Below are 48,482 nucleotides of genomic sequence, written 5' to 3'. Positions count from 1 at the left end.
TGCGACAGGGGCAGTAAGTCATACCGGACCGAGCGACCGAGCAGTCCCCGGCTGGGGACGATCAAAAAGGTAACGGGCGCCACCAGCGGGCCGCCGCGCAAGAGGTCCGCAACGCGGCCGGGGTGATCCGGAAACACTTCCCGGACATCGTGCTCGACCGCTGAGCGCGCCGGGCCGGGAACACCGCCGGCCCGGCGCACCCGAGGTCACGCGCGGGGCGGAGTGACCTTGACCGTCATCACCGGGATCAGACCCGTGATCTGGGTCTTCACCTCGAGCTTGACGCCCGCGCCGGCCACCTTCACCGAGTTCTGCGGGTTGGCCGCGTTCCAGTAGGCCAGCGGGTCGGAGTCGTCGAACACCGGCTTGGCCGGTTGCTTCGGCAGGGACACCGCGGCGCCGTTGCGGTGGAACGTCACGGCGTCGGTCTTCTGCAAGCCGAACGTGGCGTCGAACGGCTGGCGGCGGTTGCCGAGCAGCGCGCCGTCTCCGAAGACGATCGGCGCGGGGCGCGCGTCGACCGGCAGGCTCAGGCCCGTGCCGGGGTGACGGCTCGTGTTGTTGTTCCCGACGGCCGGGTTGACGTACCAGACCAACAGACCGTCCTGGTACGGGAACCGTTCCGCCCAGTCGGGCCGGGTGTCCTGCCAGCCCCAGTTGTACGGGCCGACCTTCAGCGTCTCGTCGTAGCCGGTGTACGTGCGGTACTCGGCGGCGTAGTACGAGCCGTCGGCCAGGGGCACCACGACCGCCTCGGGCAGCACGTCGCTCTGGCCGTTGGCGGCCGAGCCCAGGGTCACGTACTTGCTCTTGCCGGGCTTGACCGTCACGAAGTTGGACCAGCCGAGGAAGATCTTCTCCCAGGCGCCCATGTAGCCGGGCGTCGAGCCGATGGTCGGCGCGCCGCGGTTGAGCCACGAGCCGCCGGACATCAGGGTCCAGAAGCCGGTGCCGTTGTCGCCGCCGGCCGTGTCGTACAGGTCGGGCAGGCCCAGGTCGTGGCCGTACTCGTGGGCGAAGACGCCGAGGCCACCGTTCTCGGGCTCGGTCGTGTAGTCGCCGATCCAGAGGCCGGTGTCGCCGATCGGCACGCCGCCGGCCAGGTTGCCCGCGGGACCGGTGGTTCCGGCGTCGTCGGAGAACGCGTACCAGCGGTGCGACCAGATCGCGTCCTCACCCTGGGCGCCGCCGCCGGCCTCCTCGCCCTCACCGGCGTGGATGGCCTGGAAGTGGTCGATGTAGCCGTCCGCCTCGTTGAAGTCGCCGTCCTTGTCGAAATCGTCGCGGTCCCAGACGTCGAACGTCTTCAGGTACGCCTTGATCTGCTCGGGCGTCTTGCCCGCGGCCACCTGTGACTCGTACCAGGCGGTGGCGGTGTCCTTGATGTAGTTCCAGTAGCCGTCGTCCTCGCCGATCTCGTTGCTGCCGTAGCGGGCCTCGTTGTAGGGCACCTTCACCCAGTCGGAGACGTCGCCGCCCACGGTGTACCGGCCGCCGGACTGCTTGTAGTAGAAGTCCGCCATCGACTCCTTGTTCTTGGCGAACAGCAGTTCCTTGTAGTACGACGGGCTGAAGTCGCTCCGCCAGATCGTCGAGTTGTCGTTCGTACGGTCCGGGGCCGCGATCTTGTTGTGCAGCGGACCCGCCGTGCCGCCGGCCGCCGGGTAGGTGGCGTCGCCGAACTCGACCAGGAACGTGAGCACCGGGTCGGTCTTGGTCTCCTTCTTGCGGTACTCGACGAACTTGCCCTTCCCGAGCTTGATGACCTCGGAGCCGGTACGCTTCTCGCTCTTCACCTCGCCGGCGATCAGCTTGGCGAGGGCCTCGGTGCGCTCGGCCTCACGCTGCTCGGCGAGCGGGTGGGGCAGGTTGTCCTCGCCGAGTGACGCGGTTGGTTCCACGTCGGCCGAGCGGGTCGCGACATCGCCGGGTGCGGCCGCCGCGGGCATGGCCGTGAAGCCCGCCACCACCGCGAACGCGGAGACGGCGGCCAGCACGACAGTGCTCTGTTTCCTCAAGGGGTGTGCTCCTCTGCAGAGATGGACCCCCCTATCTCATACATCTCCATGTTTCTATTCAAGACTTCTCACGCACTGGCGTCGCTCCCCTACCCTGGGTGTCCACTGAGTACGAAGAGGGGTGTCGATGCGCTACCAGCGGCTGCTGCGCTTCCTCCCGAGCGGCGATTCCCTGCTGCGCCTGGCGGCGGTGGTGCTGGCCGCGGTCATCCTGGGCCGGGCCCTGCTGTCCGGTTCGTCCGGCTGGCGGGCGGTCGTGTACGTGGTGGCCGGAGCATCCGTGCTGTGGGGCGCACTCTGGATCATCGGCGAGGTGCGGAAGACGACGTCCCCGCCCACGTCCGAGGCCGAGGCGGCGGCCAAGGCGGCAGCCTCGGCCAAGATCGCCGCTGCGGCCATCGACGCGGCCGACGCGGCGGCCAAGGCGGCCGCCGCAGCCAAGGCCGAGGCCGAGGCCAGAGCCGAGGCCGCCGCCAAGGCTGCAGACGCGGAGGAGGCCAAGCCCGGGGCCACGAAGCCGACGTCGCGGCTGCTCGACATGCTGACGGCGGGCAACCGGCCCGGGCTGGTGGCCGTGCTCGCCCTGCTGGTGCTGATCGTGCACGCCGCGATCACCGGCTACGTCGGGGTCGGCACCATCCTGGTCGCGCTCGGGCTGGCCGTCGTGGCCGTGCCGCTGACCGCCGACTTCAAACTGGTCGGGCTGCTCGGCGGCATCGCGGTGGTCTTCGCGCTGGCCACCGTGGTGGTAGCCGACATCTTCTCGGGCAGCTCCGAGGCGCGGGCGCTCGGCATCTCGGTGGCCGCCATTGTGCTGCCCATCGTGATCTCCGACAAGCTGGTCGGGCTGGTCAGGCAGCCGGCTCTGAAGCCCGCGCACCACGCCGTACTGGCCGTACTGACCCTGTTCCTCAGCTTCCTCGGCTACACCCGTGACGAGTGGCTGCCCGGCGTGGTCAACAACTGCTACACGCTGCCCACCTCGACCGGGATCACCACGCTGCGGGCCACCGCCGACGGCCGCTGCTACGGCCTGATCGACAGCGCCGACGCGGGCATGTTCGCGGCCTCGGCCTTCGGCAAGGACCCGGTCACGACTGAGCTGCAGCGCCGCATCCTCGACCGGAACGAGCCGCTGGAACCGGGCGACCTGACCGTCGTGTGGCTGGGCGCGCTCTCCTGCGAGCCGCTCAAGTCCGACCCGGCACGCTGCGCCGACGGCCGCGACTACCCCTCCGAGCGCGATCAGTTGCGGGCCTTCCTGTACGCCCAGTCGCACATCGCGGCCACCACGAAGCACCGGGTGCACGTGGTGATCGCCGACGCCGGCCCGGACGTCGCACACGTCGACGACGTCGCCGCGATGATCGAGAAGCGCCGTCCCGCCCTGGGCGACCGGGTCGTCGTGATCGGCGGCGGCGACAGCCGCGACGACACCCAGCGCGCGATCAACCGCCTGCTCAAGGCCGGCATCCCGTTCATCGCCCCGAACCTGCTGGCCGACCTGGGCGCACCCGACCAGAAGTTCGTCAACAAGCCCGGCTACCTCCAGCTGGCGCCGCCGAACATGCAGTACGCCGCGGACACGGCCAAACGGCTGGCCCGCGCCTACCAGGACGGCTTCCGGCTCGACATCTACCAGCAGCCCAACCCGACCGACCAGTACACGACGTCGCTGGTCAACGATCTGCTCGCGGCCGTCGCGGCCAAGCCCGGATCGTCCGCCCGGCACCTGCCGGCGCTCGAGAAGATCGACGACTCCATCTGCGAGTCCGACAAGACCACGCCGCCGGCCGTACTGTATTTCGCCGACCGGTGGACGCGCTTCGCCGGTTTCGTGCAGCGGGTCAACGAGGTGTGCGGGCACTCCCGGCCCCGCCTGGTCATCGCCGACGTGTCGGTGAGCCGCTTCATGGCGAACTACCAGCTGCGGGCGGTCAGCAACGCGGACTGGGCGGTCAACTACAACGTCGGTGGCCCCGGCTGCGCCGACCTGACCGAGCAGGCGTACGGGGTGCTGACCCGCCAGATCGAGAAGGACGGCGACCTGGTAGCGCTCAAAGGCCCGTTCACCTGCGCCGACCGCGCGGACAACATCTCCGACGGCCAGCTGCTCAACGCGTGCCCGCTGGACGCCGCGGCCAAGCTGACCAGCCAGCCCTGCGAGGCGAACGACCTGGGCACCTACCTGATCCCGGCCTGGGACGCGGTGCTGCTGGCCGACGCCCTGCTGCCGGCCACGCCCGCCGGCAACGACCTGACGCGCCTGAACCTGCCGGACTTCACACTCTCGAACGGCAAGAAGGCCACCGTGGTACGCGGCGATCTGCACAGCCCGGCCATCGACGTCCGCATGTGGCACGGCAAACCACTGAACGACCCCCGCGTCATCTGGCAGCTGCCGACGTCGACCCTCCGCCTACCCGACGACCCGAGGCCCGGCGCCCCCTCTACCGGTCCGACGGAGTGATCCCGAGGTCCCGTTCGACGTGCTGAAGCGCCGCGATGCTCCGCTGGAGGCTTTCCTCGAGCGGAGCCAAGGTTGCCCGGCCCTCCGAGACACGGCTCCGCGCGACGTCGCGCTGCCCGGCGAACAGCAGGTTGACGATGACCCGGGACTCTTTGGTCAGCGCCGCGCCGATGACCGCCAGCTGCTGGAACAGGTCGCCGTCGGCCGTCATCAACGTCCCGAAGGTCTCATCGGCTTCGTCAAGAACGCCGGGTGTGACGCGACCGCGCAACCAGTCCCGGATGCCGCCCGAGCGCATGTAGTGCAACCCGATGAGGTCACAGTGCCCGTGACCCTCCTCGATCCGGGTCTCGAGAGTGCCACGTTCGAAGCGGACGTACGGCTCCGGGTCGAGGGGGTCGGCCAAGCCGGCGCGGACGAACTCGGACGTGCTCTCCGAGACCACACCGAGCGTTCTATGAACCTCGGTCAAGGCGGCCCGGAGGTCGGCGACGACTTCTTCGTGGCCGGCAAGGGCTGAGCCGACGGTGTGCACCTGGCCGGTGAGCCGGCGCAGGCTCTCGCTGGCCGAGGTCGCCCGGTGGATCGTCCATCCGTCACGCAGACTGGGCCCATGGACCTCGTTGTTTCTGGTCGGCCGGCCGACCAGGACTGCGACGACGGCGGCCACGCCGTCGAGAGCCGCGACGGCCTGCCCGTCCCACTCCGTCAGGTCGTGGTAGTTCAGATCTCTCAACGGCTCGGGGATCTGCTCCTCGGCGTCGCGGTCGATCAGAACCGGCACGAGACGTCCGCGCGCTTCCGCCTGCTGCAGCGGATAAGCGCTGGCCGCTTCCACCTTCACATAGTCGCTGCTGACGGAGTGCCTGCTCCAGACCACGACGACGCAGGACGCATCGGCCAGCTTCCCGCGGATCAGCGGCGCGAACTCGTCGCCCGGCTGCAGCAGGTCATCCCACCACACGAGAATCCCGCGGCGTGTGAAGTCCTGGACCAGGGCCGCGACCTTCGCTTTGTCGTCATGGGAATAACTGACGAACGCCCATCCACTGTGACCGCTCACGACCCGAGCTTGCTCCAAGATCTCACCCACCTCAATACCCGAAGGATTGCCTGGGAGCGCTCCCGGGTAAGGGTCGCGTCGTGCTCATGGCCCTGCTTCTCGACCTTGCGAACATCGTGGGCGGCTTCCTGCTCGCCATCAGCCTGCTGCGCCGCATCCCCCGCGCCGGCGACAACCTGGCCCGCGCCGCCGACCGGGTGGCCCCGTTCGGCTGGATCGTCGGCGTGGTGGCCCTGGTCGCCGGCGGCTACTACCTGCTGGTCCACCTCTTCGACGGCCCCCGCGTCTTCCACTACGAGATCGTCGGCATCCTCGTCGGCGTCGCCCTGCTGTGGGACCGCCTGACCCGCCGCAACGCCCCGCCCGCGCTCCTGCTGGCCATCTTCGGCCTGATCGCCGTCGTCGTCGGAATTCAGGGCCTCTTCACCCCCGACGGCTGACGCTCACAGCCGTCCGAGGCCGGCGTCCGACGTAGGCTGCCCGCGTGGGACAGATTGTGCCGTGGCTCGCCTTCGTCGCCGTCCTGGCGGCCGTCCTCGGTTGCCTCGCGTGGCTGGCCGCGCGGACTCGTCGGCGCGGCGTGGGCCGGGACATCATGGGACCGGTGGACCTGATCTATCGTCCGCACACTCATCAGATCAACCACGAGATCCAGGCTTACGAGGTACGTAGGGTGGCGCCGCCGGCGCCGGGTGATCCGTTGAAGCGAGGCTGACGCACTGAGGTCCCGGCGCAGCGGCAACGATGATCATGAGCCACGCTCGGCCGGTTCCCCCGGCCCCAAGGGCGACGTGGCTACCGTGATGTCTCCAGGGCTGGGCGATCCCAGTGAGCCAGGTCGGCAGCGGCTTCGTAGGTCGTGCGAAGGAATTCGGTGAGCGTCGCGTCGGGGTCGGCCGCCTCGGCGACCGTCTCGTACGGCAGGACGCACTCCTGCAGCGCCTTGTCGTAGTAGGCGGCCGTGCGCTCGGCATAGCCCGAGGGCTCCGGGTACGCGTACGAGTAGAAGGCGCCCTCTTCACCACCGCCGGGCCAGAAACCGAAGCTCGCCAGCTCGTGCGAATAGCCCTCCCGCATGACCCACGGCGGGCAGTTGGGCGCGCCACCCGGATGCGGCGGGGCGATACGGCCGGAGAAGCGGGTGCAGGCCAGATCCATCGCGCCCCAGAAGAAGTGGACGGGGCTGGTCTTGCCCACGAACTCGGACCGGAACCGGCCCAGCACCCGCTCGGCCTGCAACAGCTGACGCCAGAACAGTTGCGCGGCCGCACCGTCGTAGGACTTGTGCTCATGGTCGTCGGCGAAGGGGACCGCGGGCTCGACCTCGTTGGGGACGGCGTGGATCTGCGGCTCGACGCCGAGCGCGGCCAGGGCCTCGAAGGTCTCGCCGTAGAACGTCGCGACCGACTTGGGCTCGAGGGTCACCTCGCGTGAGCCGCCGTCGCTGGTGCGCACGTGCAGGCGGTGGTCGAGGAAGTCGAACTCGAGCTCGAACACACCACTGCCGTGCGGCACGGCCGAGGTGGTCAGCCCGCGCGCGCTGGGATAGAGCGTGACGTGCCACCAGTGGTTGACCGGCGGCGCGTACGCCATGCGGACCTTGCCGACGATCTGCGTCCACATGTGCAGCGTGTCGCGGGTGTCGGCCCAGTCGGCGACGCGCAGCCGGGGCCACGGTTGGATGATCGCGTTCTCCATCGCTCCAGCCTGCCAGGCCGGCCGCGTGATCGGGCGGCCCTGTGGACAGGGAAAGCGTGACGTGCGCGGCCCTGTGGACAACGTCCACCCCGTTCGGCTGAACTCTGGTTGAATCCAGCCCGCCCCGGGAGGGAGGGGGCTAGGGATGGCCAAGCTTTCGCCCGTTGAATCGATCTTCGAAGCGGGCGCGTGGCGGGAAGGCTCAGATGTCGCGGCATTACCTGATGGTTGTCAAGACCGCGCTTCCGCTGTACGTCAACACGCTCGTCGCCTCGGTCGGAGCGCTCGTCAACACGGCCACCCTGGGCCGGCACGGCACCTCGTCGCTGGCCGCGTTCGCGGTCGCCATGGCGGTCTACGTCCCGGTGGTGGCCACCGTGACCGGCGTCATGCGCGGGATGATGCCGTACGTCAGCCGGCACGAGGACGATCCGCGGCGCCTCGGGTCGCGCTGCTCAGCAACGGTCTCTGGCTCGGCTACACCGTCGGTGGGGCCGGCGCGCTCGCGGTGCTGGGCACTCGCTGGCTGGGTGGGGCGGCCGGCGTCACGGCGCCGACGCTTCAGGGCCTCGGGGTGCTGCCGGGTCTGCTCGCCCTCGCGGTCGTGGCCCAGTCCGTCGGCGCCTCGGCGAGCTCGACCCTGGTCACCCTGGGCCGGGGGCCGACCGTGCTGCGGGCCGGGCTGGTCAGCACGGCGGCGACGGTCGGGCTCTCCGCCCTTCTTGTGCTCGGCCCGGGGCCGTTTCCCGCCCTGGGTGTGGTCGGCGCCGGGGTCGCCATGTTTGTCTCCGGCGTCGTCTACACGGCTCAGGTGCAGCTCGCGCTTCGGCACATCACCGGGCTGCACCGCACGGTTCTGCCGGGCCGTCCCGACCGCCGCGAGATTCTGCTGCTCGCCCGGACGGGGCTGCCGATGGCCGGCACCGTGCTCGTCAAGTTCACGGTCCTCGGCGTGCTGACCTTCGCGGCCGCCCGGCTCGGCACCGATCAGGCGGCGGTGCACGGGGTTTCCGAGTCGCTCGTCAACATCATCTACACGGTGGCGGTGTCGATCGGTCAGGCCGTGGTGCCGATGGTCGGCCGCTCGATGCGGGCCGGGGACGTCGACGGCGCGCGGCGCGGCGTCGGTGCGGGCGCGATCGTGGCCGTCGTCTGGGTCGGGTTGTTGGCCGGGCTCGCCATCGTGCTGGGTCGCTGGATCGTTCCGCTGTTCAGCTCGGACCCGGCCCTCCAGCACGGCATCCGAGCCATGCTGCCCCTCGTGGCGTTCGCCGTTGTCACCGACGCCGTCCAGGCCGTCTACGGGTTCGGCCTGCTCGGGCTGCGCCGCACCTTTCCCGGTCTCGTCTCGACCGCGCTCTTCTTCGGCCTGCTCTGCCTGGTCGCGGTGCCGGTCGCGGACGCCGGCGGCCTGACGGCGCTCTGGCTGGCGCTGGGCGTGGCCAACCTCGCCCAGGCGATCAGCAAGGCCTTCTTCTTCCACCGGCTGAGCGGCTCCACCGATCGAAGTCCCGCCTGACCGGCTCCACCGATCGGCATCCGCCGACCGGCCCTACCGATCGGAATCCGGCCTGAGCGGCGGGTGGTTGCGTTCCAGGGCGGCGCCCCCGACCTCGGGCAGCGGGCGGTCGAGCCGCGCGGGAGCCACCACGCCGAGCGGCCCAGCAGGTGCATAACGGCCGGGATCAGCAGCATGCGTACGAGGAAAGCGTCGGCGGGACGCAGCGTTGCACTCAGCGCAAACTGAGAGTCTGCTCCCGCACGTTCTCCCGGTTCCCCGACAGCCGGATCGTCGCACCGCCATCCCGTACGGAGATCTCGACGCATTCCGTCGAGCCGTCGAGCAGCCAGCCGGTCGGGCGGCATCCGCTGCCCCAGCCCCGCGCCCGCAGGTGGCGCGTCAACTCGGCCTTCATCTTGTCACCGGACCGGTCCGCCGCGATGACGTCGATCGTCGACACGCAGCCGATGGAGTCGCACGCGCCGTCATTGTGCGGGACAGCCGCGGCGCGCATCCCGTCCGGCAGGGGCAGCACCGTGCCGGCGTCCGGGTGGAACGTTACTGGCACTCCGGCCCACAGCACGATGAAGGAGGTGGTCACCATGCAGATCCCCAGCACGTACGGCGGCGCCGCGCGCCGGGCCGGGCCGAGGATCCGCCGCTCGACCAGCCGGCCACCGATCACCGCCAGCACACCGGCCGGCGGAGCAGCGAGCTGGATCTCGAGGCGTGCCCGCGGCACCACCCAGCCGAGCAGCACGGCCGCCACCACCGCGATCCCGACGATCACGGCCGCCACGACCCACCGGCACCGCGGCACGCGCGACATGGTGAACCACAGCCCCAGCACCGGAATCATCCCCACCACCACAAGCACCACGCTCTGATCTTGCCCGCCAAGGTCAAGTCCCGGACGGACGAAGCAGCTTCTCGGGCCGGCCGGCCCCGCGGATCGCCGGAGGGGTTGACCTCAACCTGGGTTGAGGTCGCAGGCTGTCGGCGGGTGAAGGGAGCACAGCCGGTGCGAGCAGTCCAGGTGGTCCGTTTCGGGGGTCCCGAGGCGCTGGTTCCCGGCCGGGTGCCGGAACCGGTGGCCGGGGCGGGCCAGGTGCTGGTCGAGGTGGCGGTCGCGGGCCTGACGTTCGTCGAGACACAGATCCGGCGGGGCACCGACCGGTGGCATGAGCGGCCGCGGCTGCCGTACGTGCCGGGCGGTCTGGTGGCCGGGCTGGTGGGCGCGGTCGGCGCCGACGTCGATCCGGCCTGGCGGGGGCGGCGGGTGGTGGCCGGCACGGGCGATACCGGCGGATTCGCGGAGCGGGCGGTGGCCCCGGTAGGAAACCTGATCCGGGTGCCGGACGGGCTCGGCCTGCCGGAGGCCATCGCCCTGTGCAGCGACGGCAGCACGGCTCTGGGGCTGACCGAACACGCCCGGACCGGCCACGACGACTGGGTTCTGGTCGAGGCGGCGGCGGGTGGGGTGGGCACCCTGCTGGTGCAACTCGCTCGCGCGGCGGGGGCACGGGTGATCGGGGCGGCGCGCGGGAGCCGGAAGCTCGACGTGGTGCGGCAACTGGGCGCCGACGCGGTGGTGGACTACTCGGAACCGGGCTGGACCGGCCGGGTGCTCGAGGCGACCGGCGGCGCCGGACCGGATGTGGTGTTCGACGGCGTCGGCGGGCGGATCGGGCGGGCGGCGTTCGAGGTGACAGCGACCGGGGGCCGCTTCTCGGTGCACGGCGCTTCCAGCGGCGAGGTCACCCACGTCGACTCCGCGGAAGCCGGCCGCATGAACGTCCGGCTGATCGGCATCGACCAGCTCGCCGGTTTCGGACCGCACGTGGCACGGTGGGCGGAGCGGATGATGGCACGAGCCGTGGCCGGAGAGGTGCGGCCGGTGATCGGACAGACCTTCCCGCTGGACCGCGCCGCCGATGCCCACGCCGCGATCGAGAACCGCACCGTCATCGGGAAGACCCTGATCTATGTGACTGCCTCGGGCGGCCGGCCGGCGATCGCTTCCGGGGGCCGGGGCGGCGATTCCGTAACCGACCGGCGTTACGGGTGACCGGACCGGATCAGCGCCCACACGATCTTGCCGTCGAGCAGCGGGGTGGCGCCCCAGTGGGTGGCGGCCGCGGCGACGATGCGCAGCCCGCGGCCCGAGCCCGGTCGCATCACGGTGCTCGTCACCGGCGGGCCCTCCGGACAACGAGGCATGGTGGTGCAGCCGTCCTGCACCGCGATCCGCAGATAGCGCCCGGTGTGGACGAGGGTCAGGTCGAATTCGCCGCCCGAATGCACGACCGCGTTGGCCGTCAGCTCATTGGCGACCAGGCGGGCCGGGCCGTGCAGCTCCTCGAGCCCCCAGGTCAGGCAGGCCTCGCCGGTCACGCCCCGGGCGATCGCCGCACTGCGCGCCTCGCACCGCAGATGCCGGCGCACCCAGCGCGGAACCTTGGCGTGCACAGCCAGCGACGCCATGCCTCTGTCCTCGTACAGGGCCACGTAGGTCCGAAAGGCTTCCAAGCCTTCCCGTACGCCGGGAGCCGCGTCGCAGAGCAGCACGGGCACTCCCCAGTGCAGCTGCGCGTCGTACGTCATCGTGGCGAACACGCTGAGCAGCGGATCGTCCTCGTGGCAGAGCCCGGTCAGGTCGACGATCACCGCCGGCGGGCACTCGGCCGCGGCCTTGGCGATCACCGTCCCGACCTCGGGAACGGTGGCGGGCGTCAGTTCGCCGTCGAGGCGTACGGTCGTGACTCCCGTGCCGAGATTCCGGTCGATCGCAGTTTTCAACATCGCAGCCCTCTGCTCGCACCTCCCCACCGGTAGCGCCCTCCACCAAACGCCCGCCGCCCGGCCCGCGCAATCCCTGGTCGTACGCCTATCGCCCGTTAGACGGAAGGTCACGCCCTGGCGACCTTGACGCAGCACCTGCTCTGATGAAGCGGTGCCGGGCGCCGCTTCGTCCTCAGCGGGACAGGAAGCGGGCGACGGCGGCGGCCCAGTTCGCGCGGGCCTCGTCGTTCTGTTCCGGGCCGGGCAGGCCGATCTGGGTGGCCACGATCGAGGCCGTACCGTTGGGCTTGGGTTCGCTCGTGACGATGACCGAGGACCCGTCGCCGGCCTTGGTCCGCCAGGTGATGCGGCGTTCGGTGCCGCTGATCTTCGGGTCGCCGGCGACCAGGCCGCTGACGAAGTCGTCCTGCGCGGCGAACCGCGTCCAGGCGTCCATCAGCTCCTGCATGCCCAGCCTGGTGGACTTGCTGACACTCATCTGGAACGTGCCGTCGGGCCGCTGGCCCGGGATGCGGCGGCCGATGAACTGCTCGTAGGCGACCGTCACGGCCTGCGTCCACCAGCCGAGCGGCTCGACGCCGGCGCCCTCGAGCTCGTAGTAGACCTTGAGCGCGATCTGCTTGTGGTCGAGGTCTTTCGCGCCGATCCCGTCCATGAACACGAGCCACTCGTCCCACGACCGGTTCGTCGCCCGCTCGACCGGCTTGATCCGCGAGTTCCCCGCCGCCATGCCGGTGATCCTAGCCTTTCACCGCACATTCACGGTCCAGGCCGGCGCCCACCCATAGAGTCATGCCTGTCGATGACTGGACGGGAGAGGACGCATGATTCGCCGAATTCTGGCCCTGATCGCCGCGGTGTCCGCCACCCTGGCCCTGACGCCGGCGGCGGCGCAGGCACACGGGGTACGCCCACTGGCCCGCGCACACGCCCACAACGACTACGAACACGAACGCCCGCTGGCCGACGCCCTGGCGCACGGCTTCACCAGCGTCGAGGCCGACATCTACCTGGTCGGCGGCGAACTGCTCGTCGGCCACGACCCGGAGGACGTGGTCCCCGGCCGCACGCTGCAGAGCCTCTACCTCGACCCGCTGCGGCAACGGATCCGGGCCAACCACGGCCGTGTCTACCGGGGCAGCCCGATCTCGCTGCAACTGCTGGTGGACATCAAGAACACCGGCGCCGCGACCTACACGGAACTCGACCAAGTGCTCCGCCGGTATCGGAGCATTCTCACGACGTACGCGTGGGGAAGGGTTTCCCAGGACGCCGTCACCGTGGTCGTCAGCGGAGATCGCCCCCGCGACCTGATGGTCGCCCAGCGGGTGCGGTACGCGTTCTACGACGGCCGCGCCGCCGACCTCAACTCGGGCGCCCCCGCATCGCTGATCCCGCTGATCAGCGACAACTGGACCACCCTGTTCACCTGGCAGGGCACCGGCCCGATCCCGCCCGCCGAACGCACGAAGCTGCGCCAGTTCGTCCGCGACGCCCACGCCGACGGCCAGCGCGTGCGCTTCTGGGCAACCCCCGACACCCCGGGCCCCGCCCGCGACGCCCTGTGGCGCGAACTGGTAGCCGCCGACGTCGACCACATCAACACCGACGACCTCACGGGCCTGGAAGCCTTCCTCCGCGGCTCAGTTCTGTCCAACGCTGCTTGACAGCCCCTCCGGGTGCACGTGCTCCAAAGAAATCGCGTTGTTAGCAATCCGGGCGAAGCGGCATAGTTCGCACCGCGGTTGCGTCAATCGATGCGCCGGGAGAACGGTACCCGCGCTCATACACAACCTACCAATACGATGGAGTACGTAGACAATATACCAGCACAGCTTCCCATTTTTTCCTGCAAACGTTCCGATCAACAAAATCCGAGGATTGCGGGGTGCCATGTTCCAGATTGCATGAAAGCATTCTGCTATATGGCCACCTGCAATTCATTCATGCGGTCACGTGCCACCGGCAGCCCTCTCCGGTGCAAACTTACTTGAACCCGCCTTTCATTGCGCCACGATCCACCCATGGCCGGCGGAGGGACGTAGTGGAGGGGGAAACGAGACGTGGACGACTTCGTGCGCCACAACCAGCAACCGGTGCCAGCTTCTCAGTGGGCCCGCTGGGCACTGGCGGTCGCGTTGATCGGCGGAGTTGTGGTACCCGCCGGGATCGGGCTCGCAGCCGCGGTAAGCCGGAGTGGCGATGAAGCTACGTGGGCTCGATGGGGAAGCGTCGGTGAGTCCTTCGGTGCGATCAACGCACTTCTGTCGGCGTTCGCTCTCACTGCCCTCATTATCTCCTACCTGTCGCAGTCAAGGGACCTCCGCATTCAGCGAGACGACACTGCACTCCAGCGCGCGGTCCTCGAGAATGCGGAGAAGGCGTTGCGACGGAGCGCGGATGTGGACATGCGAAATCTCCACATGAGCCTTATGCGCATGGCCATCGATGACCCCGTCCTCGCCGAAGTGTTGCCGAGCTACGGGCGCACGGACGAGAAGGCACGGCGACAATACCTTTTCAGTAACCTACTCCTCCAATGCATCTGGCTCCAGTACACAGCGGGCACGGCAAGCAGGGAGGAGATGGTCAGCGGTATGCGCCATCTGTTTACCAGCAACAAGATGCGAGAGTATTGGCGCGAAACGGCTTCCATAAGGTACAAAATTTATGTCGACGGCGCTCAGGAATCAAGTCTCGCAACCATTGCAGATGCCATATGGCATGAGCATGAGGGCCAGCCGAGGTTCTCTACTATCAAAACGGGAGAACCTGGCGACCTCGCGCCGTGACAGACGGGTCTATTGCTCTGAAAGGTCCTTCCACGCCGCCATCAATGTCTCGCGGGTTATGACGACTATGCGCTCATAGGTGGCAACGCCCGCGTCCGGAGGCAGTTGATTCATCAGTTCCTCGGTCCGGTCCGTTCCTACGACAGCAAAGTTACCGTCCGCCAACTCGAAAAGATCCGGGCAGGTATATTCAGTAGCGCTACCTCGGGCTCGTGGAGACAGCCCCACGCGACGCAGGATGGGCGAGGCCAGCAGCGCTTGAGACACCGGTGATCGGGCAGTCGAATGTTCGCTCATGCAGGAGTTGTAGCGCATGCATGCTTAGAAGGTCGCTCGGCCGCCGCTTATGTCGTAGACGGCGCCGGTTGAGAAGGAGACCTTGTCGGAGGTCAGCCAGGCGATCAACTCGGCTACCTCTTCGGGGCGGCCCACGCGCTTCATGGGGATGAGGCTGGTGATGTGGGCCAGGGCTGCGGGGTCGGTGTCGGCGTTCATCGGGGTTTCGATCACGGCGGGGGCTATCGCGTTGACCAGGATGCCGGTGGTGGCCAGTTCCTTGCCCAGGGACTTGGTCAGGGCTATCACTGCGGCTTTCGAGGCCGAGTAGGGGCTCATGTTGGGGTTGCCGTCCTTGCCGGCCATGCTGGCCAGGTTGACTATGCGGCCCCAGCCTCGGGTGAGCATGCCGGGGACGAAGGCCTGGCACGTGTTGAACGTGCCGCGCACGTTGATGGCGAAGACCCTGTCCCAGGCCTCGGGGTCGACCTGCCACAGCGGGGCGTTCGGGCCGACCACGCCGGCTGAGTTGATCAGGATGTCGACCGGGCCGAGCTGGGCGGCGGCTGCTTTCACCGCGGCCGGGTCGGAGACGTCGGCCCGTACGTCCGCGCCTTCGGCCAGGTCGATCGTGTGGACCTGGATGCCGTCGGCGCGCAGGCGGGTGGCGGCCGCGGCGCCGAGGCCGCTCAGGCCGCCGGTGATCACCGCCGTACGGATGGAAGTCACGCCCTATTTGATCGCGACTCCGCACACCACGTCGAGAGGCTTCGGGTCGGGAACCGTGGGGCGCCACAGCGGGGCCGAGGTCACGCCGGGGTCGATCAGGGTCAGGCCGTCGAAGAAGCGGGCGAACTGGGTGTGACTGCGCAGGACGTACGGCGGATTGGCCTGCTCGTTCCAGATCTTCTCGGCCTCGCCGTGCTCGAGGCTGTGGGAACCGTCGAGCGCGATGAAATAGCTGCCGGGCGCGAGTGCGTCGAGGTAGGCGCGGACCATCGCGAGCGCGGCGTCATCGTCGGTCAGGTGGCCCAGCAGGCCCGACATGATCAAGGCGACCGGGCGGGAGAAGTCGAGCCCGGCCGCCCCCAGCACCCACGCCGTGTCACGGCCGTCGGCCTGCACGAATTGGGTGTTACCGGTCAGCAGCTCCTGAGCGTGAGCAAGCACGAGCGGGTCGCTGTCGACGTAGACGACGCGTGACTCGGGGGCGACCCGCTGTGCCACCTCGTGGGTGTTGTCGGCCGCGGGCAGGCCGGCCCCGACGTCGAGGAACTGCCTGATGCCGGCCGCGGCAGTCACGTGGGTCACCGCCCGTACGAGGAAAGCGCGGGAAGCCCGGGCGTTGTCGACGATGTCGGGGAACGCCTCGCGGATCTGATCGCCGACCTGCCGATCCACGGCGAAGTTGTCGGTCCCGCCGAGCCAGTAGTTCCAGATACGCGCCGTTTGCGGCACGCCCGTGTCGAGTTCATCCATATTTCCATTGTGGACCGATGGGACGCGGCCGGGGAACAGGAGTTATTGTTCCGCTGTGGACCACACCAGCGCGGCTCCGGCGGGCCTGGACCCGACCGTGCCCCACCCCGCCCGGCGCTACAACTACTGGCTCGGCGGCAAGGACAACTTCGCCGCCGACCGGGCCTCGGGCGACGAGCTGCAAAAGCTCTTTCCCAAGGTACGGCTGGGTGCGCTGGCCAACCGTGCGCTGCTCCAGCGGGCGACCCGGTTCCTGGCCGCCGAGGCCGGCATCCGCCAGTTCCTCGACATCGGCACCGGCCTGCCCACGGCCGACAACACCCACGAGGTGGCGCAGCGGGTCACACCCGACGCCCGCATCGTCTACGTCGACAACGACCCGCTGGTCATGGTGCACGCCCGCGCGCTGCTCAACAGCAGCCCCGAGGGGCGTACGGCGTACATCGAGGCCGATCTGAACCGGCCGGCCGACATCCTCGAGCACCCGACGCTGCGCGAGACCCTCGACCTCGACCAGCCGGTCGGCCTGATGCTGATCGCCGTGCTGCACTTCATCCACCGCGACGGCGCGGCCCAGCCGATCGTGCGCCAACTGCTCGACGCCCTGCCCTCGGGCAGCTACCTGGTGGCCACCCACGCCACCTCCGACTTCGGCACCCCCGAGCAGCAGAAGCTCTACCAGCAGCTCATCGCGCAGGGTAAGTCCGACGTCTGGACCAGGCCCAAGGACGAGTTCGCCGCCCTGTTCGACGGCCTCGAGCTGGTCGAGCCGGGTGTCGTGCCGGCCAGCGAGTGGCGGCCCGAGCCGGGCGCCGAGATCCCGGCCCGCTCCGACATCAACATCTGGACTGCGGTCGGCCGCAAGCCGTAGCCCCCCGATCGGCATCCTCACCAGGCCACCGGGCCGGCGTCGTCGAAGAAGCCGCCGGTCGGGCCGTCGGCGGGCAGGGTGGCCAGGTGGAGGGCGATCGCCGCGCCCTGAGTGGGGGTGCGGTAGCCGCTGAAGTGGTTCAGGTCGGTCGCCACGTAGCCCGGGCAGCCCAGGTTGATCAGGATGTCCGTGTCCGCGAGCTCCTTGGCGTACTGCACGGTGACGGCGTTCAGAAACGTCTTCGAGGGCGCGTACGCGGCGGAGATCGGCCCGGTCGCGCCGGTGTTCGCGCTCTGCAGCGTCAGCGAGCCCACGCTGCTCGACATGTTCACGATCCGCGGCGCGGACGAGCGGCGCAGCAGCGGCAGCATGGCGTTGGTGACCCGGATGACGCCGAGCACGTTGGTGTCGATCACCGTCCGGACCACGGCCGGGTCGACCACGGTCGGCTCCTGCGGCACCCCGCCGGTGATCGCGGCGTTGTTGACGAGCACGTCCAGGCCACGTTCCTCCAGCAGGGCCGCGGCCGCGGTGACACTGGCGTCGTCGGTCACGTCCAGGGGCACCCCGAACGCGTCGACGCCGGCCGCGCGCAACTTCTCGACGGCGGTCTCCCGCCTCTCGGCTGAGCGGGCGCCCACGCCGACCGCCCAGCCCAGCGCGCCCAGGCCGGCCGCAATCTCGTACCCGATGCCCTTGTTCGCGCCGGTGACCAGCGCAATTGTCTTCTCGCTCATGAATCGATCCTGTCCGCGGCGGCGATTTCGGGCCAACACCATCTGGGTGCGCAGCGATACCGTGGGGGTATGGAAACGCGAGAGCTGCGCTATTTCGTCGCCGTCGCCGAGGAGCTGCACTTCGGCCGGGCGGCGCACCGCCTCGGCATGGCCCAGCCGCCGCTGTCGCGCGCGATCAGCCAGCTCGAGCGGCGGCTCGGCGTAGATCTGTTGCACCGCAGCAGCCGCTCGGTGGCGCTGACCGAGGCCGGCGCGGTGCTGCTGCGCGAGGGGCGGGCGGCTCTGGACGCGGTGGCGGCGGCTGAACGGCGTACGCGCCGGGCCTCGGAAAACCCGGGGCTGGTCCTCGTCTCGAAGGCTGGAGCGGCCGGCGAGCTGCTGCCGAAGATGCTCGACGCGTACGCCGCCGAACCGGGCGCCGTGCCGGTCGAGGTCGTGCTGTGCGGGGCCGGCCAGCAGGAGGCGCTGCTGCGGGACGGCCGGGCCGACGTGGCGCTGCTGCACCTGCCGTTCGACTCGACCGCCGGGCTCGACACCGAGGAACTCAGCACCGAGAGCCAGGTGCTGGTGATGCCGGCCGGCCACGAGCTGAGCACGCGGTCCAGCCTGCGGATGTCCGATCTGGCGGACGTGCCGTGGCCGCGCTGGCCGGAACTGGACGGCACGTATGCGCCCGGCCCCGGTCCCGAGGTGCACGACGCCACCCAGCTGCTCCAGCTGATCTCGCTGGGCCGGGCCGTGACCGTGCTGCCCGAGTCGATCCGGACCTCGCTGCACGAGGGTCTGACCACCGTCCCCGTGCTGGACGCGCCCCTGGTCACAACCGTGATCGCGTGGCCGCCGCACAGCCGGTCACTCGCTCTGGCCGGCCTGATCCAGGCAGCGACCCGCATCTGAAAGCCCGGTGACCGACTCCAAGCGACCGCATCTCCCACACAAGCGGTCAAGCCTCAGAGAGCGGGCTTCGCATGTTTCATACATCCGGATGATGTGAGTATCCTGATGGCGTGAGGATCTCGCGGGTGGAGCAGCAGGCTCGGACCAGGCGGGCCGTGTTGACCGCGGCGCGGGCTGAGTTCGCCGAGCGTGGCTACCCGGAAGCCAAGATCGACCGCATCGCGGAGCGGGCCGAACTGACTCGCGGGGCCGTTTACTCCAACTTTCCGAGCAAGCGGGCGCTGTACCTGGCGGTGCTGCTCGACGGCACGAAGCCGGTCCGGGAGCGGGACCCATGGGCGCCTGTTGCCGAGCACAAGCGCGCCACGGGGCACGCCGCTGAGCAAGAGCAACGGTCGGGAGCGGACGGAGGGCTGGAGGCGCTCGATGTGCCCGGCGCGGTCGAGGCGTTCGCCCGGCTGTGGCTGGAGCGGCTGCCGCTGGCCTACGACGACAACACGGCCGGGCGGTTGCGGGCGCGGTCGCTGACCGGAGTGTTCGACGACGACGAACGGGGCCGGGCCGCCCTGGCTCAGATCACCTGGCTGGAGGCCCTGCTGCTGGCGGTCGCGCTCGAGTCGTGCCGGGCGCGGGGCGCCGGGCGGCGAGTGCGGCTGGCCGAGCTGATTCTCACGATGCTGCACGGCGCAGCCACGCTGGCCGAGACCGCCCCCGGCTTCGGCGACGCGTTCGACGTGACGGGCGCCTGCCGGCATCTGGCCGGGCTGGACGTGGCCGACGAGTGGAATCCGCCCTATCTGCCCTACGTGGCACCGGCTCGCCCGGTCGCCGAGGCCTGGGTCTCCCCCGGCGAGGTCGTCGATGAGCTCAGCGGCCACTCGTTCGAGGTCGGCGACGGCGTGGTCGTGCTGCTCGGCGCCGGCCGTCTCGGGTCGGCCGAGGATGCCGTCCGGTCGGCGCGGCCGGGCGAGGTGGTCACGGTCGCGATCGTGACCGACGATCCGGCCGAGACGGGCGCGCTCGTCCGGCTGCGGCTGACCGATCTGGCGACGATGCTGCGCCAGATCTTCGGCCCGGCCTTCCGTCCGTCGCTGCGCCTGGTCCTGGACGAAAGCGGCGCGCTGGCCTCAGCGATCGGCGCCACTCCGGCCTTCGACACCGAGACGTCCGTCCGCATCAGGAGCGGCGAGATGGTCGCCCGCTCCGACGGCCGCGGCGCCGGACACGCAACCGCGATCGCCAGGGAGACGCCGTGAACGCCCGCGCGGCGGTGGCGGGAAACGAGGAGTCGTACGGGATGGCGGGCTGGGCGCTGTGAGTGATGTGCTGCATGTGTTGCGGTGTATGGGGTTTGCTGAGCTGTCGCGGATCGCTGATGCGGTGGGGCTGACGGAGGGGGAAACCGAGTCGGGGCTGATCGACCTTGCGGTCGACGGGTTGGTGACACGGGAGATGGGAGCCTGGGGGCTCACCGCGGCGGGGCGGGCGGAGGACCTTCGGCGTACTTCGGCTGAGCTTCGGGCGGCGGGGGCCGCGGGGGCGGTCGAATCCGCGTACGGGAGGTTCCTGGTTCTCAATCCGGAGCTGCTGGACCTCTGCTCGGCCTGGCAGCTGCGCAGCGTGGACGGGGTGGCCGTGGCCAATGACCACCGCGACACCGCGTACGACGGAAGGGTTCTGGAGCTTTTCGGGGATCTCGACCGGCGTGCGGAGGTGGTGTGTGCGGAACTGGCGAAGGCGCTGCCTCGGTTCGGGCGTTACCGGGAACGGCTGGCTTCGGCGCTCGGGCGGGCTCGGGGCGGGGCGCTGGAGGAGTTGGCGGACAGCATGACCTCGTACCACGTGGTGTGGTTTCAGTTGCATGAGGATCTGCTCGTGACGCTCGGGCGGCCGCGCACATGATCCGGGCGCTCGGGCCTGCGGTCGACGCACCGGCCGACACCATCGGCGGCAAGGCGGCCGGGCTCGTCACTCTGATGCGGCTGGGGTTGCCGGTGCCGGCCGGGTTCGTCGTGGACGTCGCCGCCGGGCGGGCCTTTCTGCGGGACGGGCAGATGCCGAGTGGGCTCGAGGCGGCCCGTGACGCCCTGGGGGTGGACGCGGTTTCGGTGCGGTCGGGGGCGGCGGTGTCGATGCCGGGCATGATGGCCACGGTGCTCGACGTGCGCGGGCCGGTCACTCCGGCCGTACGCGAGATCTTCGGCTCTTGGAACACTGCGCGCGCCCGCGCCTACCGGACGTTGCACGGCATCCCGCACGACCTGGGCACCGCCGTTGTCGTGCAGGCGATGGTGTACGGCGATCGGGACAGCCACAGTGGCAGCGGCGTCGCCTTCAGCCGCGACCCCACCACCGGCGCCCGCGAACCGTACGGCGATCTGCTGTTCGGCGGCCGGGGGGATGACGTCGTCTCGGGGCGTGCGGTCACGCTGCCGCTTCCGGTGCTGGCCGATCGGGAGCCGGCAGTGTGGGCCGAGCTGACCGAGGCGCTTTCGGTTCTGGAGAAGCACTTCCGCGACGCCTGCCACGTCGAGTTCACTGTGGAGCCGGGCCGGCTGTGGCTGCTTCAGGTGCGCCCGGGTGGTCTGACTGCGCGGAGCGCCGTCCGAGTGGCTGTCGACCTGGCCGGCGAGGGGCTGATCGACCGGCGCGAAGCCGTACGCCGCATTTCGCCGCAACGGCTACGGGCCGCCGCCGTCCCGCGGCTGCTCGCCGGCGATCTGCTGGCTCGCGGTCGCGGCGCCTCCCCGGGAGTGGCTACCGGCCGGGTCGCTGTGACCGCCGACCGGGCCGTGCGGATGGCCGCCGACGGGCCCGTCATCCTCGTACGCCCGGAGACCTCGCCCCTCGACCTCCACGGCCTCGCCGCCGCGACCGGCATCGTGACCAACCGCGGCGGACTGGCCAGCCACGCCGCCGTCGTCGCGCGCTCGCTGGGCCGCCCCGCCGTCGTCGGCGCCACCGACCTGCTGCTGCCCGAGGGCACGGTCATCAGCATCGACGGCACCAGCGGGGCGGTCGTGCGGGGCAACCCCGGCCTGACCCCGGCCGTGGCCGACACCCACCTGCACCGCTTGCTGTCGTGGGCCGACGACATCTCGGGCGACCGCTCGCCCCGCTCCGGCGAGGAACGGCTCGCCGCCGCCCACGCCAAGGGCTAGTCAGCGCCGGGCCAGGCGACGCTCGCCGGCCGCGCCGGTCTGGTACGGCAGGTTGTAGTGGGCGAAGACCTTGGGCTCCTCGGTGGCCTCCAGCTCGCCGTCGACGTCGATCGTCGGCGCGTCGCCCACCGTCTTCTTGTCGTAGCGCACCCGTACGGCGTTCGGTAGCACAGTCGCGCCGTCCAGGGGCACGAAGACCAGCCGGTGCCGGCCGATCATGCCGATCCGCACGGTGGCGAACGCGGGCTGATCGGTGACCGTGTCGACGTAGACCGCCTCCAGGTCGCCGATTTTGCTGCTGTCGGGGTCGATGACCTTCTCGTTGCGCCAGTCGCGCAGGTTCTCAGCGGGGAACATGCACGTCGGATGCCCTGTGCCGGCCGTTGCGAAACGACTTCGCCCGGTGACTTCGGCAGCTAGAGCAGCACCGCCGCCGTGTACAGAATGTGCCGGCGCAGCAGGGCGGCGGCCCGGTCGGCGTCGCGGGCCAGGACGGCCTGCTCGATCGCCTCGTGTTCGGCGGCAGCGTCGCGGGTCGGGTTGGCCTCGAACGACCACCGGCGGGCCAGCTCACCGGCCGTCCAGAGGCGGTCGAACGTCTCCAGCACCACGTCGTTGCCGCAGCCGGCCAGCAGCGTGCGGTGGAACAGCCGGTGGGCGTCGGCCCAGTCACCGGTCACGGCGAAGGGCGTGCCGGCCAGGCGGTGGTAGGCAGCCCGGACGGCGGCCTCCCATTCCAGGTCGCCGCGGGCCACGGCCAGACTCAGGGCGGCCGGTTCGACCAGCGAGCGGGTCTCGGCGATCTGCTGCCAGCGCTCGGCGCCGGTGTCCGGCACGACAAAGCCCCGGTTGGGCAGCCGGTAGGCCAGCCCCTCGCCCACCAGCCGCAGCAGGGCCTCGCGGGCGACGGCCAGGCTCACGCCGTGACGGTTGGCCAGCTCCTGCGGCTTCAGCGCCTGCCGCGGCTCGAATTCGCCGTCGAGGACGGCCGCTCGCAGTGAGGCGTACACCTTTTCCGACGCTGTCATGGGGGTCACCCTACCGAAAATAATCGATTATCTGTAGGTTAGTCGATCGTAGGGACCAGATCTCAGCGAGGAGACACCATGAACGACCCGTTCGCCCGGCTGCCCGAGGTGCCGGCCTTCACGGTCACCAGCACCAGCGTGAAGCACGGCGAGGTGCTGCCCGCCGCGCAGATGTCCGGCCTGTTCGGCGTCCCCGGCGGCCAGGACGCCTCGCCCCAGCTGAGCTGGAGCGGCGCCCCCGAGGGCACGAAGAGCTACGCGGTCACGATGTACGACCCGGACGCCCCGACCGGTTCCGGCTTCTGGCACTGGGCCGTCGCCGGCATCCCGGCCACCGTTACCTCTCTCCCCGAGGGCGCGGGCGACGAGGCCGGCTCCGGCCTGCCCGAGTCCGCCTACCAGCTGCCCACCGACGCCGGCGCGGCCCGCTTCGTCGGCGCCGCCCCGCCCGCCGGCCACGGCCCGCACCGCTACTTCATCACCGTGCACGCGCTCGACGTGGAGGACATCGGCGTCCCCGCGACCGCGACCCCGGCGTTCCTCGGCTTCAACTTCCTCGGCCACATCCTGGGCCGCGCCACCCTGGTCGCCACCGCGGAGACCCCAGCCTGACCCCTTCCGCGCGCAGGGCGGGCGTTCCTGCCCGTCCTGCGCAAGAGTGGTGCCATGGCGAAATACGAGGTGAACACCAGCGCGGTCGCGCGCGCTTCGGGTCTCATCACGGCGCGGCAGTACGTGCTGGACAGCGACTGGGGCCGCGCCCAGCCCCGAGCCGACGACGAGAACGCCTTCCTCGACAAGCATTCCTGGGCCGAGTACGCCGACTGGCACCTGGGCCTGACCGACGGCGCCGCCGACGAGACCAAGGCCCGCTACGCCTTCGTCTACGGCGACCTTCGCCGGGTGCACCGAAGCGCCCTGATCGCTTGCGTCTACCGAGCCGCCGAGTGGCGCCACAAGGCCATCGAACTGGCCGCCCACAACCTGCTCCAGGAACTCGACGCCGCCGCCGGCATCACCGAGTGAAGTCCCGGGTCGTAGCGGCCGACCGGCGGGTGGGTTTTCGAGCGCAACCATTTACTCAGGCCGCCCGGGCGGGGTGAGCGTTCCGGGCGCGCCAGCGCCCTGCTCGCCCTGCCCGGGCCCTCGACGGGAGTTGCGGTCCGGGCCACCCACCGCGCTACGACATTCGGCTCTTGATCTTCGAGGCCTCACTTCTCGAGCGCCTTCAGAGCAGCCACATACACCTCCGAGAACGTCGGGAAGGGCTGGATGGTGTCGCGCAGCACGTCCAGCGGGATGCGGGCGCGGATGGCCAGCGTGGCCTGTTGCAGCCATTCGCCGGCTTCGGGGCCCAGGGCGTACGCGCCGACGAGCACCTCGCCGTCGCTCAGCAGCGTCAGGAAGCCGGGCGATTCGGCGTACGCCCGGGAATAGGTTTCCATCTTGGCGACCTCGTTGATCGGGACCGTCGCAGTGAACGGCGCCTCCGTCGCGCCCACCGCCGCCGCCTGGGGATCGGTGAAGACGGCCCGCGGCACGGCCCGGTAGTCGGCCTCCCGCGGCCGGCCGAGCAGGTTGTCGGCCACCACCTCGCCCTGGTATTTGCCGGCGTGGGTGAACATGTGCAGGCCGGTCACGTCGCCGATCGCCCACAGCCGTTCGGCCACGCGCAACCGGCTGTCGGTCGGAACGCCGGTGTCGACGACCTTCACGCCGACCGTCTCGAGGCCGATGTCGTGCACCCGCGGCCGTCGCCCGGTGGCCACGAGGAGCCGGTCGCCGCGCAACTCCCGGCCGTCGTCCAGGGTCAGCACGTAGTCGTCGCCGTCGCGCCGGGCCCCGACCGCGGCCGGCCCCAGCACCAGTTCGATGCCGTCGCGGAGCAGAATCCCGCCCAGCGCCGCGCCGAGCGGCGCCGGCTCCCGGGGCAGCACGCGGTCGCCGCGGGATGTCAGCACCACCTCGCCGCCGAGCCTGCGCACCGCCTGGGCCATCTCCACGCCGACCGGGCCCGCGCCGAGCACGATGAGCCGCCGCGGCACCTCCCGCATGCCGGTCACCTCACGGTTGGTCCAGACGCCGTCGAGCTCGCGCAGGCCGGGGATCGGCGGGATGATCGGCGCGGCGCCGTTGGCCAGCACGACGTGGCCGGCCGTGTGGCGGACCCCGTCGACCTCGACCGTGCCCACCCCGGTCAGCCGCCCCCGGCCGCGCAGCAGGTCTATGCCGTTGGCCTCCAGCCATTTCTGCTGCCCGGCGTCCGAGTAGTTGGAAACCATGAAGTCGCGCCAGGCGAGAGCGCGCGGCACGTCGACCTCGGCCATCGCCTCGGCCTCCCAGGCGGCGTTGACCGCCTCCCCCGGGCGCAGCAGCGTCTTGGACGGGATGCACGCGAAGTACGAGCACTCCCCGCCCACCAGTTCCCGTTCGACGATCGCCACCCGCAGGCCGCCCTCGGCCAGATACCCGGCGCAGTGCTCCCCCGGCGACCCGCCCCCGATCACGATGACGTCGTAGTCGTTGTTCACCGTTACCCCCTCAGCGGACAAGTTGCTGCCCTCCGTCGACGTCGTAGACGGAGCCGGTCAAAGCCGTGTTGGACATCAGATGCAGCACCAGCGCGGCCACGTCCTCGGCGTTCACCACGCGGTGGATGGGCAGCGACTCGCGCAGTCCCTGGCGGCGCGCCTCGAGGTCCGCGCCCAGGATCCGGGCCGACAGCGGGGTGTCGACGAATCCGGCCGCGACCGCGTTGACCCGCACGGGCCCGATCTCGAGGGCGGCGTTGGCCGTGATCGCGCCGATGGCGGCGGTGCCGATGGCGGCCAGGCTGATGCCGACGGCGGCGTGCCGGGCGCCGGTGCCGCTGATGAAGGTCAGCGAACCGCCGGGACGCACCCGGCCCGCGCACTCCCGGACGATCCGCAGGTAGCCCAGGATGTGCTGGTCGAGGAAGGCCCGGGCCCGTTCGAAGTCCATGTCGGCGATCGGGGAGTAGAACGGGCCGCCCCCGCTGACCAGCACGTGGTCGATCGGCGCGGGCAGCCCGGCGAAGAACCGGGCCACGGCCTCGGTGTCGCCCAGATCGAGCGGCGCGGCCGACGCCCCCAGCTCGTCGCGGACTGATTCGAGCCGGGCCTGGTCGCGGCCGGTGACGATGACGTCGGCGTCGGCCGCGCGGGCCAGCCGGGCGGTCTCCAGGCCGATGCCGGAGGTGCCGCCGAGGACGACGACAGTGCTTCCCTTCATGGTCAGTTTCCCTTCATCGGTACGGCGCACGCCTGCACCCGTGGGCTGGGCGTGACGTGCCGGGTGGTGACGCGGCGGCTCGGGACGAGCAGGGCGGTGAGCACGGCGGCGGCCAGGGTGACCCCGGCCAGGACGACCATGGCGAAGCGGTAGCGGTCGGCCAGCGGCCCGGCGAAGTCGGCGCTGCCGCTCACCCCGAGCAGCAGCGGGACGAGCGCGATGAGCACGACCCCGCCGACCCGGGACGCGGCGTCGTTGATGGCCGACGCCTCCCCCAGGTCGCCGTCGGGCACGGCAGCCAGCACCCCGGCGGTCAGGGGCGCCACGGCCAGCCCGAGCCCCAGGCCCCAGAGGATCGCGCCGGGCAGGATCGCCTGGACGTAGGGCTGACCCGGTTGCGCCGCGGCCAGCCACACGAATCCGATCGCCACCAGCAGGATCCCGGCCGCCATGGGCCAGCGTGTGCCGATCCGGGCGACCAGGGCGCCGGCCAGCGGTGACACGACCAGGAAGACGGCCGACTCGGGGATCAGCGCCGCGCCCGCCTCGGTGGCGGTGTAGCCCAGTCGCAGCTGGCAGAGCAGCACCACGAGGTACGAGGCGGCGGAGATCGCGCCGTAGAACAGCACCGTCGCCACGTTGATGGCGTCGAACGGCCGGGACGTGAACAGCGATGTGCGCAGCATCGGCCGCTTCAGCCGCCGCTCGACCAGCACCAGCGCGATCAGGCAGAGCAGCCCGAGCACGCCGGCCGGCCAGGACGACGAGGTGAGCGCGAAGATCAGCCCGCTCAGCCCGGCCACCGCCAGCAGCGCCCCGACCACGTCGAGCGAGAGCGGCCGCCGTTCCTCGTCGTCGGCGGGCACCCGGGCCAGCACGAGCAGCGCGAGGCCGATGAGGGGCACGTTGACCAGGAACACCCAGCGCCACGACGCGTGATCGACCAGCCAGCCCCCACCGTACGGGCCGAGCGTGGTGCCCAGCGTCGAGATGCCGGCCCAGATGCCGATGCCGCGCGCGCGGTCCGCGGCCCGCAGCGATCCGTTGAGCAGGGCCAGACTGCTCGGCACGACCAGGGCCCCGCCCGCGCCCTGCAGGAGCCGGGCCGCGATGAGCGCCCCCGCATGGGGTGCGACGGCGCACGCGACCGAGGCGACCAGCATCACCAGCAGCCCGGCGATCAGTACCTTCTTGCGCCCGAAGTGGTCGGCCAGCGCCCCGGCGAGCAGCAGCAACGAGGCGACCGTGATCAGGTATCCGGTCAGCACCCACTGCAACTGGGTGACGCTCGCGGGCAACTCGCGGCCGATCGCGGGGACGGCCACATTGATCATGTACGCGTCGACGAAGCCGACCATCGAGGCCAGCACCGTCGCCGTGACCAGCGCCACCCCACCCGGCGAGCGCAGCTTGACTGTCATGCCAACCAGCCTGGGCTCAGGGGCCCCGGTTCGCGCCCGTGGCATGCCCTGGTGCCCGGGCAACCAGTGTGTCCCCCTGGCGCGACCCGGTGTCCCTGAGCGCGAGATTAGCGGTGTCGAGTTTTCCCGTACGAACTCAGGAGCACACCATGGACATGAAGCTCGAAGTCGTCGTTGTCCCCGTGTCGGACGTCGACCGGGCCAAGGAGTTCTACACCAGGCTGGGCTGGCGGCTGGATGCGGATTTCGCCTCCGACGACGGATTCCGGGTCGTTCAGGTGACCCCGCCCGGCTCGCCCGCGTCGGTCATCTTCGGCAGCATGGTCGTCGAGCAGGAGCCCGGCAGCGCCCAGGGTCTGCATCTGGTCGTCAGCGACATCGACGCCGCCCACGACGAGCTCAAGCGGGCCGGCGCCGAGCCCAGCGAGGTGTTCCACGACGCGGCCGGCGTCTTCCACCGCGGCGGCACGGACAATCGGGTGGCCGGCCCCGACCCGAACCGCAGCAGCTACGGCTCGTACCTGTCGTTCAGCGACCCGGACGGCAACGGCTGGGTGCTGCAGGAGGTCACCAATCGCCTGCCCGGCCGTGTCGACCCGAGCACGACCGCCTTCGCCACCACGGCCGACCTGGCCGCTGCCCTGCGCCGGGCCGCAGCCGCCCATGGCGAGCACGAGAAGCGCACCGGCGCCGAGGACCCGGACTGGCCGGACTGGTACGCCGACTACATGGTCAAGGAGCAGGCCGGAGCCGAGCTGCCCCTCTGAGCTCATCGGCGGGCGCCACGCGTCGGCGCCCGCCACCCCCGTCAGCCGAAGATGCCGCGGGGGAAGGTCATCGAGACCAGCCAGTTCGGCACGTCCACGGTCTCGCTGACCTTCAGGTCGCCGACCACGCTGCACAGCGTGTACGCCTCGTGCAGGCTCACTCCCTGGTCCACGACGAGCCAGTCGATCATGTCGCGGACGGCGTTCTTGGCATTCTCCATCAGGTCCGGACCGGCGCCGGTAGTGACGTAGTAGCCCTGCCGCAGCATCTGTTCGGTCAGGGCGAGCTGGGTCGGGTCGGCCGCCGGCACGATCGCCCGCGGGCCGGCGATGATGCGGTTCTTGATGACGCCGAAGCGCAGCGTGCACGACATGAGCGTCTCGATCGCGGTGCCGGTGACCTCGCCGTCGCCCTGGGCCATGTGGCCGTCGCCGGCCGAGAACTTGGCGCCCTCGGCGTACACCGGAAGCAGCAGCCGCGTCCCCTTGACCAGCTGCCGGACGTCGGTGTTGCCGCCGTTGCCGCCGCTGACGTTGGGCGGGAACGTGCGGTACATGCCGGTGCGCATCGGGGCGTTGCCGAGGATGCCCATGAACGGCGCGATCGGGATGCGCGCCTGCTTGCCGGTGTCCGAGCCGACGAACGTGGCGAAACCCGTGTCCTGGCCACGCTCGAAGTGGAACAGCTGCACGAACGGGGCGCCGCTGTTGTGCGGCTGGTCCTGCGGAACGGCCTGCGCGACCCGGCCCGGGCCGGGATCGCTCAGCTGCGACGCCTCGGCGTAGGGAGCGAAGCCGGCCGGCGCCTCGGGCCGCAGCGTGCCGAACAGCCCGAGGGCCGGGCTGATCGTGGTGTATCCGAAGTCGACGATCGGGCGGACGTCGAGGATCTCGACCTCGAGGATGTCGCCGGGCTCCGCGCCCTGGATCTCGACCGGCCCGGTCAGCGGATGGATGCGGCCGAGGTCGATCGTCATCGTGCCGTCGGCCGTGAGCGTGCGGGCCTGGTCGCCGATGTCGAGGGCGTCCCGGCACAGCAGCTGCACCTCCTCCCCCGGCCGCACGCTGATCGCCGCGGGCAGGTCGCGGTTCCACCGGTTGTGGCTCACCCGGGTGCAGCCGTCGACGACCCGGTCGCCCACCGGAGCGGCCACGACGTCCGGCGTTCCCGAACCGGCTGTCTCGACCGTGCCCAGACCGCCCGCGGCCGCCAGCCCGCCGAACGCGGCGGACGCCTCGGCCCCGATCTCCGCCTGCACGTGGAGGGCATCACCGGCCGTACCCGAATGAGCGAAGCACATGGTTTCTCCTCGAGGTTCGTCTGTGTCCCACGGTCGTCCCGCCGGCTGCCGTTCGCGCCCGTGTGACCCACCGGGCCCCGCCGCCAGGGACCCACGGGTGCTCATATGTGCAGTTGACCGCCCGGAGAAGTAGCTACTAGGGTGCGCCCTTGTGAAAACGACTTTCATTTCTATGACGCTGGCACTGGGTGTGCTGTCGGGCTGCGCGACCGTTGCCGCGTCACCCGCGCCGGCCGCCGCCACGGCCGTGACGGTCACCAACTGCGGGCGCGAGGTGACGGTCCCCGCACCACCGGCGCGGGCGGTCACCATGGAGCAGAACGCCACCGAGATCCTGCTCAGCCTCGGCCTCGCCGACCGGATGGCGGGCACGAGCTACCAGACCGACCCCGTGCTGCCGGCCCTCGCGAGCGCCTACGCGGGCGTTCCGGTGCTGGCGAAGCTGTATCCGTCGCGCGAGAAGGTGCTCGAGACCCGGCCCGACTTCGTGTACTCGACGTTCACCTCGGCCTACGCGCCGGACGCGGCGGGGCCGCGCGCCGGGCTGGGCGAGCTCGGCATCCCGGCGTACCTGTCGAGATTCGCCTGCGAGAAGTCGCCCGCCGGCTTCACGTTCGACGGGCTCTTCCAGGAGATCGAGGAGGTGGCGTCGCTGTTCGGCGTGCGGGACCGCGGCGCCTCGCTCGTCGCCGATCAGCGGACCCGGCTGGCCGCGGCCACGAAACACGACGAGACCTCGGTGCTCTGGTACTACTCGGGCACGAGTACGCCGTACGTGGCCGGAAAGGGCGGCGTGCCGGCGGCGGTCAGCTCGCAACTGGGGCTGCGCAACGTCTACGGCGACGCCGGCGTGACCTGGCCGGCCGGCAACTGGGAGCAGATCGCGACGCGCAACCCGGCCTGGATCGTCATCGCCGACCTCACGCGGGGCGGGGACGGGGACAGCGCCCGGTCCAAAATGGACTTTCTGCGCTCGAACCCGGTGACCTCGAAGCTGGACGCGGTCAAGGCCGGGCGGTTCATCACCGTGCCCGGATCGTCGCTCGACCCGTCGGTGCGCAGCATCGACGCCCTGGAGGCCCTGAATGCGCGCCTCTGAGCTTCTGCGTTCGTGGGACAGGCAGCAGAGCGCGTACGTCGCCCACCGCGAGAACCGCTTCACGGCCATGCTGGACGTCCTGACGCTGGGCCCGTCGCCGAGCCCGCACGTGCTCGACCTCGGCTGCGGGCCGGGCGCCCTCTCGCACCGGATCCTGGCCGCGCTGCCGGACGCCACGGTCACCGCCGTCGACTACGACCCGGTCCTGCTGCGTGTCGCCGCGGGCGCGCTTTCGGCGTACGGGGACCGCGTGCGCGTCGTCGAGGCCGACCTCGTCTCGCCGTCGTGGCCGTCGCTGGCGGGGCCCGGCCCGGTCGACGCCGTGGTCAGTTCCACCGCGCTGCACTGGCTCTCCCCCGTGCAGCTGCTCGCCGTCTATCAGGACGCGGCCACCCTGCTGCGGCCCGGCGGCGTGCTGATGAACGCGGACCACCTGCGTTTCGACGACCGGTCACCCACGTTGCTCGATCTGTCGAAACGGCACGACGAACGCACCCAGCGGGACGGCTTCGCGGCCGGGGCCCTCGGCTACGCGGCCTGGCACGCCGAGGCGTACGAGGAACCGGAACTGGCCGCGCTGCGGGAGGAACGGGAGAAGCGGTTCGCCGACCGCCCGCCGCAACCGCACGCGCCGCTCGAGTTGCACCTGGCCGCGCTGCGCACCGCCGGCTTCGCCGAGACCGGCACCATCTGGCAGTACCTCGACGACTACGTCGTGTTCGCCCGGCGATGAAGGCCCTCGTAGCGGCCGCGGTGCTCGTGCTGAGCATCGCGGCCGCGGTGACCATCGGCGTGGCCGACCTGTCGGCGGCCGACGTGCTGCGCACGGTGGCCGCGCACAGCGGACTGCCGGTCGCCCCACTGCCACCGCTGGCCGACAGCATCGTGTGGGACCTGCGCATGCCCCGCGTGCTGCTGGCCGCACTGGTCGGCGCCGGCCTGGCCGTCTGCGGCGCCGTGCTGCAGGCGCTGACCCGCAACCCGCTCGCCGACCCGTACCTGCTCGGCATCTCGGCCGGCGCCTCGACCGGCGCGGTCGCCGTGCTGGTGCTGGGCCTCGGCGCCGGGGCCGTGGCCCTCTCGACCGGCGCCTTCGCCGGCAGCGTGGCTGCCTTCGCGGTAGCGCTGCTGCTGGCCGGCCGACGATGGACGCAGCCGTCCCGCATCCTGCTGGCCGGCGTAGCCACCGCCCAGCTGTTCAGCGCCGTCACGAGCCTGACCATGGTGGCTGCGGCCAGTCCCGACAGCACGCGCAGCACGCTGTTCTGGTTGCTCGGCTCGCTGACCGCGGCGTCGTGGCAGTCGGTTGCCCTGTGCGGCGCGGCCGGCGGCGTGGTGCTGCTGGTCTGCTGGGCTTCGGCGCCCGCCCTGGACGCGTTCTCGTTCGGGGCCGACGTCGCCGAGTCGCTCGGCTTCGCGCCGGGCCGGGTGCGGGCCCTGCTCTTCGCGGCGACCGCGCTGCTGGCGGCCGTGCTGGTCGCGGCCAGCGGCGCGATCGGCTTCGTCGGCCTGACCGTGCCCCACCTGGTCCGCCGCCTGACCGGCGCCCGCCACCGCACGCTGCTGCCTTTGACCGCTCTGGCCGGCGCGATCCTGCTCGTGTGGGCGGACACTCTGGCCCGCACGGCGTTTGCTCCCCAGGAGCTGCCCGTGGGAGTCGTCACCGCGTTGCTGGGCGTGCCCGTGTTCGCGTTGATCTTTCGAGGGCACGGCTTCCATCCCGAACCCCCTCCCTCCCGGGGCAGGGGGCGAACCGTACGTGATCCGGCTGGGAAGACCTCTGGTTATCCACAATCCGGGGCTGTCCACAGGCCCGTCAGCGAGAGCGAGCTCCTTCGGTGAGGATCGAGGCACGAGACATCGGGCGGCGCCTGCGGGACGCCACGCCCCTGCTGGCCGAGGTGACGCTGACCGCCCCCACCGGCAGCACGGTCGGCCTGCTCGGCCCCAACGGCTCGGGCAAGTCGACTCTGCTGCGACTGCTGGCCGGCCTCGACCGGCCCGACGACGGCCGGGTGCTGCTCGACGGCGCCGACCGCCGGGTCCTGCCGCGGCGGCAGGTGGCCCGCCATGTCGCGGTCGTCTCGCAACACACGCCCGACGACGCGGACATGACCGTCGGCGACGTCGTGCTGCTGGGCCGCATCCCCCATCGCGCGCGGCTGGCGCCCGTCACCGCCGACGATCTGCGCCGGTCCGCGGACGCCCTCGACCGGGCCGGCCTCGGCGGCTGGGAGGACCGCTCGTGGACCTCGCTCTCCGGCGGCGAACGCCAACGCGTCGCCATCGCGCGCGCGCTCGTGCAGGAGCCGGACGTGCTGCTGCTCGACGAGCCGACCAACCACCTCGACATCCGGCACCGGTTCGCGCTGCTGGAGGACCTCACGCGCCTGCCGGTCACTGCGGTCGCCGCCCTGCACGACCTCGATCTGGCCGCCCAGTACTGCGACGAGATCGTCCTGCTGGATGCCGGGCGGGTCGTGGCCTGCGGGCCGCCGGCAGCCGTCCTGACGGCCGATCGCGTCGAGCGCGTCTTCGGCGTCACCGCCGAGGTCGGTCCGGACGTCACCGGCCGCCACCGTGTCGCCCTACGGGCCGCCCGCCCCCTGACGGCCGGACCGACGAAAACGGCCGGCACGGGCTGAACCCCCGTTGCCGGCCGTTCTGATGGATCGGCGTCCCTATCTGTTCCCGCCGCCGGGGCCGCCGTTGCCGGCAGGCGGGAACCCGGTGTTCGGGTCGTTGATCGGCGGGGTCCCGGTGCCGGGGTTGTTGGGGTCGGTGCCCGGGTTGTTCGGGTCGGTGCCGGGCGGGCAGACCGTGCCGTTGAGGATGCAGCCGTTGTTCTCCGGCGGCGGGGGCAGCGGGTCGAGGCCGTTGCCCTTCTTGCTCGGGTCGCCGACCTTCACGTCCGGCGGGAAGTCGGTCTTCTCGGCGTCCAGGGCCTTGTTGGCCAGGTCCATGAAGACCTTCCAGGTGTCACCGGGGGTCGAGCCGCCGGTCATGCCCTTCCTGGTGCCGGGCTTGTAGATCGGCAGCAGCTGCATCTGGCTCTTGACCTGCTTCTCGCGGCCGATCCAGACCGTCGCGGCCAGGTTCGGGGTGCCGCCGACCCACCAGGCGTCACCGTTCTGGCCGCTCTTGCCGTCCTTGTACTCCCAGGTGCCGGACTTGCCGATGGCGTCGTAGCCGTTGCGCAGGTCCTGGCCGTTCTTGCCGGGGATCTTCTGCAGCACGTGGTCGAGCGCGGCCACCACGTCCGGCTCGAAGGCCTTGTCGCCCCGGAGCCGCTCGGTGTGGAACGTCTTGAACTTGCCCGTCTTCTCGTCGCGCTTCTGCACCGACTTCACGAAGTGGGCCTTGTTGTAGATGCCCTGGTTGGCCAGCGTGGCCACGCCGTTCGCGTGGTCGAGCGCGGTGATCGCGTACTGGCCGTAGCCGATCTCGTTGCCGTACTGCTTGAGCGCGTCGCCCTTGGCCTTGGTCAGGTCGACCCGGGCGCCGATCTTGGTCGGGCTGGAGATGAACTGGACGCCGGCCTTGCCGGCGGCCTCGGCCACCTTGTCCGGGCCGAGCGCCGCGGCCAGGTGGTAGAAGGGGAAGTTGTACGACTGGACGGTCGCCTCGTCGAGCGGGCACCGCCGCTTGTCACACGTGAAGTTGGTGCGGCTGGAGTTGTTGATCGCGTCGCCGCCGACCTTCTTGGCCTCGGAGTCCCAGGTGGTGTCGAGGCCGTACCCGTCGCTGAGCGCGGCCAGCAGCGTGTAGATCTTGAAGGACGACCCGGGCGGGCGCCCGCCGCCGATGAAGTCGCCGCTTTCGTTGTAGTTGGGACCCGCGTAGTCCCAGCCAACCCGGTCGCCGTTCGGGCCGCCGTAGTAGGCGAGCACGTGCCCGGTCTTCGGGTCGATCGCGACCAGCGCCGTCTTGTACGTCGCGTCGAGCTTGCGCAGCGGCGACTTGTCGCTGGTGCGCTTGGCGGCGGTCTCGGCGGCCTTCTGCACGGCCGGGTTGATCGTGGTGGTGATCCGCAGACCACCCTTCTTCTGCTCGGCGTCGCTGATGCCGATCGCCCGCAGCTCCTGCTTCACGTACTTGACGATCTTGCCGGAGGGGTTGTCGGTGCCGCACGAGGTGCGGCAGGCGTCCGGGTTGAACTTCTGGACCTTGGGGTACGCGGTTGGGAGCTGCTTGATCCAGCCCTTCTCGAACATGTTGTTGAGCGTGTACTTCCAGCGGATCTCGGCATCTGCCCGGTTGTTGTCCGGGTCGTAGCCGCGGTGCGTCTTGGACGGTTCGGGCTGCTTGATCACCGAGGCGATCACGGCGGCCTCGGACGCGGTGATGGCGCCCTTCTGGCCGGGCTGGGTCAGCGACGAGCGGTTGTTGCCGAAGTACGCCTTGACGGCCGCCTCGATGCCGTTGGCGCCCCGGCCGAAGTACACCGAGTTGAGGTAGCGACCGAGGATCTCTTCCTTGGAGTAGTGGTCCTCCATCTTGCGCGCGATCACGGCCTCGCGCAGCTTGCGGTTGTAGCTGATCTCTTTCAGCTCGGCCGCGTGCCGCGCGTACTGCTGGGTGATCGTCGACGCGCCCTGCTGGTCACCACCGGTGAAGTTGTTCCACGCGGCGCGGGCGATGCCCTTCATGTCGATGCCGTTGTGGTCGTAGAAGTTCTTGTCCTCGGCCGCCATGACGGCCTGCCCGATGAGCGGGTTGATGCCCTGGTAGGGCACCACCGAGCGGGTCGAGTTGCCGATGGTGGCCACGACCGTCTTGTTGTCGGCCGCGAAGATCTGGCTGACCTGGTCTTCCACCGGGGGCTCGACGAATTGGACGTCGTCGAAGAAGTAGGCGCCGCCGACCACGCCGGCGCCGAGCACGATCACGAGCACGGCCGCGGCCACGGTCAGCAGGTTGGTGCGGCGGCGCTTCTTGGCCGCCTTGGCCAGGTCTTTGGCGGGCTTGGGGGGCACGCCGGGCGGGCCGGGGGGCGAGGGGCGCACGGCGGCCCGCGCGACGGCAGCCGAGGCGCCGACCTTGGCCGCTCCGACGGGCGCGGCACCGACCGGCGCGGCGCCGACGGAAGCGGCGCCCACGGACGCGGAGCCGACGGGCGCCGCGCCGACGGAGGCGGAACCGACCGACGCGCGGCCGCCGACAGACGCAGAGCCCACGGAGGCCCGGCCACCGACCGAGGCGGAACCGACCGAAGCGCGCCCACCCACGGGAGCGGGCGGCACAGAGGCGGAGCCGGCGCCGGGCACGCGGGCCCGGGCGCTCGGAGACTGCGGATCGCCGTAGGGGTTCATCTATCCTCGTCGTCGCCGGAGTGGATCTCCTATTTACACGACTCGGCCAAGACCGGACAACGCGTCCTGGCGGTGTCGTGCGCTTCTGAAGCCGAGTTCGGGAAGCCATGATAAGGCCCCGCACCGTAAATGCGGGTGCTCACATTCCGTGCACGGGCGAATCCGGGCCTCTGACCTGCTCGAACACTCACCGAACGGCCCGGCCGCCGAAGTGATCCACGACACCGTGCGCAATCGGGATCTTGCTACGCCGTCTCGTGATCGGGGCAGGTGACCCGCAGCTCGGCGTCGCCGAAGGGTGCGTCGACGAAGTTGCAGTGGTGCGGCCGATCCGGGCTCTCGGGGTGCGCGCCGGGCGCGAAGAAGCGGCACGTCAGGCACATCCGGGAGACGGGGATGGCCCGCCTGTCCTGAAGCTCGCGCATGAGGGTCGTCGCGCCGCGCAGCATGGCCGCGAAGTCCTCGTCGGGCAGGGCAGCGACCGCGCCGCTGAGGTCGGCCGAGGGGACGTTCAGCCGGCCGGCCTCCGCCTCGCCGGCCGGGGTCAGGCGCACCAGCAGGACCCGGGCGTCGCCGGGGTCGCGGGCCGAGTCGACCAGTTCCTTGCGCCGCAGCACCTTCACGGCGTCGGAGATGGTCGGCGGCGTGGAGGCGAGAGCGGCGACGATCTCGCCCTGACGCAGCGGGCGGGCGCTGTCGCCGAGCAGCGTGACGATGTCGGCCTGCAGCGGCGACAGGTTGTGCGGGCCGGTGTTGCGCCACGCCTCCATCCGGACGGCCTGACCGAGCCGGGCCAGCCCGAGCAGCAGCTGGCTGGCGGGCGGCGGGCCGGGAACGTGCTCCATTAGCACATCGTACGAAGTAATTGTTGGCAGACACAAATAACCCTGTGTGCCCCTAACCACGTTGTGCGCGACCTCGCTCCGGACAATAGTTGGCAGTGCCAAAAGATACGAGGAAGGACGATCCCATGTCACGTCTCGCCACCGTCGATCCCACCACCGCCGAGCCGCAGGCCCGGGCCCTGCTGGGCAAGGTCGAGCGCGCTCTCGGCGCCACGCCCAACATGATGCGGGCGATGGCCAGCTCCCCCGCCGTTCTGGACGCCTACCTGCAGTTCAGCGGCGCCCTGTCCAAGGGCCGGCTGCCGGGCCGGGTGCAGGAGCAGATCGCGCTGGTCGCCGCCGTCGAGAACGAGTGCGACTACTGCCTCGCGGCGCACACCGTGCTCGGCGCGAAGGCCGGCGTCAGCGAGGACGACCTGGCCGCCGGCCGCAAGGCGCAGGCGTCCGACCCCAGGGCCGAGGCCGCCCTCACCTTCGCCAAGGCGGTCATCGCCACCAAGGGCTTCGTCACCGACGACGACCTCGAGGCCGTGCGCGCCGCCGGCTACGGCGACGGCGAGATCGGTGAGATCGTGGCCGCGGTCGCGCTCAACACGTTCACCAACTACTTCAACTCGGTCGGCCAGACCACGCTGGACTTCCCGGCCGTCCGCTAGGCCTACGTGCGGCGCAGCACGGAGACGACCTTGCCGAGCACGGTGGCCCGGTCGCCGTCGATGTTCTCGTAGGCGCGATTCCGCGGCTCGAGGACCACGTGGCCGCCCCGGCGGCGGTAGACCTTCACGGTCGCCTCGTCGTCGATCATGGCGGCCACGATGTCGCCGTTGTACGCCTCGTGCTGCTGCTTCACCACGACGATGTCGCCGTCGCAGATCGCGGCGTCGATCATCGAGTCACCGCGTACGCGCAGACCGAACAGACTGCCCCGGCCCACCAGCTCGCGGGGCAGGGCGAGCACCTCGTCGGAGGTCTGCTCGGCCAGAATCGGCGTGCCGGCCGCGATGTCACCGAGCAACGGCACCCCCACGGTCGCCGGCTGTGCGGGCTGCCGCTGCTCGGGCAGCAGGAACATCCGTACGTCAATGGGCCTCGTCGCCCGCCCGCGGCGCAGGAAGCCGAGCTCTTCGAGAGCGCGCAGATGCCGCCCGACCGTCGAGGTGGAGGCCAGCCCGAGCGCGTCCGCGATCTCCCGCGACGACGGCGAGTAACCGTGCCGCTGGGCCCAGGTCTGGATGACGGTGAGGATCTGGCGTTGCCGCTCGGTCAGCCTCGACGTGTCGTAGTAGTCCTCATCCGTCAGCACCCCAGGATCCTGCCAGTATTCTCACGACCGGCCTGGTAGGCGCGCCGACAGCTTCTCCGTCGCCGCCAGCAGCTGCGCCAGGTCGGCGGCGGCCGACGGCAGCGTCACATAGACGTGCTCCACCCCCACCTCGGCCAGCGCCGCGATGTCGTCGACCACGCGCCCCAGATCCTCCAGGTTCGCGACGCCGGCCTGCGAGAAACACCTGATTTCGTACGGGTCCCGCCCACCGGCCGAGGCCATCTCCCGCAGCCGGCGCAGGGTCTCGCCCACCGCCGAGGCCGGCATCCCGGTCGGCAGCCAGCCATCGGCCCGCCGGGCGACCCGCCGCAGCGCCGCCTCGCTGTGCCCACCGAGCAGGATCGGGATGCGCCGCACCGGCTTGGGGTTGATCCGCGACGCCGCGATCCGATACCGCGCGTTGTCGAACTCGACCGGGTCCGGTCCCCACACCGCCGCTGCCACGTCGAGGAACTCGTCCAGGGCAGCGCCACGCTCCTCGATCGGCCGGGACGCCGCCGCCTCGAACTCGTCGACCGACCAGCCCACACCTAGCCCCGCGATGACCCGCCCGCCGCTGGCCGCATCGAGCGCGGCCAGGCTCTTGGCCAGCCGGACCGGCAGATAGAGCGGCGCCACCAGGACCCCGGTCCCCAGCTCGACCCGCTCGGTCACGGCCGCGGCCAGAGCCAGCGTGATCAGCGGATCGGTCGTCGAGCCGTACCGCTCGGGCCACGGCACGCCGGGCATCCCGTACAGGCCGTGCACTCCGCTCTGGTCTTCTGGGGCCAACAGCCGGTCGTACGCCCAGAGACTGTCGAACCCGAGCCGCTCCACCTCCCGCGCGAACGTCGTCACGTCCGAGGCCAGATCGTACGAGGTCGTCTGCGGCAGATTGATCCCGATCTTCACCGTCCACACCATACTGAGCGCCCGGCTCAAGCCAATGGCGGCGTACATCGCGGTCCAGCAGTCCCCGACGTCTCCGGTGATCAGCCCATCCCTCGTGCCGGCTGACATCAGCGCCTGGATCGCAGCGTCCGGATTCGCCCCGATGTGGGGATGCGGGGCTCGCCGCGTCGTGATGGTCTTGCGACTGACGCCTTCCCGGCACAAGGCGAGGCAGCTCCGCTAGACCTGCGGCGCTGACCAAGCACTGGCGTCTGAGGGCTGCTCAGCCGCGCAGGGTTTCGCCGTCCGGGACGGTGAGCGGGCCGGTCAGGTGGACGTCGCCCTCGATCGTGACGTCGGCGCCGAAGGTCACGTCGCCGTCCACGGTCAGGCGGGTGGCCCCGCGCAGGGACGGCGGGCCGGCCGGGAAGTGCTGGTCGAAGGTGGGCATCAGGCGGAAATGGGCCGGGTCGAGCGTCACGATCGGCCCGGAGCCGCCGAAGGTGGGACGCATGTGGCCGTCCGCGGTCAGCTCGTAGGCGTCGGAGCGGACCACCAGCAGGTCGTCGGTGGTCTTGACGGGGGCGAAGCGGGTTCGCGGCACCAGCACCGGGCGGGCGCCGTCGATGGAGCCGATCGCGGCGCCCATCGCGGTCTCCAGCTGGATCACCGGCGTACTGGACGGGTCTTTGGGGTCGACGGTTTTGCGGTTGACGATGAGCGGGAGCTCGGGGTCGGCCGGGTCGGCCTCCTGCAGGCGCCGCAGGGCTCGCAGGTCGATCCACAGGTTGTTCGTGTTGTAGTACCGCCAGCGTTCGACGTCGCTGAACGAGTCGTCGCCGTCGGGCACCTGGGCGGTCTCGCGCAGCACGACCCGGCCCCGGTAGCGGGCCAGGTGACCGCCCTTGCGGTCGGCCGGCGTGCCGCGGACGACCTCCATCGCGAACGGGACCTGCTCGGCCGCTATCCACGCGGCCAGGCGGACGTCGAGGGTGGCGCCCAGGTTGTCGGCGTTCGACACGAAACACCAGCGCACGCCCGCGTCGAGCAGCTTGTCGAGCGTTCCCGAGGCGGTCAGCGCGGTGTAGAGATCACCGTGGCCGGGCGGGCACCACTCCAGCGTGGGGTCGGCCGGCCACTCCACCGGGAACAGGGTGTCGGCGCGCAGTTTGGGTTCGCGGCCCTGCAGGAAGTCCTCCGCGTCGGTCCCCTCGAGCGCGGCCATCGACGGGCCCCGGGTGGTGGCCGAGTTCATCAGCAGCAGGGGCAGGCGTACGCCGTAGCGTTTCCGGACGGCCAGCACCTGAATGGCGATGATGTCGAGGAAGCTGCGGTCCGGTTTGACCTCGAGCAGCGACTTGGGCCCGCTCAGGCCCATGCTCGTACCCAGGCCGCCGTTGAGCTTGACCACGGCGAGCTGGTCGAGGACCTCGCGGGCCCGCTCCACCGACGGCTCGGGCAGGTCGTCCAGCCCGGGCACGTCGGTGAGCGGTTCCAGCTCGTCGCCCGGGAGCAGCCCGGCCCGCGGCGCTTCCACCTGGTCGAGCCGGCGGCGCAGTGCTGCCAGCTCGGCCGGGTGGGCGCCGTCCTTTTCCGCCTTCGACAGGGTCGCTCGGGCGTAAGCCTCCATACCCGAGACCCTATCGCCGGGCCCTTACGCCGCGGCGACCATTCCCGCGGACACGGGCTCCAGGGCCGAGCTCAGGATCTCCCGTACGTCGGAGACGATGTGCACGGTCAGGGCGGCCAGCACGTCGGCGGGCACCTCGTCGAGGTCGGGCTCGTTGCGTTTCGGCAGGAAGACCTCGGTGAGGCCGGCCCGCTGGGCCGCGAGCAGCTTCTGCTTCACACCGCCGATGGGCAGGACCCGCCCGGTCAGCGACACCTCGCCGGTCATGCCGACCTCGGCCCGCACGTTGCGGCCGAGCAGCAGCGAGACCAGCGCCGTGGTCATCGTGACGCCGGCCGACGGACCGTCCTTGGGCACCGCGCCCGCGGGCACGTGCAGGTGGATCGGGTGGTCGAGCTGCTCGGGCGAGATGCCCAGCTCCTCCGCGTGGGCCCGGACGTAGGAGAGCGCGATCTGCGCCGACTCCTTCATCACGTCGCCGAGCTGGCCGGTGACCGACAGGCCGCCCTTGTCGCCGGGCAGCAGCGACGCCTCGATGTAGAGCACGTCCCCGCCCATCCCGGTCACGGCCAGACCGGTGGCCACACCGGGAACGGCCGTACGCTCGGCCGACTCCGGCTCGAAGCGCGGCCTTCCGATGAGGTCCTTGAGGTCGGCCGCCCCGACGGTGACGGGCAGCTCGCCCAGCGCCGCCTTGCGGAACACCTTGGCCAGCAGGCGCTCGAACGACCGTACGCCCGCCTCCCGGGTGTAGTTCGCCGCGATCTCGCGCAGCGCGTCCTCGGTGACCGTCACCTCGCCCTCGGACAGGGCAGCGCGCGAAAGCTGCCGCGGCACCAGGAAGTCGCGGGCGATGGCGACCTTGTCGCTCTCGGTGTAGCCGTCGATCGAGATGAGCTCCATCCGGTCGAACAGCGCCTGCGGGATCGTCTCGAGCACGTTGGCGGTGGCGATGAACACGACGTCCGACAGGTCGAGGTCGAGATCGAGGTAGTGGTCGCGGAACGTGTGGTTCTGCGCCGGGTCGAGCACCTCGAGCAGCGCCGCCGCCGGGTCGCCGCGGTAGTCGCTGCCGACCTTGTCGACCTCGTCGAGCAGGACGACCGGGTTCATCGAGCCGGACTCGCGGATGGCCCGCACGATGCGGCCGGGCAGGGCCCCGACGTACGTACGGCGGTGGCCGCGGATCTCCGCCTCGTCGCGGACGCCACCGAGGGCGACCCGGACGAACTTGCGGCCGAGGGTGCGGGCGACCGACTCACCCAGCGACGTCTTGCCGACTCCGGGCGGCCCGGCCAGCAGGATCACCGCGCCGGAACCGCGGCCGCCGACGACCGTCAGCCCGCGGGACTCGCGGCGGGCGCGCACGCCGAGGTACTCGACGATGCGGTCCTTGACCTCGTCGAGGCCGTGGTGGTCGGCGTCGAGCACGGCCCGGGCCGCCACCAGGTCGGTGTTGTCGGTGGTGCGGACGTTCCAGGGCAGGTCGAGGACCGTGTCGAGCCAAGTCCGGATCCAGCCGGCCTCGGGGTTCTGGTCTCCGGCCCGCTCCAGCTTGCCGACCTCGCGCAGTGCGGCCTCGCGGACGTCGCCGGGCAGGTCGGCCGCCTCGACCCGGGCGCGGTAGTCGTCGTTGCCGTCGGCCTCGCCCTCGCCGAGCTCCTTGCGGATGGCCTTGAGCTGCTCGCGCAGCAGGTACTCGCGGTTACGCTGCTCGACCGACTCACGGACATCGCTGTCGATCTTGTCGCTGACCTCGGACTCGGCCAGGAAGTCGCGGGTCCACTCGATCAGCAGCCGCAGCCGGGCCTCCACGTCGGGAGTCTCCAGCAGCTCGCGCTTGCGGTCGTTGGACAGGTAGGGGGCCCAGCCGGCGGTGTCGGCCAGGTCGCCCGGGTCGTCGATGGCACTGACCGAGTCGATGACCTGCCACGCCTCGCGGCGCTGCAACACCGAGACGACCAGCTGCTTGTACTCGGCGGCCAGCTCCCGGGCGTGCTCGCTCGGCGCGACGGTAGCGACCGGTTCGGCCTCGACCCACAGCGCCGCACCGGGACCGGTCACCCCGCTGCCGATGCGGGCGCGGACGCCGGTGCGGAGAACGGCGGCGGGCGTGCCGCCGCGGGACTTGCCGACCTGCCGCAGGCTCGCCACGACGCCGTGGGACGCGTAGCGGTCCTCGAGCCGGGGCGCGATGAGCAGCTCGGAGCCGGCCGAGGTGCGGGCCGCGTCCACGGCGGCCTGGGCCGCCTCGTCGAGCTCGACCGGCACGACCATGCCCGGCAGCAGAACGATGTCGTCAAGGAACAACACGGGAAGTCGCTTGGTGGCCACCCGGCACCTCCGAAAAGTTGAGTATGAGCCGCTCAACCTCGGAGGCCGTCAACATCTTCCGCCGTTCACTGCCAGCGAACATCGTCTGCCAGCAGGCTCAGCACCACGCCGTCGGCGAACGTGCCGTCGACCCACGCGGACGCTCGGCGGATGCCCTCCTCGGTGAAGCCGGCCCGGGCGGCGGTGGCCCGCATGGCCGCGTTGTCGGCGAGGGTCTCGATCTGCAGCCGGTGCAGGCCGCGCATCGCGAAGCCGTATGCGCAGAGCACCCGGACCGCGTCGACGGCGAACCCGCTGCCCCGGGCGCCGGGCAGCAACGCGATGCCCACCTCGGCGCTGCGGTTGTGCAGGTCGATGCCCCACAGCCCGCCCTCGCCGACCAGCGCGCCGTCCACGAGCGAGACGATCGAGAAGACCGCGCTGCTCGGTTCGGGCTCCACCACGGCGTACGGCGCCGCCGCCGTTCCCGGCGAGACCGGCTGCCACGGGCGGTGCGACGACCGCGCGTACGCCCGCACGTCCCCGAACAGCTCTTCCTGAAGCACGGGCACGTCCGACTCGATCCGGGCCCGCAGCCCGACCTTTTCCCCGCGAAGCATGCGCCCTGTCTATCACCGTCCGGCAGCGCGGAGGCATATGGCACAAACAGGTGATTCCTGCCACCGGGCCGGGGTAGACGATCGAACGACGAAGATCACGACTCCTGGAGGTTGTCCCGTGCGTCGCTCCGCAACTCTGGCCACCGGCGCCGCTCTGACCGGCCTCGCGCTGGTCCTGTCGGCGTGCAGCACGCCCTCCCCGGCGCAGGCCCCGGCCGGCGTCGCGTCGACGCCCTCGGCAACAGCGCCGGAGACCACGTCGCCTCCATCAGCTCCGGACGACACCAGGGTCGACCCGGCTGCGGCCACCAAGCAGATCCTGGGCGGCAAGCGGCAGGCTCTCATTCACATCACCGAGGACGACAAGGACTGGAGCGCCTCCTACGAGGGACCGATCACCATCGGCTCCGGCACGGACGACGGCGCCCGCTTCCGGCTCATCCCGGCCGGCAACGGCCAGTTCCTGATCGAGGCGCTGCGGGCCCGCGAGGAGGGCGGCCGCTGGTGCGTGAACGCCGACACCGGGGACGAGCCGGTCAGCCTGGGCACGGTCAAGTGTGCCGAGAACGAGAACACCCTCTTCCGGATCAGCGCGACCGGCAAGTCGGACGACAAGGGCCGGCCCACGCACTGGATCAACAGCGAGAAGTTCGGCACCGTGCAGGTGCGGAACGACGGCTCGGCGCTCTACATCCAGGAGGTCGGCGACGGCGGCAGCCGCGGCACCTTCAGTTTCGTCGACCGCGGCGCCCTCTAAGGCCCGTAGGCGAGCAGCCGCGTACGGCGGGAGTCGTCGTCGCGCAGGGGGCAGGTGTCGCAGCGGTTCTCGGCGGGCGGGCCGGGTTCAGCCGTGCTGCGGTAGTAGAGGCAGCACGTGCCGCGCACCTGGTGCAGACGGTCGCCGACCGGGAACTGGCGGCTGCGCGGGAAGCGTACGGGGACGTGCCGGGCCAGCGCGTCCAGCAGGCGCTGCGCCCGCGACCAGGCGGCCTGCTGGTCGCGCCCGGCCAGTTCGGCCAGCCACAGAGCCGTCGCGGTGACGTCGTCGGCGGCCAGGCCCCAGAGGTTGCGCAGCCCGAACGGTGCTCGGGTGCGCACCGCCTGGAAGAGCGGTGTCAGCGTGGCCGCGGCCCGCGACGCCCACCAGTCGTCGAGGGCGTCCTCGTCCGGCAGGGCGACGCTGTCGGGGTGGGCGGCCGCCGGGTCGCCGGTCAGAACCGCGATCACGCCCGTACGAACACCGCGCGCGTCGAACTCGCCGTTGCCGGCGGGCAACGCGGTCAGATTGGACAGCGCCGGGTCGGGGCAGCGCCGGTCGAGCAGCAGCGAACCGACGGTCGGGCCGACCACCGCGGCGGCCAGGACGGAGCCGAGGGTGCTGCCGGCGACGTTGCGGCCGCCGTGCTCGGCGATGAGCAGTTCCAGCCAGTGGTCGAGGCGGCCGTCGGCCTCGGCGGTGGCCAGCGCGACCCAGCCGTCTCCCGGTCGTACGGAAAAACCCGCGTAGTCGTCGAGCGCCGCCAGCCGGGCGGCGGTTTCGGCGACCGGGGCGGACTCCATGCGGTAAGGCTAACCTAACCGACTGCCCATCAGGACTGGGGAAGCGCTTCCCCCGCGAAAGCCGCATGTTTCCGCACATGGCGAAGATCGTAGATTGTCAATATTGAGAGAGCGCTTCCCCGAGCCGATACTCCCTGGCATCCCCGTCCCTCCCCCGAAGGGAATCCCCGATGCGAAGGTACTTGGCGGCGACTCTGCTCGCCGCGGCCACCGTCCTCGTGGCCTCCGCACCCGCGAACGCCGCCACCGTGACGGTGCAGGCCGAGGCGTACGCGGCCCAGTCCGGCAGTCAGGTCGAGACCACCGCCGACACGGGCGGCGGCCAGAACGTCGCCTACCTCGGCGAGGGCGACTGGCTCCGGTACGACAACGTCACCCTGACCGGTGTGTCGAGCGTCTCGGCCCGGGTCGCCTCCGCGGTCGGCGCCGGTCGGGTCGAGCTGCGCACCGGCTCGACGACCGGGCCGCTGCTCGCCCAGTTCGCCATCACGGCGACCGGCGGCTGGCAGACCTGGACCACGCTGACCGCCACCGCGGCGGCCAACCATCCGGTGGGCTCGCAGACCGTCTTCGCGGTGCTGCGGAACACCACCGGCGGTGGCGACTTCGTCAACCTCAACTGGTTCACGTTCGGCGACGGCGCGCCGCCCGCCCAGGACGGCTGGGCGCCGGTCGACGCGGCCGCCTGGAACGCCCAGCTCGCCGCGTTCCGCGCGCTGACCCCACGGCCCGTGCCGGCCGGCACGGTGCGCGTGCCGGAGTTCAACGCGACCTGCGCCTACAGCCACTCCCGCCCGGACGACCCGATCATCTTCCCGGGCCTGCCGGGCGCCTCGCACATGCACACCTTCCTCGGCAACGACAGCACCAACGCGCACAGCACCACCCGCACCCTGCTCGCCAACGCCGGCACCACCTGCCGCCCGGCGCCCGACCTGTCGGCCTACTGGATCCCCACCCTCTACGAGAACGACCGGGCCATCGAGCCCAAGGACGTGGTCGTCTACTACGGCTCGCGCCTGACCGACCCGTCGGCCACGGTGCCCTTCCCCCAGGGCTTCCGCATGATCGCCGGCGACGCCCGGCAGCAGACGCCGACACCCGCCGGTTCGGTCAACGCGTTCTACTGCGCCGGGCCGGGCGGTGAGATCGGCCGCAGCGCCGACGGCAACTGGCCGGTCTGCGCGCCCACCGCGGTGCTGATGTTCCACCTGGTCTTCCAGGACTGCTGGGACGGCCGGAACCTCGACAGCCCCACACACAAGGCGCACGTCGCGTACAGCTACGACGGCACGTGCCGCGGCGACTACCCGGTCGCCATCCCCAACCTGTCGTTCCTGATCGCCTACCCCACCAGCGGCAGCCCGAACGGCTTCCGGCTGGCGTCGGGGATGGCCTCCTCGATGCACGGCGACGCGTTCATGGCCTGGGACAACCGGGCGCTGGGCGAGCGCGTGAGGAACTGCGTCGTCCAGAAGGCGAAGTGCAACACCGACGGCGACTTCTAAGCCCGCCCCCGCGTACGCCGATCATGTCCGGGTCAGGACACTCGGCAGGGGGTACGCGGTGGGTAGATGGCGCCGACCGGCGGCCTGGCAGGTCTATCTCGCCCTCTGCGCGGTGGCCTCCGGGGTCTACTACTCGTTCCCGTACGAATTAGTGCAGTCGGTCGTCGCCGGCGTGCTCGGCATGTCGGCGGCGGCCGCCATCGTCGTCGGTGTCAAGGTCAACAAGCCCGCCGTACGCTGGCCCTGGTACCTGCTGGCGGCCGCGCGCGCCTGCTTCGCGCTGGCCGAGGTCGTCTACTGGTTGCAGCACATCTCGGCCGGCGGCGACGTCTTCCCCGGGTACGCCGACTGGTTGTACCTGGCCTTCGCGGTCATGCTGGCGGTGGCCGTGGTCGGCCTCGTGCGGGCCCACCGCCCCGGCCGGGACATGCCCGGCCTGATCGACGCCCTCGTCCTGTCCACCGGCGCCGCCCTGCTCACCTGGGTCTTCCTGCTGGTCCCGTACGTACGGGCCGAGGACCTGAGCCCCCTGGGCCGAGCCGTCTCCCTGGCCTACCCCATCTCCGACCTGCTCGTGCTGGCCGTCCTGTCCCGCCTGGTGACCGGCCGCGGCGACCGCCCGCCGGCCTACTGGCTGTTCGTCGGCAGCGTGCTCGCCCTGCTGGTGGCCGACGTCGGATACGCGCTGCTGGAGCTCAGCATCGGCTACACGGCCGGCAACATCATCGACCTGGGCTGGCTCGCCATGCAGGCCCTGGGCGGAGCCGCCGCCCTGCACCCGTCGGTGACGACACTGTCGAGCCGCAGCGCCCCCGTGGCAGCCGGCGCCTCAGCTCCCCGGCGCCGCGTCCTGATGCTGGCCGCCGCCAGTCTGACCGCCCCGGCCGTGCTGGCCATCGAGTGGCTGCGCGGCATGCCGATCGACGTCCCGATCATCGTCGCCGGCAGCACCGTCCTGTTCCTGCTGGTGATCGCCCGCATGGACGGCCTGCTCCGCCAGCTGGCGGGCGCGCTGCGAGCGGTGGAACGCCAGGCCAGCACCGACCAGCTGACCGGCCTGGCCAACCGGCGCCGCTTCCACGACCGCTGGGCGGCCACCCTCACCGGCTCCACCGGCCCCACGGCCCTGCTCTACCTCGACCTGGACGGCTTCAAGCCGGTCAACGACACGTACGGCCACGAGGCCGGCGACGCGGTCCTGGTCGAGGTGGCCACCCGCATCAACGCCGCCGTCCGCCGGGGCGACGTGGTAGCCCGCCTGGGCGGCGACGAGTTCGCCGTCATCCTCCCCGAAACCGGCGACGCCCTGGCCGGCACGGTAGCCGAACGAATCCTGACGTCGCTCTCCGAGCCGTTCGACGCTCTCTCCCACCCGGTCCACGTGGGCGCCAGCATCGGAGTCATCACCACCGTCCCCCACGCCGACCCCGACACTGAACTACGCCGAGCCGACCAGGCCATGTACGCAGCCAAGAACAGCGGCCGCAACCGCGTCCACCACAGCTCGCCCGTCGCTTCCCTTCCGGATCCGGGTCGACGCGTGAACGTGACGGCCGGTGCCGGGCGGAATTCCGACAGTCAGCCGGCCGCAGCCCGGCGATAGACTCGGACTTTGCCGGTATGGGACGGCGAGGGTCATGGCAGCTCAGGCGCGCCTGCTCGGCGGCAGGTACCAGGTCGGTGAGCTGCTGGGCTACGGCGGCATGGCCGAGGTGCACGCGGGGCGTGACATCCGGCTCGGCCGCGACATCGCGGTCAAGATGTTGCGCGAGGACCTTTCGCGTGACTGGTCCTTCCAGGAACGGTTCCGGCTCGAGGCGCGTAACACCGCCGCGCTCAACCACCCCAGCATCGTCGCCGTGTACGA

The 48,482-nt window shown here is 71.0% G+C and carries 48 protein-coding genes (1 of these 48 running past the window's edge); 24 read left to right on the top strand and 24 right to left on the bottom strand.

Translation table 11 applies throughout. The features are described from left to right. Positions 1-206 precede the first annotated feature (206 nt). Positions 207-2,018, bottom strand: a complete 1,812-nt coding sequence (locus KXC43_RS44690) for an immune inhibitor A domain-containing protein (RefSeq protein ID WP_221382364.1) — start codon at positions 2,016-2,018, stop codon at positions 207-209. A 127-nt stretch (positions 2,019-2,145) separates the two neighbouring features. On the opposite strand from KXC43_RS44690, the gene KXC43_RS44685 reads away from it, so the two are divergent. Next, on the top strand, positions 2,146-4,488 hold the full coding sequence (locus KXC43_RS44685; RefSeq protein ID WP_221382363.1) for a hypothetical protein: 2,343 nt from the start codon (positions 2,146-2,148) through the stop codon (positions 4,486-4,488). On the opposite strand, the gene KXC43_RS44680 is transcribed toward KXC43_RS44685, so the two are convergent. Continuing rightward, complete coding sequence (locus KXC43_RS44680) at positions 4,469-5,551, bottom strand: toll/interleukin-1 receptor domain-containing protein (RefSeq protein ID WP_221382362.1); 1,083 nt, start codon at positions 5,549-5,551, stop codon at positions 4,469-4,471. The two genes, KXC43_RS44685 and KXC43_RS44680, sit on opposite strands and share 20 nt — an antisense overlap. A gap of 86 nt (positions 5,552-5,637) precedes the next feature. Here KXC43_RS44680 and KXC43_RS44675 point away from each other — a divergent pair, with 86 nt between their 5' ends. Together KXC43_RS44675 and KXC43_RS44670 are read left to right on the top strand one after the other, a co-directional pair. Then, complete coding sequence (locus tag KXC43_RS44675; RefSeq protein WP_255645881.1) at positions 5,638-5,991, top strand: hypothetical protein; 354 nt, start codon at positions 5,638-5,640, stop codon at positions 5,989-5,991. A 44-nt stretch (positions 5,992-6,035) separates the two neighbouring features. Next, the gene (locus tag KXC43_RS44670; protein ID WP_221382360.1) at positions 6,036-6,266 is read left to right on the top strand and encodes a hypothetical protein; all 231 of its coding nucleotides are present in this window, start codon (positions 6,036-6,038) and stop codon (positions 6,264-6,266) included. 80 nt (positions 6,267-6,346) lie between these two features. Here KXC43_RS44670 and KXC43_RS44665 read toward each other — a convergent pair whose 3' ends face one another. After that, the gene (locus KXC43_RS44665) at positions 6,347-7,249 is read right to left on the bottom strand and encodes a DUF5996 family protein (RefSeq protein ID WP_221382359.1); all 903 of its coding nucleotides are present in this window, start codon (positions 7,247-7,249) and stop codon (positions 6,347-6,349) included. A 508-nt stretch (positions 7,250-7,757) separates the two neighbouring features. On the opposite strand from KXC43_RS44665, the gene KXC43_RS44660 reads away from it, so the two are divergent. Then, positions 7,758-8,768, top strand: a complete 1,011-nt coding sequence (locus KXC43_RS44660; RefSeq protein ID WP_221382358.1) for an MATE family efflux transporter — start codon at positions 7,758-7,760, stop codon at positions 8,766-8,768. 214 nt (positions 8,769-8,982) lie between these two features. On the opposite strand, the gene KXC43_RS44655 is transcribed toward KXC43_RS44660, so the two are convergent. Further along, positions 8,983-9,630, bottom strand: coding sequence for a hypothetical protein (locus tag KXC43_RS44655; protein WP_221382357.1), 648 nt, complete (start codon positions 9,628-9,630; stop codon positions 8,983-8,985). 141 nt (positions 9,631-9,771) lie between these two features. Here KXC43_RS44655 and KXC43_RS44650 point away from each other — a divergent pair, with 141 nt between their 5' ends. After that, positions 9,772-10,818, top strand: a complete 1,047-nt coding sequence (locus tag KXC43_RS44650) for a zinc-binding dehydrogenase (protein WP_221382356.1) — start codon at positions 9,772-9,774, stop codon at positions 10,816-10,818. On the opposite strand, the gene KXC43_RS44645 is transcribed toward KXC43_RS44650, so the two are convergent. Beyond that, positions 10,809-11,552, bottom strand: a complete 744-nt coding sequence (locus tag KXC43_RS44645) for a hypothetical protein (RefSeq protein ID WP_221382355.1) — start codon at positions 11,550-11,552, stop codon at positions 10,809-10,811. The genes KXC43_RS44650 and KXC43_RS44645 overlap by 10 nt on opposite strands. Before the next feature lie 172 nt (positions 11,553-11,724). Beyond that, positions 11,725-12,282, bottom strand: a complete 558-nt coding sequence (locus KXC43_RS44640) for a hypothetical protein (RefSeq protein WP_221382354.1) — start codon at positions 12,280-12,282, stop codon at positions 11,725-11,727. Positions 12,283-12,376: 94 nt separating this feature from the next. Here KXC43_RS44640 and KXC43_RS44635 point away from each other — a divergent pair, with 94 nt between their 5' ends. Together KXC43_RS44635 and KXC43_RS44630 are read left to right on the top strand one after the other, a co-directional pair. Beyond that, entirely contained in the window at positions 12,377-13,219 is an 843-nt protein-coding gene (locus tag KXC43_RS44635) for a phosphatidylinositol-specific phospholipase C/glycerophosphodiester phosphodiesterase family protein (RefSeq protein ID WP_221382353.1), read from the top strand. A 396-nt stretch (positions 13,220-13,615) separates the two neighbouring features. Next, positions 13,616-14,344: a DUF6082 family protein gene (locus tag KXC43_RS44630; RefSeq protein WP_221382352.1), complete on the top strand. Its 729-nt coding sequence runs from the start codon at positions 13,616-13,618 to the stop codon at positions 14,342-14,344. 9 nt (positions 14,345-14,353) lie between these two features. Here KXC43_RS44630 and KXC43_RS44625 read toward each other — a convergent pair whose 3' ends face one another. From KXC43_RS44625 to KXC43_RS44615, 3 genes are read right to left on the bottom strand one after another with little or no spacing between them, the layout of a single operon-like run. After that, positions 14,354-14,641 carry a hypothetical protein gene (locus KXC43_RS44625; RefSeq protein WP_221382372.1) on the bottom strand — a complete coding sequence of 96 codons (288 nt, stop codon included), beginning with the start codon at positions 14,639-14,641 and terminating at the stop codon, positions 14,354-14,356. Between the two features lie 24 nt (positions 14,642-14,665). Beyond that, positions 14,666-15,349, bottom strand: coding sequence for an SDR family NAD(P)-dependent oxidoreductase (locus tag KXC43_RS44620; protein WP_308129542.1), 684 nt, complete (start codon positions 15,347-15,349; stop codon positions 14,666-14,668). A gap of 3 nt (positions 15,350-15,352) precedes the next feature. Beyond that, complete coding sequence (locus KXC43_RS44615; RefSeq protein ID WP_221382351.1) at positions 15,353-16,099, bottom strand: SAM-dependent methyltransferase; 747 nt, start codon at positions 16,097-16,099, stop codon at positions 15,353-15,355. A 55-nt stretch (positions 16,100-16,154) separates the two neighbouring features. On the opposite strand from KXC43_RS44615, the gene KXC43_RS44610 reads away from it, so the two are divergent. After that, positions 16,155-16,970 (top strand): SAM-dependent methyltransferase, encoded by an 816-nt coding sequence (locus KXC43_RS44610; protein ID WP_308129541.1) that lies wholly within the window; start codon positions 16,155-16,157, stop codon positions 16,968-16,970. Positions 16,971-16,987: 17 nt separating this feature from the next. Here KXC43_RS44610 and KXC43_RS44605 read toward each other — a convergent pair whose 3' ends face one another. Beyond that, positions 16,988-17,707 carry an SDR family NAD(P)-dependent oxidoreductase gene (locus tag KXC43_RS44605; protein ID WP_221382350.1) on the bottom strand — a complete coding sequence of 240 codons (720 nt, stop codon included), beginning with the start codon at positions 17,705-17,707 and terminating at the stop codon, positions 16,988-16,990. 69 nt (positions 17,708-17,776) lie between these two features. Here KXC43_RS44605 and KXC43_RS44600 point away from each other — a divergent pair, with 69 nt between their 5' ends. From KXC43_RS44600 to KXC43_RS44585, 4 genes are all read left to right on the top strand, one after another. Further along, entirely contained in the window at positions 17,777-18,604 is an 828-nt protein-coding gene (locus KXC43_RS44600) for a LysR family transcriptional regulator (RefSeq protein WP_221382349.1), read from the top strand. A 110-nt stretch (positions 18,605-18,714) separates the two neighbouring features. After that, positions 18,715-19,860: a TetR family transcriptional regulator gene (locus KXC43_RS44595; RefSeq protein ID WP_221382348.1), complete on the top strand. Its 1,146-nt coding sequence runs from the start codon at positions 18,715-18,717 to the stop codon at positions 19,858-19,860. 58 nt (positions 19,861-19,918) lie between these two features. Next, positions 19,919-20,506, top strand: a complete 588-nt coding sequence (locus KXC43_RS44590) for a transcriptional regulator (protein WP_308129540.1) — start codon at positions 19,919-19,921, stop codon at positions 20,504-20,506. Continuing rightward, entirely contained in the window at positions 20,503-21,765 is a 1,263-nt protein-coding gene (locus KXC43_RS44585) for a PEP/pyruvate-binding domain-containing protein (RefSeq protein ID WP_221382347.1), read from the top strand. Before KXC43_RS44590 ends, KXC43_RS44585 begins: the two co-directional genes overlap by 4 nt. On the opposite strand, the gene KXC43_RS44580 is transcribed toward KXC43_RS44585, so the two are convergent. Beyond that, on the bottom strand, positions 21,766-22,122 hold the full coding sequence (locus tag KXC43_RS44580; protein WP_221382346.1) for a PRC-barrel domain-containing protein: 357 nt from the start codon (positions 22,120-22,122) through the stop codon (positions 21,766-21,768). It lies immediately after the preceding gene. Positions 22,123-22,181: 59 nt separating this feature from the next. Further along, positions 22,182-22,793: a GntR family transcriptional regulator gene (locus KXC43_RS44575; RefSeq protein ID WP_221382345.1), complete on the bottom strand. Its 612-nt coding sequence runs from the start codon at positions 22,791-22,793 to the stop codon at positions 22,182-22,184. A gap of 78 nt (positions 22,794-22,871) precedes the next feature. Here KXC43_RS44575 and KXC43_RS44570 point away from each other — a divergent pair, with 78 nt between their 5' ends. Both KXC43_RS44570 and KXC43_RS44565 read left to right on the top strand, forming a co-directional pair. Beyond that, a complete protein-coding gene (locus KXC43_RS44570) occupies positions 22,872-23,405 on the top strand; it encodes a YbhB/YbcL family Raf kinase inhibitor-like protein (protein ID WP_221382344.1) in 534 nt (177 codons plus the stop codon). Between the two features lie 54 nt (positions 23,406-23,459). Next, entirely contained in the window at positions 23,460-23,819 is a 360-nt protein-coding gene (locus tag KXC43_RS44565) for a hypothetical protein (RefSeq protein WP_221382343.1), read from the top strand. Positions 23,820-24,004: 185 nt separating this feature from the next. On the opposite strand, the gene KXC43_RS44560 is transcribed toward KXC43_RS44565, so the two are convergent. Genes KXC43_RS44560 through KXC43_RS44550 form a run of 3 tightly spaced genes read right to left on the bottom strand, consistent with a single transcriptional unit; the run spans position 24,005 to position 27,466 of the window. Then, positions 24,005-25,324: a dihydrolipoyl dehydrogenase family protein gene (locus KXC43_RS44560; protein WP_308129539.1), complete on the bottom strand. Its 1,320-nt coding sequence runs from the start codon at positions 25,322-25,324 to the stop codon at positions 24,005-24,007. A 10-nt stretch (positions 25,325-25,334) separates the two neighbouring features. Beyond that, a complete protein-coding gene (locus KXC43_RS44555; protein ID WP_221382341.1) occupies positions 25,335-26,045 on the bottom strand; it encodes an SDR family oxidoreductase in 711 nt (236 codons plus the stop codon). A 2-nt stretch (positions 26,046-26,047) separates the two neighbouring features. After that, positions 26,048-27,466, bottom strand: coding sequence for an MFS transporter (locus KXC43_RS44550; RefSeq protein ID WP_221382340.1), 1,419 nt, complete (start codon positions 27,464-27,466; stop codon positions 26,048-26,050). Positions 27,467-27,615: 149 nt separating this feature from the next. On the opposite strand from KXC43_RS44550, the gene KXC43_RS44545 reads away from it, so the two are divergent. Further along, entirely contained in the window at positions 27,616-28,233 is a 618-nt protein-coding gene (locus KXC43_RS44545; protein ID WP_221382339.1) for a VOC family protein, read from the top strand. A gap of 41 nt (positions 28,234-28,274) precedes the next feature. Here the strand turns inward: KXC43_RS44545 and KXC43_RS44540 are convergent, their stop codons facing one another. Further along, positions 28,275-29,534 (bottom strand): acetamidase/formamidase family protein, encoded by a 1,260-nt coding sequence (locus tag KXC43_RS44540; RefSeq protein ID WP_221382338.1) that lies wholly within the window; start codon positions 29,532-29,534, stop codon positions 28,275-28,277. 172 nt (positions 29,535-29,706) lie between these two features. On the opposite strand from KXC43_RS44540, the gene KXC43_RS44535 reads away from it, so the two are divergent. From KXC43_RS44535 to KXC43_RS44520, 4 genes are read left to right on the top strand one after another with little or no spacing between them, the layout of a single operon-like run. Further along, the gene (locus KXC43_RS44535; RefSeq protein WP_221382337.1) at positions 29,707-30,633 is read left to right on the top strand and encodes an ABC transporter substrate-binding protein; all 927 of its coding nucleotides are present in this window, start codon (positions 29,707-29,709) and stop codon (positions 30,631-30,633) included. After that, positions 30,620-31,366 (top strand): class I SAM-dependent methyltransferase, encoded by a 747-nt coding sequence (locus tag KXC43_RS44530; protein ID WP_221382336.1) that lies wholly within the window; start codon positions 30,620-30,622, stop codon positions 31,364-31,366. The genes KXC43_RS44535 and KXC43_RS44530 overlap by 14 nt, the downstream gene beginning before the upstream one ends. Next, the gene (locus tag KXC43_RS44525) at positions 31,363-32,475 is read left to right on the top strand and encodes a FecCD family ABC transporter permease (RefSeq protein WP_221382335.1); all 1,113 of its coding nucleotides are present in this window, start codon (positions 31,363-31,365) and stop codon (positions 32,473-32,475) included. Before KXC43_RS44530 ends, KXC43_RS44525 begins: the two co-directional genes overlap by 4 nt. Beyond that, positions 32,472-33,278, top strand: a complete 807-nt coding sequence (locus tag KXC43_RS44520; RefSeq protein WP_308129538.1) for an ABC transporter ATP-binding protein — start codon at positions 32,472-32,474, stop codon at positions 33,276-33,278. Before KXC43_RS44525 ends, KXC43_RS44520 begins: the two co-directional genes overlap by 4 nt. Positions 33,279-33,314: 36 nt before the next feature. Here KXC43_RS44520 and KXC43_RS44515 read toward each other — a convergent pair whose 3' ends face one another. Then, positions 33,315-35,732 (bottom strand): transglycosylase domain-containing protein, encoded by a 2,418-nt coding sequence (locus KXC43_RS44515; RefSeq protein WP_221382334.1) that lies wholly within the window; start codon positions 35,730-35,732, stop codon positions 33,315-33,317. A 458-nt stretch (positions 35,733-36,190) separates the two neighbouring features. Next, a complete protein-coding gene (locus KXC43_RS44510; protein WP_221382333.1) occupies positions 36,191-36,790 on the bottom strand; it encodes a MarR family winged helix-turn-helix transcriptional regulator in 600 nt (199 codons plus the stop codon). 125 nt (positions 36,791-36,915) lie between these two features. Between KXC43_RS44510 and KXC43_RS44505 the strand changes: the two genes are divergently transcribed. Next, positions 36,916-37,446 (top strand): carboxymuconolactone decarboxylase family protein, encoded by a 531-nt coding sequence (locus KXC43_RS44505; protein WP_221382332.1) that lies wholly within the window; start codon positions 36,916-36,918, stop codon positions 37,444-37,446. 2 nt (positions 37,447-37,448) lie between these two features. On the opposite strand, the gene lexA is transcribed toward KXC43_RS44505, so the two are convergent. The 5 genes from lexA to KXC43_RS44480 form a co-directional block, all read right to left on the bottom strand. Next, positions 37,449-38,093: a transcriptional repressor LexA gene (lexA, locus tag KXC43_RS44500; protein ID WP_221382331.1), complete on the bottom strand. Its 645-nt coding sequence runs from the start codon at positions 38,091-38,093 to the stop codon at positions 37,449-37,451. A 21-nt stretch (positions 38,094-38,114) separates the two neighbouring features. Further along, on the bottom strand, positions 38,115-39,005 hold the full coding sequence (locus tag KXC43_RS44495) for a TIGR03619 family F420-dependent LLM class oxidoreductase (RefSeq protein WP_221382330.1): 891 nt from the start codon (positions 39,003-39,005) through the stop codon (positions 38,115-38,117). Positions 39,006-39,267: 262 nt separating this feature from the next. Beyond that, positions 39,268-40,614: a UTP--glucose-1-phosphate uridylyltransferase gene (locus tag KXC43_RS44490; RefSeq protein WP_221382329.1), complete on the bottom strand. Its 1,347-nt coding sequence runs from the start codon at positions 40,612-40,614 to the stop codon at positions 39,268-39,270. A 24-nt stretch (positions 40,615-40,638) separates the two neighbouring features. Further along, positions 40,639-42,891: an endopeptidase La gene (gene lon / locus KXC43_RS44485; RefSeq protein ID WP_255645896.1), complete on the bottom strand. Its 2,253-nt coding sequence runs from the start codon at positions 42,889-42,891 to the stop codon at positions 40,639-40,641. Between the two features lie 122 nt (positions 42,892-43,013). Further along, positions 43,014-43,547, bottom strand: coding sequence for a GNAT family N-acetyltransferase (locus KXC43_RS44480; protein WP_221382327.1), 534 nt, complete (start codon positions 43,545-43,547; stop codon positions 43,014-43,016). A 118-nt stretch (positions 43,548-43,665) separates the two neighbouring features. Between KXC43_RS44480 and KXC43_RS44475 the strand changes: the two genes are divergently transcribed. After that, positions 43,666-44,304 (top strand): hypothetical protein, encoded by a 639-nt coding sequence (locus tag KXC43_RS44475; RefSeq protein ID WP_221382326.1) that lies wholly within the window; start codon positions 43,666-43,668, stop codon positions 44,302-44,304. On the opposite strand, the gene KXC43_RS44470 is transcribed toward KXC43_RS44475, so the two are convergent. Then, positions 44,301-45,107, bottom strand: a complete 807-nt coding sequence (locus KXC43_RS44470; protein ID WP_221382325.1) for a (2Fe-2S)-binding protein — start codon at positions 45,105-45,107, stop codon at positions 44,301-44,303. The two genes, KXC43_RS44475 and KXC43_RS44470, sit on opposite strands and share 4 nt — an antisense overlap. Before the next feature lie 170 nt (positions 45,108-45,277). On the opposite strand from KXC43_RS44470, the gene KXC43_RS44465 reads away from it, so the two are divergent. The 3 genes in view from KXC43_RS44465 to KXC43_RS44455 are tightly spaced (at most 58 nt apart) and all read left to right on the top strand, a layout consistent with a single transcriptional unit that may run on beyond the window. Next, positions 45,278-46,615, top strand: coding sequence for a DUF1996 domain-containing protein (locus KXC43_RS44465; RefSeq protein ID WP_221382324.1), 1,338 nt, complete (start codon positions 45,278-45,280; stop codon positions 46,613-46,615). Positions 46,616-46,673: 58 nt separating this feature from the next. After that, complete coding sequence (locus tag KXC43_RS53035) at positions 46,674-48,218, top strand: GGDEF domain-containing protein (protein ID WP_221382323.1); 1,545 nt, start codon at positions 46,674-46,676, stop codon at positions 48,216-48,218. A gap of 34 nt (positions 48,219-48,252) precedes the next feature. Further along, positions 48,253-48,482, top strand: the 5' end (the start) of a protein-coding gene (locus tag KXC43_RS44455) for a protein kinase domain-containing protein (RefSeq protein ID WP_221382322.1). Its footprint extends 1,528 nt past the window's final position; the window shows 230 of its 1,758 coding nt (coding positions 1-230); it begins with the start codon at positions 48,253-48,255; its stop codon lies beyond the right edge, outside the window.

Source organism: Paractinoplanes polyasparticus (genome assembly GCF_019710575.1).
GTDB lineage: Bacteria > Actinomycetota > Actinomycetes > Mycobacteriales > Micromonosporaceae > Actinoplanes > Actinoplanes polyasparticus.
Note: the sequence above shows the minus strand (reverse complement) of the source record. Positions and strands in the feature narration are given on the sequence as shown.

Excerpts from the sequence above, each read along its gene's own strand:
- KXC43_RS44480 (WP_221382327.1), bottom strand. The coding sequence starts at position 43,547 with ATGCTTCGCGGGGAAAAGGTCGGGCTGCGGGCCCGGATCGAGTCGGAC.
- lon (WP_255645896.1), bottom strand. The coding sequence starts at position 42,891 with ATGGTCGTGCCGGTCGAGCTCGACGAGGCGGCCCAGGCCGCCGTGGAC.
- KXC43_RS44600 (WP_221382349.1), top strand. The coding sequence starts at position 17,777 with ATGGAAACGCGAGAGCTGCGCTATTTCGTCGCCGTCGCCGAGGAGCTG.
- KXC43_RS44530 (WP_221382336.1), top strand. The coding sequence starts at position 30,620 with ATGCGCGCCTCTGAGCTTCTGCGTTCGTGGGACAGGCAGCAGAGCGCG.
- KXC43_RS44635 (WP_221382353.1), top strand. The coding sequence starts at position 12,377 with ATGATTCGCCGAATTCTGGCCCTGATCGCCGCGGTGTCCGCCACCCTG.
- KXC43_RS44540 (WP_221382338.1), bottom strand. The coding sequence starts at position 29,534 with ATGTGCTTCGCTCATTCGGGTACGGCCGGTGATGCCCTCCACGTGCAG.
- KXC43_RS44550 (WP_221382340.1), bottom strand. The coding sequence starts at position 27,466 with ATGACAGTCAAGCTGCGCTCGCCGGGTGGGGTGGCGCTGGTCACGGCG.
- KXC43_RS44605 (WP_221382350.1), bottom strand. The coding sequence starts at position 17,707 with ATGAGCGAGAAGACAATTGCGCTGGTCACCGGCGCGAACAAGGGCATC.
- KXC43_RS44545 (WP_221382339.1), top strand. The coding sequence starts at position 27,616 with ATGGACATGAAGCTCGAAGTCGTCGTTGTCCCCGTGTCGGACGTCGAC.
- KXC43_RS44525 (WP_221382335.1), top strand. The coding sequence starts at position 31,363 with ATGAAGGCCCTCGTAGCGGCCGCGGTGCTCGTGCTGAGCATCGCGGCC.
- KXC43_RS44615 (WP_221382351.1), bottom strand. The coding sequence starts at position 16,099 with ATGGATGAACTCGACACGGGCGTGCCGCAAACGGCGCGTATCTGGAAC.
- KXC43_RS44685 (WP_221382363.1), top strand. The coding sequence starts at position 2,146 with ATGCGCTACCAGCGGCTGCTGCGCTTCCTCCCGAGCGGCGATTCCCTG.
- KXC43_RS44465 (WP_221382324.1), top strand. The coding sequence starts at position 45,278 with ATGCGAAGGTACTTGGCGGCGACTCTGCTCGCCGCGGCCACCGTCCTC.
- KXC43_RS44505 (WP_221382332.1), top strand. The coding sequence starts at position 36,916 with ATGTCACGTCTCGCCACCGTCGATCCCACCACCGCCGAGCCGCAGGCC.
- KXC43_RS44640 (WP_221382354.1), bottom strand. The coding sequence starts at position 12,282 with ATGGCGGCGGGGAACTCGCGGATCAAGCCGGTCGAGCGGGCGACGAAC.
- KXC43_RS44535 (WP_221382337.1), top strand. The coding sequence starts at position 29,707 with ATGACGCTGGCACTGGGTGTGCTGTCGGGCTGCGCGACCGTTGCCGCG.
- KXC43_RS44585 (WP_221382347.1), top strand. The coding sequence starts at position 20,503 with ATGATCCGGGCGCTCGGGCCTGCGGTCGACGCACCGGCCGACACCATC.
- KXC43_RS44510 (WP_221382333.1), bottom strand. The coding sequence starts at position 36,790 with ATGGAGCACGTTCCCGGCCCGCCGCCCGCCAGCCAGCTGCTGCTCGGG.
- KXC43_RS44645 (WP_221382355.1), bottom strand. The coding sequence starts at position 11,552 with ATGTTGAAAACTGCGATCGACCGGAATCTCGGCACGGGAGTCACGACC.
- KXC43_RS44470 (WP_221382325.1), bottom strand. The coding sequence starts at position 45,107 with ATGGAGTCCGCCCCGGTCGCCGAAACCGCCGCCCGGCTGGCGGCGCTC.
- KXC43_RS44580 (WP_221382346.1), bottom strand. The coding sequence starts at position 22,122 with ATGTTCCCCGCTGAGAACCTGCGCGACTGGCGCAACGAGAAGGTCATC.
- KXC43_RS44675 (WP_255645881.1), top strand. The coding sequence starts at position 5,638 with ATGGCCCTGCTTCTCGACCTTGCGAACATCGTGGGCGGCTTCCTGCTC.
- KXC43_RS44665 (WP_221382359.1), bottom strand. The coding sequence starts at position 7,249 with ATGGAGAACGCGATCATCCAACCGTGGCCCCGGCTGCGCGTCGCCGAC.
- KXC43_RS44490 (WP_221382329.1), bottom strand. The coding sequence starts at position 40,614 with ATGGAGGCTTACGCCCGAGCGACCCTGTCGAAGGCGGAAAAGGACGGC.
- KXC43_RS44570 (WP_221382344.1), top strand. The coding sequence starts at position 22,872 with ATGAACGACCCGTTCGCCCGGCTGCCCGAGGTGCCGGCCTTCACGGTC.
- KXC43_RS44565 (WP_221382343.1), top strand. The coding sequence starts at position 23,460 with ATGGCGAAATACGAGGTGAACACCAGCGCGGTCGCGCGCGCTTCGGGT.
- KXC43_RS44625 (WP_221382372.1), bottom strand. The coding sequence starts at position 14,641 with ATGAGCGAACATTCGACTGCCCGATCACCGGTGTCTCAAGCGCTGCTG.
- KXC43_RS44555 (WP_221382341.1), bottom strand. The coding sequence starts at position 26,045 with ATGAAGGGAAGCACTGTCGTCGTCCTCGGCGGCACCTCCGGCATCGGC.
- KXC43_RS44575 (WP_221382345.1), bottom strand. The coding sequence starts at position 22,793 with ATGACAGCGTCGGAAAAGGTGTACGCCTCACTGCGAGCGGCCGTCCTC.